Origin of the sequence: Rhodococcus sp. KBS0724 (assembly GCF_005938745.2) — a bacterium.
Lineage (GTDB): Bacteria > Actinomycetota > Actinomycetes > Mycobacteriales > Mycobacteriaceae > Rhodococcus_F.
The window spans coordinates 3232056-3289726 of the sequence record NZ_VCBX02000001.1; the positions used below are offsets into that span (position 1 = coordinate 3232056).

Annotated in this window: 49 protein-coding genes (2 of these 49 cut by a window edge); 23 read left to right on the forward strand and 26 right to left on the reverse strand. The window is 62.6% G+C overall.

Features of this window, described 5'->3' with window-relative positions:
- Positions 1-217 carry the end of a hypothetical protein gene (locus tag FFI94_RS14890; RefSeq protein WP_138868544.1) on the forward strand. Its footprint begins 866 nt before the window's first position, so the window shows 217 of its 1083 coding nt (coding positions 867-1083); its start codon lies off the left edge, out of view; it ends in the stop codon at positions 215-217.
- 139 nt (positions 218-356) lie between these two features.
- Here FFI94_RS14890 and FFI94_RS14895 read toward each other — a convergent pair whose 3' ends face one another.
- Together FFI94_RS14895 and acnA are read right to left on the reverse strand one after the other, a co-directional pair.
- Positions 357-923: a TetR/AcrR family transcriptional regulator gene (locus tag FFI94_RS14895; protein WP_138873196.1), complete on the reverse strand. Its 567-nt coding sequence runs from the start codon at positions 921-923 to the stop codon at positions 357-359.
- Between the two features lie 139 nt (positions 924-1062).
- On the reverse strand, positions 1063-3864 hold the full coding sequence (gene acnA / locus FFI94_RS14900) for an aconitate hydratase AcnA (protein ID WP_138868545.1): 2802 nt from the start codon (positions 3862-3864) through the stop codon (positions 1063-1065).
- Positions 3865-4307: 443 nt separating this feature from the next.
- Here acnA and FFI94_RS14905 point away from each other — a divergent pair, with 443 nt between their 5' ends.
- The 13 genes from FFI94_RS14905 (at position 4308) to FFI94_RS14965 (ending at position 17596) form a co-directional block, all read left to right on the forward strand.
- Positions 4308-4889, forward strand: coding sequence for a DUF6676 family protein (locus FFI94_RS14905; RefSeq protein ID WP_260684131.1), 582 nt, complete (start codon positions 4308-4310; stop codon positions 4887-4889).
- Positions 4890-5295: 406 nt separating this feature from the next.
- Entirely contained in the window at positions 5296-6867 is a 1572-nt protein-coding gene (locus FFI94_RS14910; RefSeq protein ID WP_138868546.1) for an NlpC/P60 family protein, read from the forward strand.
- A gap of 173 nt (positions 6868-7040) precedes the next feature.
- Complete coding sequence (locus tag FFI94_RS14915) at positions 7041-8213, forward strand: MoxR family ATPase (protein WP_260684488.1); 1173 nt, start codon at positions 7041-7043, stop codon at positions 8211-8213.
- Complete coding sequence (locus FFI94_RS14920) at positions 8210-9184, forward strand: DUF58 domain-containing protein (RefSeq protein ID WP_045067714.1); 975 nt, start codon at positions 8210-8212, stop codon at positions 9182-9184. Before FFI94_RS14915 ends, FFI94_RS14920 begins: the two co-directional genes overlap by 4 nt.
- Positions 9181-10161, forward strand: coding sequence for a VWA domain-containing protein (locus FFI94_RS14925; protein WP_138868548.1), 981 nt, complete (start codon positions 9181-9183; stop codon positions 10159-10161). The genes FFI94_RS14920 and FFI94_RS14925 overlap by 4 nt, the downstream gene beginning before the upstream one ends.
- Positions 10162-10228: 67 nt before the next feature.
- Positions 10229-10978, forward strand: a complete 750-nt coding sequence (fabG1, locus tag FFI94_RS14930; RefSeq protein WP_138868549.1) for a 3-oxoacyl-ACP reductase FabG1 — start codon at positions 10229-10231, stop codon at positions 10976-10978.
- Positions 10979-11036: 58 nt separating this feature from the next.
- A complete protein-coding gene (inhA, locus tag FFI94_RS14935) occupies positions 11037-11834 on the forward strand; it encodes an NADH-dependent enoyl-ACP reductase InhA (protein ID WP_138868550.1) in 798 nt (265 codons plus the stop codon).
- 72 nt (positions 11835-11906) lie between these two features.
- Positions 11907-12674 carry a hypothetical protein gene (locus tag FFI94_RS14940; RefSeq protein WP_138868551.1) on the forward strand — a complete coding sequence of 256 codons (768 nt, stop codon included), beginning with the start codon at positions 11907-11909 and terminating at the stop codon, positions 12672-12674.
- Between the two features lie 159 nt (positions 12675-12833).
- Positions 12834-14402 carry an LVIVD repeat-containing protein gene (locus FFI94_RS14945; RefSeq protein WP_138868552.1) on the forward strand — a complete coding sequence of 523 codons (1569 nt, stop codon included), beginning with the start codon at positions 12834-12836 and terminating at the stop codon, positions 14400-14402.
- Positions 14403-14449: 47 nt separating this feature from the next.
- Entirely contained in the window at positions 14450-15064 is a 615-nt protein-coding gene (locus FFI94_RS14950; RefSeq protein ID WP_138873197.1) for a DUF305 domain-containing protein, read from the forward strand.
- Positions 15065-15188: 124 nt separating this feature from the next.
- Positions 15189-16064, forward strand: a complete 876-nt coding sequence (locus FFI94_RS14955) for an LLM class F420-dependent oxidoreductase (RefSeq protein ID WP_138868553.1) — start codon at positions 15189-15191, stop codon at positions 16062-16064.
- Between the two features lie 132 nt (positions 16065-16196).
- Entirely contained in the window at positions 16197-16418 is a 222-nt protein-coding gene (locus tag FFI94_RS14960) for a hypothetical protein (protein WP_138868554.1), read from the forward strand.
- Positions 16419-16528: 110 nt separating this feature from the next.
- The gene (locus FFI94_RS14965) at positions 16529-17596 is read left to right on the forward strand and encodes a ferrochelatase (RefSeq protein WP_138868555.1); all 1068 of its coding nucleotides are present in this window, start codon (positions 16529-16531) and stop codon (positions 17594-17596) included.
- Between the two features lie 31 nt (positions 17597-17627).
- Here FFI94_RS14965 and FFI94_RS14970 read toward each other — a convergent pair whose 3' ends face one another.
- Together FFI94_RS14970 and FFI94_RS14975 are read right to left on the reverse strand one after the other, a co-directional pair.
- A complete protein-coding gene (locus FFI94_RS14970; RefSeq protein ID WP_138868556.1) occupies positions 17628-18236 on the reverse strand; it encodes a transcriptional regulator in 609 nt (202 codons plus the stop codon).
- 109 nt (positions 18237-18345) lie between these two features.
- Complete coding sequence (locus FFI94_RS14975) at positions 18346-18687, reverse strand: metallopeptidase family protein (protein WP_138873198.1); 342 nt, start codon at positions 18685-18687, stop codon at positions 18346-18348.
- Between the two features lie 77 nt (positions 18688-18764).
- Here FFI94_RS14975 and FFI94_RS14980 point away from each other — a divergent pair, with 77 nt between their 5' ends.
- Together FFI94_RS14980 and FFI94_RS14985 are read left to right on the forward strand one after the other, a co-directional pair.
- The gene (locus FFI94_RS14980; protein WP_138868557.1) at positions 18765-19253 is read left to right on the forward strand and encodes a hypothetical protein; all 489 of its coding nucleotides are present in this window, start codon (positions 18765-18767) and stop codon (positions 19251-19253) included.
- Between the two features lie 159 nt (positions 19254-19412).
- Entirely contained in the window at positions 19413-21203 is a 1791-nt protein-coding gene (locus FFI94_RS14985) for an enoyl-CoA hydratase-related protein (RefSeq protein ID WP_138868558.1), read from the forward strand.
- Positions 21204-21222: 19 nt separating this feature from the next.
- Here FFI94_RS14985 and FFI94_RS14990 read toward each other — a convergent pair whose 3' ends face one another.
- Positions 21223-22041 carry a hypothetical protein gene (locus tag FFI94_RS14990; protein WP_138868559.1) on the reverse strand — a complete coding sequence of 273 codons (819 nt, stop codon included), beginning with the start codon at positions 22039-22041 and terminating at the stop codon, positions 21223-21225.
- Positions 22042-22108: 67 nt separating this feature from the next.
- Here FFI94_RS14990 and FFI94_RS14995 point away from each other — a divergent pair, with 67 nt between their 5' ends.
- The 3 genes from FFI94_RS14995 to FFI94_RS15005 are packed head-to-tail and all read left to right on the forward strand — an operon-like array spanning position 22109 to position 24701.
- Positions 22109-22942 carry a DUF3097 domain-containing protein gene (locus FFI94_RS14995; RefSeq protein ID WP_138873199.1) on the forward strand — a complete coding sequence of 278 codons (834 nt, stop codon included), beginning with the start codon at positions 22109-22111 and terminating at the stop codon, positions 22940-22942.
- 37 nt (positions 22943-22979) lie between these two features.
- Positions 22980-23411: an NfeD family protein gene (locus FFI94_RS15000; RefSeq protein WP_138868560.1), complete on the forward strand. Its 432-nt coding sequence runs from the start codon at positions 22980-22982 to the stop codon at positions 23409-23411.
- Between the two features lie 3 nt (positions 23412-23414).
- A complete protein-coding gene (locus FFI94_RS15005; protein WP_138868561.1) occupies positions 23415-24701 on the forward strand; it encodes an SPFH domain-containing protein in 1287 nt (428 codons plus the stop codon).
- A gap of 52 nt (positions 24702-24753) precedes the next feature.
- Here FFI94_RS15005 and FFI94_RS15010 read toward each other — a convergent pair whose 3' ends face one another.
- From FFI94_RS15010 to FFI94_RS15020, 3 genes are read right to left on the reverse strand one after another with little or no spacing between them, the layout of a single operon-like run.
- A complete protein-coding gene (locus FFI94_RS15010; RefSeq protein WP_138868562.1) occupies positions 24754-25287 on the reverse strand; it encodes a hypothetical protein in 534 nt (177 codons plus the stop codon).
- A 14-nt stretch (positions 25288-25301) separates the two neighbouring features.
- Entirely contained in the window at positions 25302-25919 is a 618-nt protein-coding gene (locus tag FFI94_RS15015) for a hypothetical protein (protein WP_138868563.1), read from the reverse strand.
- A 31-nt stretch (positions 25920-25950) separates the two neighbouring features.
- Positions 25951-26655, reverse strand: coding sequence for a TVP38/TMEM64 family protein (locus tag FFI94_RS15020; protein ID WP_138873200.1), 705 nt, complete (start codon positions 26653-26655; stop codon positions 25951-25953).
- A gap of 401 nt (positions 26656-27056) precedes the next feature.
- On the opposite strand from FFI94_RS15020, the gene mutA reads away from it, so the two are divergent.
- Genes mutA through meaB form a run of 3 tightly spaced genes read left to right on the forward strand, consistent with a single transcriptional unit; the run spans position 27057 to position 32241 of the window.
- On the forward strand, positions 27057-28952 hold the full coding sequence (gene mutA / locus FFI94_RS15025; RefSeq protein WP_138868564.1) for a methylmalonyl-CoA mutase small subunit: 1896 nt from the start codon (positions 27057-27059) through the stop codon (positions 28950-28952).
- Complete coding sequence (gene scpA / locus FFI94_RS15030) at positions 28949-31201, forward strand: methylmalonyl-CoA mutase (protein ID WP_138868565.1); 2253 nt, start codon at positions 28949-28951, stop codon at positions 31199-31201. Before mutA ends, scpA begins: the two co-directional genes overlap by 4 nt.
- A 17-nt stretch (positions 31202-31218) precedes the next feature.
- Positions 31219-32241 (forward strand): methylmalonyl Co-A mutase-associated GTPase MeaB, encoded by a 1023-nt coding sequence (gene meaB / locus FFI94_RS15035; protein WP_260684132.1) that lies wholly within the window; start codon positions 31219-31221, stop codon positions 32239-32241.
- An 84-nt stretch (positions 32242-32325) separates the two neighbouring features.
- On the opposite strand, the gene FFI94_RS15040 is transcribed toward meaB, so the two are convergent.
- The 16 genes from FFI94_RS15040 to FFI94_RS15115 form a co-directional block, all read right to left on the reverse strand.
- Positions 32326-34950: a LuxR C-terminal-related transcriptional regulator gene (locus FFI94_RS15040; protein WP_138868566.1), complete on the reverse strand. Its 2625-nt coding sequence runs from the start codon at positions 34948-34950 to the stop codon at positions 32326-32328.
- A gap of 132 nt (positions 34951-35082) precedes the next feature.
- A complete protein-coding gene (locus FFI94_RS15045; protein WP_138868567.1) occupies positions 35083-36033 on the reverse strand; it encodes a sulfite exporter TauE/SafE family protein in 951 nt (316 codons plus the stop codon).
- 231 nt (positions 36034-36264) lie between these two features.
- The gene (locus FFI94_RS15050) at positions 36265-37299 is read right to left on the reverse strand and encodes a nucleoside hydrolase (RefSeq protein ID WP_138868568.1); all 1035 of its coding nucleotides are present in this window, start codon (positions 37297-37299) and stop codon (positions 36265-36267) included.
- Entirely contained in the window at positions 37292-37768 is a 477-nt protein-coding gene (locus tag FFI94_RS15055) for an OsmC family protein (protein WP_138868569.1), read from the reverse strand. Before FFI94_RS15055 ends, FFI94_RS15050 begins: the two co-directional genes overlap by 8 nt.
- Before the next feature lie 162 nt (positions 37769-37930).
- On the reverse strand, positions 37931-39340 hold the full coding sequence (locus FFI94_RS15060) for a YncE family protein (RefSeq protein WP_138868570.1): 1410 nt from the start codon (positions 39338-39340) through the stop codon (positions 37931-37933).
- Positions 39341-39501: 161 nt separating this feature from the next.
- Positions 39502-40815 (reverse strand): CoA transferase, encoded by a 1314-nt coding sequence (locus FFI94_RS15065; protein WP_138868571.1) that lies wholly within the window; start codon positions 40813-40815, stop codon positions 39502-39504.
- A gap of 18 nt (positions 40816-40833) precedes the next feature.
- A complete protein-coding gene (locus FFI94_RS15070) occupies positions 40834-41712 on the reverse strand; it encodes a 3-methyladenine DNA glycosylase (RefSeq protein ID WP_138868572.1) in 879 nt (292 codons plus the stop codon).
- A 3-nt stretch (positions 41713-41715) separates the two neighbouring features.
- Positions 41716-42804 carry a hemolysin family protein gene (locus FFI94_RS15075; protein ID WP_138868573.1) on the reverse strand — a complete coding sequence of 363 codons (1089 nt, stop codon included), beginning with the start codon at positions 42802-42804 and terminating at the stop codon, positions 41716-41718.
- Positions 42797-44176, reverse strand: a complete 1380-nt coding sequence (locus tag FFI94_RS15080; RefSeq protein WP_138868574.1) for a hemolysin family protein — start codon at positions 44174-44176, stop codon at positions 42797-42799. The genes FFI94_RS15075 and FFI94_RS15080 overlap by 8 nt, the downstream gene beginning before the upstream one ends.
- A 311-nt stretch (positions 44177-44487) precedes the next feature.
- On the reverse strand, positions 44488-45924 hold the full coding sequence (locus tag FFI94_RS15085) for a GuaB1 family IMP dehydrogenase-related protein (RefSeq protein WP_138868575.1): 1437 nt from the start codon (positions 45922-45924) through the stop codon (positions 44488-44490).
- Between the two features lie 3 nt (positions 45925-45927).
- Positions 45928-46809: a DMT family transporter gene (locus tag FFI94_RS15090; protein ID WP_138868576.1), complete on the reverse strand. Its 882-nt coding sequence runs from the start codon at positions 46807-46809 to the stop codon at positions 45928-45930.
- 5 nt (positions 46810-46814) lie between these two features.
- Positions 46815-48323: a DEAD/DEAH box helicase gene (locus tag FFI94_RS15095; protein ID WP_138868577.1), complete on the reverse strand. Its 1509-nt coding sequence runs from the start codon at positions 48321-48323 to the stop codon at positions 46815-46817.
- A 62-nt stretch (positions 48324-48385) separates the two neighbouring features.
- On the reverse strand, positions 48386-49843 hold the full coding sequence (gene gndA / locus FFI94_RS15100) for an NADP-dependent phosphogluconate dehydrogenase (protein ID WP_138868578.1): 1458 nt from the start codon (positions 49841-49843) through the stop codon (positions 48386-48388).
- Between the two features lie 217 nt (positions 49844-50060).
- Positions 50061-52073, reverse strand: a complete 2013-nt coding sequence (locus FFI94_RS15105) for a DEAD/DEAH box helicase (RefSeq protein ID WP_138868579.1) — start codon at positions 52071-52073, stop codon at positions 50061-50063.
- Positions 52074-52335: 262 nt separating this feature from the next.
- The gene (locus FFI94_RS15110; RefSeq protein ID WP_033232051.1) at positions 52336-53289 is read right to left on the reverse strand and encodes a M56 family metallopeptidase; all 954 of its coding nucleotides are present in this window, start codon (positions 53287-53289) and stop codon (positions 52336-52338) included.
- A 44-nt stretch (positions 53290-53333) separates the two neighbouring features.
- Positions 53334-53729, reverse strand: a complete 396-nt coding sequence (locus FFI94_RS15115; protein ID WP_138868580.1) for a BlaI/MecI/CopY family transcriptional regulator — start codon at positions 53727-53729, stop codon at positions 53334-53336.
- Positions 53730-53894: 165 nt separating this feature from the next.
- Here FFI94_RS15115 and FFI94_RS15120 point away from each other — a divergent pair, with 165 nt between their 5' ends.
- Positions 53895-56468 (forward strand): rhomboid family intramembrane serine protease, encoded by a 2574-nt coding sequence (locus tag FFI94_RS15120; RefSeq protein WP_138868581.1) that lies wholly within the window; start codon positions 53895-53897, stop codon positions 56466-56468.
- An 11-nt stretch (positions 56469-56479) separates the two neighbouring features.
- Here the strand turns inward: FFI94_RS15120 and FFI94_RS15125 are convergent, their stop codons facing one another.
- A complete protein-coding gene (locus FFI94_RS15125; protein WP_138868582.1) occupies positions 56480-57334 on the reverse strand; it encodes an ABC transporter ATP-binding protein in 855 nt (284 codons plus the stop codon).
- Positions 57331-57671, reverse strand: the 3' portion of a protein-coding gene (locus tag FFI94_RS15130) for an iron chelate uptake ABC transporter family permease subunit (RefSeq protein WP_138873202.1). Its footprint extends 763 nt past the window's final position; the window shows 341 of its 1104 coding nt (coding positions 764-1104); its start codon lies off the right edge, out of view — the gene reads right to left on this strand; its stop codon occupies positions 57331-57333. Before FFI94_RS15130 ends, FFI94_RS15125 begins: the two co-directional genes overlap by 4 nt.

Below are 57671 nucleotides of genomic sequence, written 5' to 3' on the forward strand. Positions count from 1 at the left end.
CAACCCCGGCGAATCAATCGCTGGAATACTTGCACGACAAGGGACTCCTGTTGTGTTGACGTCCGCAGTCGCTGAACATCAGCCGGTGGCGCCCGACGGAGACAGTCGGCACGCCCTGAGTGCAGTTCTAGCGATACTCGACGACATTCTCGAAGCGTCAGACGTCATGCCTGGCCCAGTCCCGGTGATCGATCGAACAGGGCAATTGACTGTGTGAGTTCCGGTTTCCGACGCGATTATCGCGCCGACCTCAGTGGCGTTGGGCATCGAAGGAAGAGCCTGGACGAATGACATCGCGCCCTGTGCGCCGCACTGGAAGTCAGCATCACCAAATGTGCGCACAGGGGCGAAGCCCCTTAGTCCCGTCGACGCACAGATTCCTCGACCAGATCGAGGACAGCCGACAGGTTGTTGCCGGCATGGCCCGACGCTATTCGGGCGACCAGGCCGTCCATCACCAGATCGAGATAGCCGATCAGTACGTCGGTGGGAACGTCGTCGCGCAAACGTCCGGCTGATTTCTGGAAGGCCAGACGTGCACTGGTGGCCTCGGTGAGTTCAGCTGACCGCTGTGACCATTTGGCCCGGAAATCTGAATCGGTTCGCAGCCGCCGCGCAATTTCCAAGCGTGTGCCCAGCCAATCGAATTGGTCTGGCTGGGCGAGCATGTCGCGCATCACCTGCACAAGGCCCTCTTCGGCGACGACGTCAGCCATGCGGCTTGCGTCCTCGCTCGCCAATGCGAGGAAGAGTCCGTCCTTGTCCTTGAAGTGATGAAAGATTGCGCCTCGGGACAACCCGGTGACTTCTTCCAGTCTTCTGACTGTGGCGCCGTCGTAGCCGTATTCCGCAAAGCAGCGGCGGGCACCGTCAAGGATCTGACTGCGCCGTGCCGCGAGATGGTCTTCACTGACCTTGGGCACGTTCTTGTCCTCGTCTCGCGCATCTCGACGGTGCCGACTCTGTGTCGGAGTTGGCACCACCCGTGAACCGATACCAAACGCACACGGCGGACTCAGCAAGGTCGCTGAGTCCGCCGTGCGGAAAAGGCAGGCTGGCGAACTAGCCTCGGATCATGTTGCGGAGCACGTACTGCAGGATGCCACCGTTGCGGTAGTAATCCGCTTCACCGGGGGTATCGATGCGTACGACTGCGTCGAACACGACCTTCTCGCCGTTCTCGCGCGTTGCCGTGACCTTCATGGTCTTCGGGGTGACGCCCTCGTTCAGCTTCTCGACGCCTTCGATGTCGAAGGTCTCGGTGCCGTCGAGCTTGAGCGAACCTGCGGACTCGCCGACCGGGAACTGCAGCGGGACAACGCCCATGCCGATGAGGTTGGAGCGGTGAATACGCTCGAACGACTCGGTGATGACGGCCTTGACGCCGAGCAGGCTCGTGCCCTTGGCTGCCCAGTCACGCGAGGATCCGGAGCCGTACTCCTTGCCGCCCAGGACGACCAGCGGGATGCCGGCTGCCTGGTAGTTCTGCGACGCGTCGTAGATGAATGCCTGCGGTGCGCCTTCCTGCGTGAAGTCGCGGGTGTATCCACCCGAGACATCGTCGAGGAGCTGGTTGCGCAGACGGATGTTCGCGAACGTTCCGCGAATCATGACCTCGTGGTTACCGCGACGCGATCCGAGCGAGTTGTAATCCGCACGCTCGACGCCGTGAGAGTCGAGGTACTGCGCAGCGGGGGTGCCGACCTTGATCGGACCTGCCGGGCTGATGTGGTCGGTGGTGACCGAGTCGCCGAGCAGCGCGAGGACGCGGGCGCCCTTGATGTCCTTGACCGGAGCCGGATCCATCGTCATGCCGTCGAAGTAGGGTGGCTTCCGCACGTAGGTGGAGTTCTCGTCCCAGTCGAAGGTGTCACCCTTCGGGGTTTCGAGGTTCTGCCAGCGGCTGTCGCCCGCGAAGATGGTTGCGTAGGACTTGCGGAACATGTCCTGGTCGATCGAAGACTTGATCGTCTCTTCGATCTCCTGCGTGGAGGGCCAGATGTCCTTGAGGTAGACGGGGTTTCCGTCGGTGTCGTTACCGAGCGAATCGGTCTCGAAGTCGAAGTCCATGGTTCCGGCGAGGCCGTAGGCGATAACCAGCGGCGGGGAAGCCAAGTAGTTCATCTTGACGTCGGGGGAGATACGACCCTCGAAGTTACGGTTACCCGAGAGCACCGCGGTGACCGAGAGGTCGTTGTCGTTGATCGCCTTGGAGACTGCCTCGGGCAGCGGTCCGGTGTTACCGATGCACGTGGTGCAGCCGTAACCACCGAGGTAGTAGCCGAGCTTCTCGAGGTACGGCCACAGGCCGGCCTTCTCGTAGTAGTCGGTGACGACCTGCGAACCGGGAGCCATGTTGGTCTTGACCCACGGCTTGGTGGTAAGGCCCTTTTCGACGGCGTTGCGTGCGAGCAGTGCGGCACCGAGCATGACCGACGGGTTGGACGTGTTGGTGCACGACGTGATGCCGGCAACTACGACGGCGCCGTGGTCGAGAACGAACTCACCGGCGTCGGACTTGACGACGACGGGCTTGCTCGGACGGCCCTGTGCACCGTTGGCTGCCGAGAGAACGTCGACCGCTCCGTCATCGGCGAACGAGAGCACTGCGGGATCGGAAGCGGGGAAGGACTCTTCGACGGCCTCGTCGAGCTGGGTGTGCTCGGTGGGCTGGTTGTCTTCCACGTAGTTGTGGATGTCCTTGCGGAACGCAGGCTTGGAGTCCGACAACAGGATTCGGTCCTGCGGGCGCTTCGGGCCGGCGATCGAGGGAACAACAGTTCCCAGATCGAGCTCGATGTACTCGGAGAAGACGGGCTCCTGGTCGGGGTTGTGCCACAGACCCTGTTCCTTGGCGTACGACTCGACGAGAGCAAGCTGCTCGTCGCTGCGGCCGGTGAGGCGCAGGTAGTCGATCGTTTCGCTGTCGATCGGGAAGATCGCTGCGGTGGAACCGAATTCGGGGCTCATGTTGCCCAGGGTTGCGCGGTTCGCGAGGGGAACCTCGGCGACACCCTTGCCGTAGAACTCGACGAACTTGCCGACGACGCCGTGCTTGCGGAGCATCTCGGTGGCGGTGAGCACGACGTCGGTTGCGGTAACGCCTGGCTTGATCTCGCCGGAGAGCTTGAAGCCCACAACGCGGGGGATCAGCATGGAGACGGGCTGGCCGAGCATTGCTGCCTCGGCCTCGATGCCGCCGACGCCCCAGCCGAGCACGCCCAGGCCGTTGACCATCGTGGTGTGCGAGTCGGTGCCGACGCAGGTGTCGGGGTATGCCTGTCCGTTACGGGACATGACCGTCGGTGCCAGATACTCGATGTTGACCTGGTGGACGATGCCCATTCCCGGGGGGACGACCTTGAAGTCGTCGAATGCGCCCTGGCCCCAACGGAGGAACTGGTAACGCTCGCCGTTGCGCTCGTATTCGAGGTCGACGTTGCGCTCGAGGGCGTCGGCCTGGCCGAAGACGTCGAGGATGACCGAGTGGTCGATGACCATGTCGGCGGGGGAGAGCGGGTTGACCTTGTTGGGGTCGCCACCGAGGGTGGTGACAGCCTCACGCATGGTGGCGAGGTCGACGATGCAAGGAACGCCGGTGAAGTCCTGCATGATCACGCGGGCAGGCGTGAACTGGATTTCGATGCTCGGCTCAGCTGAGGGATCCCAGCTTGCAATTGCGCGGATGTGATCCGCGGTGATGTTGGCACCATCTTCGGTGCGGAGAAGGTTCTCGGCGAGGACCTTCAAGGAATACGGCAATTTCTCGGTGCCGGGGACGGCCGAGAGGCGGAAGATCTCGTAAGAGTTCTCACCGACCTCGAGGGTTCCCTTGGCTCCGAACGAATCAATACTGGTGCTCACGTCTGCTCCACTCGTCTATGAGGGTCGCCACCGACGGGGCTGTGTCGGCAGCTGAAGCGAGGTACATACAACTCGGCGTATCCAGTGACAGCTCACGCCAATCGCACAGTTCACGTGAGAACTGTCCGAACATCGGAGCTGAAGTGGACTCGGCCGAGGCGAGGTACCTCTCGGTCTGAAGTCTAACAGTACGCTTGTCCTGTGAGACTTCGGGGCAACTTGACCGAACCAATCTTCACGCAGTCTCAGGACCTGCGCAACGCAGGGTGGACTGGGTGAGCTGACCCACAACGGATTGCGCGCAGTGTCGAAGAGGCGCGGGCTTCGCACTCAACCTCAAGTAGGGTGCATTCAGGCCCGTCGCGGTCAGACCGCCGATAACGACCTCGGATTCATCCACACACTCGCGTGTGGACGAGCGCCGAACTGCACCCGGATGAGAGATGTCTGCTCCTACACATTTGGTCTTCACGCCCTTGCACACGAGCGGTCCTGTTCACGCCGCAGTCCCGTCGAACGTCGATCTCGACGACGTAGTGGCCGACGTGGCACAAAATGGTGTTTCCGCACCGGCAGCCGATATTCCTGCACTGGTGGACGTCGTCGCCGAGGCCCGTGAGCGGGGGATCGATTTGAGTGTGATCGTTCTCGACGCCAATCCGTCGCGCGATACCGATCTCCGGGACTTGGCGACGACGGTCGGCGAATCCGAGAGCGGCACGATCTTGGTGATGAGCCCGGATTGGATGGGCAGTTCCAGCGATTCGATCAGTCGAGTACAGCTCGAAACCGCGCAGGATCGTTCATTCGGCGACAGTTCTGCTGCGATCGCTGATCGCTTTTCTCATGAGATTGTCCAGCCGGGTCCGCCGTGGGCCTTGTATACGGTCCTTCTCGTGGCGATCGTGGCTGTTTTTGCTGCGATTACTTTTGTCGTCAAATGGCGTCGCAGCCCCGAACCCGTAGAAATTAACCAGGTGAACGAGCCTTCGGAACAAACCTTCGGACACGCCGGATCCGCTTGACGCTCGCGCACGTCCGAGAGCGTCGACAAGCAGGTACCCACCAGCATTTGTGGTGAGTACCTGCTTTTTCGTTCAGATACAGCCATCCACCTGGGTGAAATACCCGATGTGTTATTTGGGGCTAAAGTTTCCAAAGTTCTCTCAAGTGTCGTACGGTACAACTGGCACTTTTTGGGGAAGAAGTGTCGCAGAAAGATGGCTGTTGTTCGACGGACTGCGCACGACGCCACCCGAAACCGGGCGGCGGCGAGCGTTGCCCTCGAACGGCGGGTTAGCGACAAGCAGTAGCTACTTCGCTACATCTTGTTGGTGGCGCCACACGGCGTCATAGCTTCCTGCGCATTCCCTCCCCGCACGGATCGGCGACCCAGCGGGCCCGTGGCGTACACGCGAGGGAGAGTTATTTGTGAGCCAAGTAACACGAGGCGGATTCGGCCGTCGTAAACCTTCCCGAGCGTCGTCCCGCCTGGCACAACTGGTTATCGGTGCGGGCATCGTCACTGCCCTGGTTGTCGGAAACCCCGGTGTCGGAGCGTCCGTCCCGCCGCCCCCGCCCAATCCCAGTGACTCCGAAATTGCTTCCGCAGATTCGCAGGTTTCATCGAGCGTCAGCACGGTCAGCGCCCTGATCAACCAGGTTGCCGCGGCAAATGAGCAGTTGTCTGCACTCGACAACGAAGTTGCCATCAAACGCGAAGACGTCAACAAGACCCTCGTCGACCTGCAGAACGCTCGAGGCGCTGCCGATGCCGCAGCCCAAGCCGTCAGCATCACCAAACAAGCACTCCGGGACGCCGGCGCACAGATCGACGTAGCGCAGAGCGACTTCGACAAGTACGCCCGATCGAGTTACGTGCAGGGCACCAATACCGCGTCCATCTCGTCGTTCCTCGACGCTAAGGGCCCGGGTGACGTCCTCGATCGAGCGCAGGTCCTCAAACTTCTCTCGAACACCCAGCGCGCCGTGCTCGACGGTTTGCAGCGCGCACGAACCGAACAGGCGAACAAGGACTCCGCGACCCGGCAAGCCAAGCTGGACGCCGACGCGGCCGCCGAAATAGCAGCAAACCTTCAGGCTCTTGCCGAGCAGGCCATCGCGATCGCCCGCAATGCACTCGACCAGCAGGTAGCCAAGAAGGCGTCCATCGAATCGGAGCGCAATTCCGCGCAGGCTCAACTGGATGCAGCCCGCAATGCGGTTGCCGGTTTGCAAGGACAACGCCAGGCATACGCGACCTGGGACGAACAGCGAAAAGCCGAAGAAGCTCATCAGGCTGCACTCGAAGCCGCCGCCAAGGAAGCAGCTGAGCAAGCCGCAGCCCGGGCCGCCGCCGATCAGGCTGCCAAGGACCGTGCCGCTGCATTGGCTGCCGCTCAGCGTCCGCACACTGCCGTCGAAGATCCGACTCCGACAGTCATTCCCGGTGACGACGACGAGACGGACACCGATACGAGCACCGATTCGGACTCGGATACCGACACTCCGGTAGTTACTCCGAAACCCACAACCCCCAAGCCGGCAACACCCAAGCCGACGGTGCCGTCGGTGTCCGGAAGCGCCGCAATCGAATCCGTCATCGACCGCGGCATGTCGCAGATCGGTATCCAGTACGCCTGGGGCGGCGGCGACGAGAACGGGCCGACCCGCGGAATTCGGGACGGCGGAGTCGCGGACAGTTACGGAGACTTCAACAAGATCGGGTTCGACTGCTCAGGTCTGATGATTTACGCGTTTGCCGGAATCGGTATCTCGTTGCCGCACTACACGGGCTACCAGTACACCGCCGGAAAGCAGGTTCCGTCGTCCGAAATGAAGCGCGGCGACATGATCTTCTACGGGCCGAACGCAAGTCAGCACGTGGCGCTGTACCTCGGTGACGGGCAGATGCTCGAAGCACCGCAGTCCGGTTCCAGTGTGAAAGTTTCACCCGTGCGGTGGGGCGGGATGACCCCGTACGCCGTGCGGTTGGTGTCCTGATCTCGCGGGAAGGCTGAACCCGTTCATCCTTGGATGTCCGATTCGTTGCATGTGTTGACGTGGTGTTGCGGCATCACGAGCAACTACCTGGAATAGTTGGCGGGGAACACGTTACTGTCGGAACTTTTCTAGGTGAAAGCGATGGATTCTTGGTGACCTCACGTGAAGATTCGATCGGATCGGTCGACGTAGACAAGGCGAGTGGAAATTCCGACGGGGTTGCCCCGTCGCTCGCTACCGACGTCCAGACTCTGGAACGAGCGATTTACGAGGTCAAACGCGTCATTGTCGGCCAGGATCGTCTGGTCGAGCGGATACTCGTCGGACTACTGGCAAAGGGACACGTCCTCCTCGAAGGTGTTCCCGGCGTCGCAAAGACACTGGCCGTCGAGACCTTCGCAAAGGTGGTCGGCGGATCGTTCTCCCGTGTGCAGTTCACCCCGGACCTCGTACCCACCGACTTGATCGGTACGCGCATCTACCGACAGGGACGCGAAGAGTTCGATACCGAACTCGGCCCGGTGGTCGCAAACTTCGTACTCGCCGACGAGATCAACCGCGCACCGGCAAAAGTGCAGTCGGCCTTGCTCGAAGTCATGGCCGAGCGTCACGTCTCCATCGGTGGCAAGCGTTACCACATGCCGGACCCGTTCCTGGTCATGGCGACGCAGAACCCCATCGAGAACGAGGGTGTGTATCCACTCCCGGAAGCACAGCGTGACCGCTTCCTGTTCAAGATCCTGGTCGATTACCCGACTGTCGAAGAAGAACGCGAAATCGTATACCGGATGGGCGTCGCCGCGCCCGAACCGCACCAGATCCTCGGCCCCGAAGAGTTGGTACGACTCCAACGGGTTGCAAGCAACGTCTTCGTCCACCATGCCCTGGTCGACTACGTCGTTCGGATTATCGCAGCCACCCGCACGCCGAGGGAATTCGGCCTCGACGACGTTGCCGGCTGGATCGCCTACGGTGCGTCACCGCGCGCAACACTCGGCATCATTGCAGCCTCCCGGGCGCTCGCCTTCGTGCGTGGCCGCGATTACGTTGTCCCGCAGGACGTCGTCGAGGTCATCCCGGACGTGCTGCGCCACCGCCTCGTGTTGTCGTACGACGCTCTTGCCGACGAGGTAACTCCGGACGCCGTCATCGCGCGAGTGCTGCAGACGGTCGGTCTTCCTCAGATCGCCGCACGCCCGGTTCCCACCGTTGCGGGACCGCAACCGGTACCGGGACAACCGGTAGGTCAGCCGATGCAGCAACCCCAGCAGAGCGCACCGCAGTTCAACCCGTCGGGAAACGGTGCGCAGTTCATGAGCCCTGATCCGATGAGTCGCCCGCAGTGACGGAAAGTCACCTTCCCGGTCATGCCGGTGCACCGCCGTCGTTCGAGTCCGGTGAACTTCGTGACCCACGGCTGACCGCCGCATTGCGGACACTCGAGTTGACGGTGCGCCGCCGGCTCGACGGGGTGTTGCACGGTGATCATCTCGGACTCATCCCCGGTCCCGGTTCCGAGCCCGGCGAGGCTCGGGAGTATCAGCCGGGTGACGATGTGCGACAGATGGATTGGTCTGTCACCGCGCGTACGACGCACCCGCATGTGCGTCAGTCGGTGGCGGATCGGGAACTCGAGACATGGTTGGTGATCGACCTGTCCGCGAGCCTCGATTTCGGGACTGCAGGTTGTGAGAAGCGCGATTTGGTTGTTGCCGCCGCTGCGGCGGTGACGCACCTGACCAGTTCGGGCGGCAACCGCGTCGGCGCCATCATTTCCACAGGCGCGCAGATGACACGAATTCCGGCCAGGGGTGGCCGCGTCCATGCTCAGGCGATGCTTCGCAAGATCGCGACCACTCCGCACGCTCCGGACGGAGTGCGCGGAGATCTGGTGGGCGCAATCGAGGCGCTACGACGCCCACAGCGTCGTCGTGGGTTGGCCGTCGTGATCAGTGACTTCCTGGGCCCGACGGACTGGGAACGTCCGTTGCGTGCCATTGCCGGTCGACATGACGTGCTGGGGATCGAAGTGGTGGATCCTCGTGACCTCGAACTGCCCGATGTCGGTGACGTCGTATTGCATGACCCGGAATCCGGTCGGACACGGGAATTCTCGACCACTCCGCAGTTGCGCGCGGATTTTGCCCGCGCTGCCGCGGAACATCGCGTCGAGGTTCAGCAGGCACTCCGCCGGTGTGGGGCGCCGCTCATGTCATTGCATACCGATCGTGACTGGATCGCCGACGTGGTTCGATTCATCTCGGCACGCCGTCACAGCTTTGGTGTCGGCGCCGGAACTGGGGGCGTTCGTTCGTGAGTCTTTCTCAATTCACTTCGCCGTGGTGGCTGCTGTTCCTCGCCGTTATCGCCGCGTTGGTGGGCGGGTACATCTATGTGCAGAAGCAACGTCAGAGGCACACGCTGCGGTTCACCAACTTCGATCTCCTCGAGAAGGTGGCCCCGTCCCGTCCGGGCCGGTGGCGTCACGTTTCCGCCATTTTGATGGTGATCTCGTTGGTGTTCTTCACCGTCGCGCTGGCCGGTCCCACTGCGGACAAGAAGGTTCCGCGCAACCGGGCCACCGTCATCCTGGTGATCGACGTATCGCTGTCCATGCAGGCTACGGATGTGGAACCGACACGTCTCGCCGCCGCTCAGGAGGCGGCTAAATCGTTTGCCGACGGATTGACACCCGGCATCAACCTCGGGTTGGTCGCCTTCGCCGGAACCGCGTCGGTGTTGGTCTCTCCCACGACAAATCGCGACGCGACCAAGGTTGCCATCGACAATCTCAAGCTCAGCGAGCGGACTGCGACCGGCGAAGCGATCTTCACGTCACTGCAGTCGATCGACACGTTGTCAGCTGTTCTCGGCGGCAGCGATCAGGCTCCACCGGCGCGGATCGTGTTGCTCTCCGACGGCAAGCAGACGGTCCCCGATAATTCGGATGACCCGCGCGGCGGGTTCACTGCAGCACGTCAGGCCAAGGACAAAGGTGTCCCGATCTCGACGATCTCGTTCGGCACGACATACGGCCGCGTCGAAATCGAGGGTGATCGCATTCCCGTTCCTGTCGACGACGCGTCCTTGAAGGAAATCGCGAATCTGTCCGGGGGGAGTTTCTTCACCGCGTCCAGCCTCGAAGAGTTGCGTGCGGTCTACGACACGCTCGAAGAGCAGATCGGATTCGAGACCACTCGCGGCGATGCAAGCAAACCGTGGTTGATTCTCGGAGTTCTGTTTGCCACCGCAGGTTTGACCGTTGCCTTGGTTACCCGCCAACGACTGCCATGACCCCGCACCGTTTCCGCTCGTCCGAATACTGCCGGACCCCGGCCCTCGAATTGATAGGTTGATCGCCATGTCTACCCCTTCCACCCCAGTGGTGTCAGAACGGACCGTCACCACTCCGCGCTCGGTTCTGGTCACCGGCGGCAACCGCGGAATCGGCCTGGCCGTCGCGCAGCGCTTGGCCGCTGACGGACACAAGGTCGCGGTCACCCACCGTGGCAGCGGTGCACCTGAAGGCCTCTTCGGTGTTGTCTGCGACGTCACCGATTCCGAGTCGATCGACCGCGCGTTCAAAGAGGTCGAAGCGCACCAGGGTCCCGTCGAGGTCATCGTGGCCAACGCCGGCGTCACCGACGACACGCTGATCATGCGCATGTCGGAAGATCAGTTCACCAGCGTCATCGACGCCAACCTGACGGGCACGTTCCGGGTTGCAAAGCGGGCGACGCGTTCGATGCTGCGGGCGCGTTTCGGGCGCTTCATCTTCCTGGGGTCCGTCGTCGGTCTCGGCGGTGGCCCTGGCCAGGTCAACTACGCGGCGTCCAAGGCAGGCATCGTCGGTATCGCTCGATCCCTGACCCGGGAACTGGGCTCTCGCTCGATCACGGCCAACGTGGTCGCTCCCGGCTTCATCGAAACCGACATGACCGCCGCACTCGGCGACGACGTGAAAGACAAGGCCACCGAACACATTCCGCTTCAGCGCACCGGCAAGCCGGAAGATGTTGCGGCAGTAGTGAGCTTCCTTGCCTCCGACGATTCGGCGTACGTGTCCGGTGCCGTCATTCCGGTTGACGGTGGACTGGGCATGGGGCACTAGTTTCCCGCTTGAAACACATTCCTTTCACTTCGTACGTCTCACTTCAGGAGGACACCTCATGGGCGGTTTGCTCGAGGGTAAGACCATTCTCGTTACCGGCATCATCACCGATTCGTCCATCGCATTCCATGTTGCGAAGGTTGCGCAGGAGCAGGGCGCGAAGGTGCTGATCACGGGTTTTGATCGTCTGCGCCTGATCGACCGAATTGCTCAGCGTCTACCGCAGCCGGTGCCGCCGGCCATCTCACTCGACGTCCAGAACGCGGAAGATCTTGCCACTTTGGCCGATCGTGTCCGCGAGTTGGCTCCCGAGGGCATCGACGGTGTTGTGCACTCCATCGGCTTTGCGCCGCGCTCCTGCCTGGGCAGCCCGTTCATGGACGCGCCGTGGAGCGACGTTGCCGTTGCACTCGAGGTGTCCGCCTACTCGTACAGTGCCCTCGCCAAGGCACTGCTGCCGGTACTGAACGACAAGGCGTCCATCGTCGGCATGGACTTCGATCCGTCACGCGCAATGCCGTTCTACAACTGGATGGGTGTCTCCAAGGCCACCCTCGAAGCCGTGAACCGGTACGTCGCCAAAGAGGTCGGCGTCCGTGGCATCCGCTCCAATCTTGTTGCGTCTGGCCCGATCAAGACGCTTGCGGCCAAGGCTATCGCCGGCGACAGCACCGGCCCGGGTGCCGAGTTGGACAAGCTCAACACCGGCTGGGACAGCGCAGCGCCCATCGGCTGGGACGTCGAAGATCGTGAAACCGTTGCGAAGACGGTCTGCACCGTTCTCTCGGATTGGCTGCCCGGCACAACGGCGTCGATCATCTACGTCGACGGCGGATTCCACGCAATGGTGGGTTAGCACGGTGTTTCGGGTTCGCCTTCGTCTTCGCGGCGAGCTACGTGCAGGTGAAGGCGAACCCGGAGGGCATCAATGATGAAACCCGTCGACGACGTGTCGGTAGGAAACTGGATCAGGCCCAGGTTGTCCGCGGTGTGGGGGTCACTGACAGCTGTTGTACCTTCGGGTTTCGATGCGTACGTGCGTGTTCTCCATCCCGTCGATGTCGACGGCGATCATGTGGTCCGTTGGCGTGATGTTGCGGCCGTAACCGGGCGACGGGTTCATCCGCTGGTGCAGTGGTGGCGTTTGATCGACTCACCTCATTCGATCAATCCGCGCAGCGAATTGTGGGACGGCGGCGAGCCCGATATCGGTTCGCTCGATCCGCCGGACAATCAGCGCCTCGTCGATCTTCTTGCGGGCCACACGAATTCGCCGAACGATGCCTACTTCGCGGTGTGGGAGGGCAACGGTTTCTTTCATCCCGGAGCTACGGCGATCTATGCCGCCGGGCGGTCACAGTCCCGCCCCGCACCCGTTGTGTCGCTGGCCCGGGAACTGATCGCCGGGCCCCGGTTGCGGCACCCTGGACGAGACTACGTTCTGCTGTCGGGTCCGCTCCGTGACGCGTCCACAATTCCCGACCTGCTCGGTGCGAAGCCGTGGACGCCGTCCGCCAATCTCGTCTGGCCGCAGGACCAATCGTGGTGCATTGCCACTGAGGTCGATTTCGATTCGACTCTGGTGGGGTGCAGCCGCGCCGCGGCACACGAGATCCTGGAATGCCCTGACCTCGAATCGTTCCCGGCCAGCCCGAACGATTCGTTGCAATACGACGCTGATGTCGTGAATACCTGAGACCTCCGGCAGGTCGGGGAGAGCCTCGTTCACGCTTGACGAGAGTGACGTGCATCACGCACACTTTTCCACGGAACCGGACATTCGGTCAGGACGTCGGTAGGTGGGATGGATACGGTCTGGTATCGCCGACGCCGGATACGCAGGGGGTTGGGCACGATGGAACCACTGAGCGCTCGTCGAACGGTCAGGTCGGCGATAGTTGCCGCCTCGGTTGTGTTGTTACTGCCGGTGGTCGGCGCCGCCGCAGCGCCGGAGTCCATCCCCGGTACGGTCTACGAGTCCCACGATGTCGGCAGCGAAGCGGTAGCGCGGGCTGCGTGTAATGCGGATTCTCGACCGGAAACCGGGCTGCAAGGCGATGTTCCAGCCGAAGATCGAAACAGTGGACGCAGCCGAACGGGCTACAGCTGCAACATCTCTCGGTTAGGCGGCTACGAGGGCCGAGGCGGCGGAATCACCTCCACGAGTTTCGAGCACTGCGCGTACGTCGGCAGCTTCTTCCCGGGAAATCTTCTGGGACCGGCGCAAGGTGTGCAGGTTGTCGATGCCTCCGATCCGGCACATCCGAAACTCACTGCAACGCTGACCGAACCGGCCATGCTCGCAGGAACATGGGAGAGCCTCAAGGTCAACACGCAGCGAAAACTCTTGGTGGGAACGGGAGTTCCGCTGCTGACCGGTGTGGGCCTGATGTCGGTGTACGACATCTCCGATTGTGCGCATCCGAAACTGCTCAATCCGGGGCCGGGCACGGATCTGGGGATGCTGCTGCCCATCACATCTCATGAGGGTGGGTTCTCCCCGGACGGCAATACCTACTGGTCCTCCGGTACTGCGCCCGGCATTGTCAGCGCCGTCGACCTGACGGATCCCACGACTCCGAAGGTTGTGTGGCAAGACCTGGTCGGGCTGTCGACCCATGGGATCGGAGTCAGCGACGACGGAAATCAGCTGTACCTGTCGAACAATCTGGGCGGCATTCACGTACTCGACGTCAGTGCGGTGCAGCGACGAGACCCCAATCCCCACGTGCGTCAACTCTCGCAGCTGTCGTGGACCGACGGGTGGGCGACGCAGCACAGTATTCCGGTGAACTACGACGGTGCACCGTATCTGTTCACCGTCGACGAGGGCGGTTCGGGCGGAGTCAAACTCATCGATGTCTCCGACCCTGTCCGGCCGGCGATCGCCAATTCGATCAAGCTCGAGATCAACCTTCCCGAAAATCAAGATTCTTCCCTGGCCTCGGCGTCCGTCGGTTCGGCATTTGCCTACGAATCGCACTACTGCGCAGCGGATCGCCCGAACAATCCCACAGCGCTCGCGTGTGGGTGGATTTCGTCCGGGATCAGGGTCTTCGATGTTCGAGACCCGTTCGACGTCCGGGAAATCGCCTACTACAACCCGCCGGCGAAGACCGGAGACAATCTTGCTTTGACAAACTCACCGCACGCGTTGGCATCGATTCTGGGTGTTCCCATCCTCAGTGCACCGGCGATCGGTCAGTCGATCCTCAGCGGGCAATTCGACCCGAACCAAGCACTCGGCCCGCGAACCGGGATGATCGGGCTCGGCGACATATCCACGGACTGGTGCTTCTCGGCACCGGAGTGGCGTGGCAACAATCTCTGGGTTACGTGTGCCGACAACGGATTCATGGCGTTGCAGCTCGATGCCGACGTCTACTCGCCGCCTGCTGATCAGCACTCGACCGTCGGGTCGTAACGGTGACGCGAGTGGTGCGTATCGCGGCGTTCGGTTCCCTTGCCGTGATGCTGGTTGTGTTCGGTGCGGCGCTGCGTCCGCTGATGATCACGGAGCAGTCAACGCCCGCAGAGATTTTGAGCAACAACGAAATCGGGTTTGTTCACGACATGGTTGCGCACCATCAGCAAGCGTTGTTCATCGCCCAACGACTGAATGTCAATGTCGATCCGGCAGTCGGTAGGCTCGCGCAACAGATCGAGGACACTCAACGGACCGAGATCGGGATGATGCTCGGCTGGCTGAGACTCGCTAATGTGACCCCGGGCAGTCGCACCCCCATGGAATGGATGCAGACGGCGTCGGACGCTACCGACCTTGCTGCGCACCACGGCGCCATGACGTCAGCCGCAACACTCAGCGAGTTACCGATGCCGGGGATGGCGACCATGGCCGAACTCGACGCGCTCACTGCCGCTACGGGGTTCGACGCCGAAGTACTGTTCCTGCAACTGATGGAGCGCCATCACCGCGGCGGAATCATCATGGCCCAGGCGGCCAACGAACTTCTCGCCGATGGCCCGGTCAAACAAACGGCCCGCGACATGATCACCACCCAGGGGCAGGAATGCGGCTTGATGAGTCTCATGCTCGCGCAGCGTGGCGCCCAACCGCTCCAGTAATCGACCCTTGAATCCAACAATGAACAGTGTTCATTGTTCTGGTACGTTCAGCCCTAGGAGCAGGCGTCACCACTGCGTGCCGGCGCAGATTCAGTGCCGGTGCAGATTCGAGGGAGATTCATCGATGCGAATCGGCATCAGTACACCGGTCGTGAGCGTCATCCCCGGTCGGACGGCAGATTGGGAAATGGACGCGGGGATTGAGGAAATCGCAGAGATTGCGCAGCATGCCGATCGGCTCGGCTTCCATTTCGTGACGTGCAGCGAACACATCGGTATGCCGCCTGGAGTGTGGTCGCCACAACTGCCGAACGGACGCGGAACGCGCTATTGGGATCCTCTCGCAACCCTGTCGTATCTGGCGGGAAAGACCGAGCGCCTACGCCTGGTGACGAATATTCTTGTCCTCGGCTATCACCATCCCCTCGAGATCGCCAAGCGATACGGGACTCTGGACCGAATGAGCGGCGGGCGCGTTGTTCTGGGCCTGGGTGTCGGGACCGTCGAGGCGGAGTTCAAGGTACTCGGTGTGCCGTTCGAAGGACGTGGCCCGCGCGCCGACGACGCGATGCGCGCACTACGCGCGTCGCTGTCACAGCGGGAACCGGAGTATCACGGCGAGTTCTACGATTTCGACGGATTGGTCATCGATCCCCATGCGATCCAGCCGCGTGTGCCGCTCTGGGTCGGCGGGCACAGCAAACGCGCATTGCGACGGGCCGTGACTCTCGGCGACGGGTGGATGCCCGGCGCACCGGACATGGATTCCCTCCGCACAATGTTGGCCGGATTTCCGGAACGTCCGCAGGGCTTCGAGGTGATTTGCGGAGCAGACTCGCTGGACCCGGTTGCTCACCCTGATCAGGTGGAGGAAACGCTTGCCGAGATGGAAGAAGCGGGTGTCACGATGGTCCCGTTCCGACCAGTTCATCGTTCCTTCGCGCACTATCTGGAACAACTCGATGCGCTGGCTGCGTTGGAGAACTTCACGCCGCTGTGAGCGCGCGGTGTTCTCGATCGAGCAGTGTTCTCGATCAAGCGATGGGTGTGCGGCCTAACATTCACGTGCCCGTTACCTCTGCGTTCGACGAGGGGTCGGTCAGATGACTTTTCTCGATCGCAGGCTGAGGAAATGACATCGCCCGGTTCCGTAGATCTCTACAGATTCCTCCAAGACAGTGGACTTGCCTGGTCACCCGAGCATGCCGCGGCTCTGATCATGGAACGGTTGGTGACGGTGAACGATCTACCGGTGTATGGCCCGCGCCGGGTAGTTCATACCGATGACGTTGTCGGCCTTGTCGAAGGACGCCGAACGGCTGTGGTGGGTGACGAACTTCCGGTGCGGAACTAGTACGGCGCGATGTTTCCCGGCTCAACCAAGTGAAGGGCTGTTGTTAGTTCTACTACAGCAGTGCGTACCCGGGTTTTGTTTGCCGAACGGCATCGCGCAAGATTGAAGGCATGACTGCTGGTGTTGACGACAAGTTCGATGCACTTCTCGTATTGTCGTTCGGCGGTCCTGAAAAGCCGGAGGACGTCAGACCCTTCCTCGAAAACGTCACGCGGGGAAGGGGAGTACCACCGGAACGCCTCGACGCGGTCGTGGAGCACTACATGCATTTCGGTGGGGTTTCACCGATCAATGCCCTCAATCGAGACCTGATCGAGCGAGTCCGGGGCGAACTGGCAACGGCTGAACTGGACCTTCCGATCTACTTCGGAAACCGCAACTGGCACCCGATGGTCGAGGACACCGTCGCGAAGATGCGCGACGACGGTATCCGCAACGCGGCTGTATTCGCCACATCCGCGTGGGGTGGGTACTCGGGGTGCCGTCAGTATCACGAGGACATTGTGCGAGCCCGTACGGCAGTGGGAGACGACGCACCGACCTTGACCAAACTTCGCCAGTACTACGACCATCCATTGGTCATCGGGTCGTTTGCCGACGGCGTCGAGGCGGCGCGCGCGACTCTGCCGCAGGCAACTCGCGACGATGCTCGACTGGTCTTCACCGCGCATTCGGTACCGATTGCCGCCGACAGAAATGCCGGACCGCCCGAGATGGGCGGAAACCTCTACAGCCGTCAGGTCGCTGAAGCCGCGCGTCTGGTTGCCGAGGCGGTGGGCGTCGACGATTTTGATCTTGTGTGGCAGTCACGGTCCGGCCCGCCGCAGGTGCCGTGGCTCGATCCTGATATCTGTGATCATCTGGATGTGCTGTCCACCAAGGACGTTCGTGCAGTGATCGTATGTCCCGTCGGGTTTGTCTCCGACCACCTCGAAGTGGTGTGGGATCTCGATACCGAAGCCAAGGACAAGGCCGCAGAACTCGGAATGGATTTTGTACGGGCGGCGACGCCGGGCCGGGACCCACGTTTCGCCCGGTTGGTGCCGACGCTCATTTCCGAACGTCTGGCCGGCGAGCCGCCGCTCCGCCTCGGGGTCGAGCCGTTACTCGGCTCGACCACCAACGGCGTTTCCTGCGCGGTCAACTGTTGTGCTGCAGTGCAGCGGCCCCAGCGCTAGGTCCACTAGCAGCGCTGGGCCATCTGCAGCGTTAGGCGTTGGGCTGCTTCAGCTTTCCGCACGGGCCGGGCACCGTCGACGTGCTTCGTGAGGTCAGCAGGGTGCTGACGATCGCCTGGTCTTCGGCGCTCAGCGACGGATCGATGTAATTGAGCGCCGGCGCACCTAGTTCACGGACGCGCCCCGCGAGGGTTGCGACAAACGACACCTTCTCTTCGTCGCCCCGGTTCACCTCGTGGATCTGGAGGACGGACACCGGAAACTTGCGCAGGGTGACGGGGAGAAAGCGAGCGGCCAGGACATGGTCGACGTTGAATCCGGCCCAGACTCCCTGATTTGCTTCCACACATTCGGCGTCGGAGTGCGCTGCACTCTCCCCGATGTACTTGCGCGGCGGGATCAACTTCTTGGGGGCAAGCTCGGAGGCGCCCTGCTGCAGGACCGGATAGTCACCGTCCGTGTACACCCACGGCTGGTTTGCCATCGTGATCAGGCGGCCCGCGTCCAAATCGGGTAGGTACCGGGACTTGAGGAGGAAGGCAACGCTGTCGACCGAGATGCCCAACAGTTCGGCGGCCTTCTGACGGCTCATAGCGAAGGTCGGCGTGTTCTTCGGGGCGATCTGGATCAGGTTGACCATGGGAACTCCTGTAGATGTTCAGTTGTTGCGGGCGTGTCGGTACAGCTGACATGACTATTCGGTGATTATCAACCTCTAGCTTGTTTTCACGGCCTAGGTGAGTGTGATGTCACCATCCGAGCTCTCTCAAACGAGGATCGCCGATACCGAAGTGGTGGCCGATCTCGTGAATGACGGTGCGTCGTACCTGATCGACAACCTCGTCCTCGGTGGTACAGATAGAGCAGATCGATCGCCGATAGATGGTGATGCGGTCGGGCAGTACTCCGGCATACGTGGTTGTTCGCTTCGTGAGCGGAATTCCCTGGTACAAACCGAGGAGTCCGGGTGGGCCTCCTTCGAGTTGAACCGTGACCGCAACATTGGCCATTTCGCGACCGAGTTTGGGTGGCAGGGTGTCCAAGGCACGTTTGACCATTTCCTCGAACTGAGCGTCGTCGACGTCGATCATCTGCCTATTGTGCGGGTATCGCGTCGCTCCGGGTGTGTCCATCTGGAAACAGTGCAGCGTACAGCTAAGTTGGTGGGGTGGCCGATGATCTGTACCAGCGTTACGAATTCACGTTTATCGTTCCTTTGCTGACGCACTCGCAGGAACAGATGCTCGCCGACTCCCTGGGGGGACGGGTGGAGGAGCGAAAAGGTCTGCAGTTGTTGACTATTACTGCGGAGGGCATGCGCGCAGCGACTACCGCGATCACTCTTGTCGACCAACTTGTCGGCTCCGGTGTGCGACCCGAGCGGACTCATCCGGATCTGGTGTCCCGGCAGGATATTGCAGATCGTGCCGGAGTCACGCGGCAAGCCGTCGGGCAGTGGGTGCGAGGAGTTCGGCAAGCCTCGACGCCTTTTCCGGTTCCCTATAACTCGGTGGCCGGGGGAATCTGGTTCTGGGGAGATGTCCTGGCGTGGTTACGCCGCCAGGGGTACGGGCAGGACACCGGCTTGCGCTACCCGTCATTGGACGAGCACATCCGGATCGACCGGCATATCGCGATCAATCACAAAATCTCGTAAACGCACCGGCAAACTATTTGCTTGATAGTAGCTGTTGAAACAAACCGACTGTAGGTATATGGTCCCCAAGTACCTAATTCAACCTATCGGTGCGTCAGTCCTGCTTGGGGGAGCCTGGTCTTACGCCGCAGATACCCGAGTATGCAAGCAGGGGAATTCATGGTTTCGACCCCCAGGACGGCTTCATCGGCTGTGTCGCTGCAGGTCCCGTCAGCCGACGCGACGGCGCCACCAGCTACATCCAGGCAACGCGCCAGTTGGGTAAGTGGGCGACGATTGCGCACCGTGGCGTCTGGCCTGTTCGCGCGAAACCGGCCAAGCGAGCCGTCTACGCCGACGCTGACCGTGCTTCTGCTTGTCACCTCGGACAACGGCCTGTCGCAGCGGGCCGCGCTGGTACTGCGGGAGGCGGGGCACCGGGTGCGGACGGCAGTAGTGTCTGATGCGGAATCGGCGCTCGCGGCCACAGCGGCCGCCGACTTCGACCTCATCATCTGCCCGTACTTGAAAGCGTATATACCGGAAGCGATTTGGTCTCGGTGGACCACGATCGTCATTCATCCCGGCCCACCGGGGGATCGAGGTCCTTCTTCGCTGGACTGGGCGATCAGCGCTGCTGAGAGCAAGTGGGGCGTTACGGCATTGGAAGCCCGTGAAGAACTCGACGGTGGACCGGTGTGGGCGTGGCGAACTTTCGACCTGTGCGACGGCGCCCCCAAATCTGCGGTGTACAACGATGCGGTCGCCGGCGCTGCGATGGAATGCATCCAGGAAGTGGTCGACAAGTTCGGAATTGCGGATTTTGCGCCGCTTGTCTCGGAATCGATACCGCGGCCGGTGGCGTCCGCACAGACGCGTCCGGTGATAAAACAAGCAGATCGCGCGTTCTCGTGGTCTCAGGACGCACAGAGCATCGTGCGTGCGATCAATGCGGCTGACGGTTCTCCCGGTGTGAACACCGCGCTGGGCCTCGACCGCGTCTTTGTCTACGACGCGCATCTCGACTCGCATGTCGACGCCGCACCCGGCACCATTCTCGAATATCACCACGAGGCAATCCGTGTTGCCACCGGCGCAGGCACTGTCTGGATCGGGCAAGCGCGTCGGGTGGATCCCGGGAGTTTCAAGCTCCCGGCGACAGCCGTGGTTCGTCCCGGCACCTTTGTCCCGCAGGTGCAGGTAAGCCGGTACCCAGGTATCGACTACCGCCGGGACGGCGATATCGGATACCTCTCGTTTCGCTGCTACAACGGTGCGATGAGCACTGCGCAGTGCCGACGGTTAACCGATCGCCTGCGCTGGGCTGTCGGGCTCGATACCAAGGTATTGGTACTGACTGGTGATTACGGCGGATTCAGCAACGGTATTCACCTCAACGTGATCGAGGCTGCCGCCGATCAGGCCGGTGAGGCGTGGTCGAACATCAAAGCCATCAACGCGGTCGCGAACGAGATCGTCAATTGCACTGATCAGATTGTTGTTGCCGCCTTCACCGGCAACGCCGGGGCGGGCGGTGTGATGCTTCCACTCGGAGCGGACATCGTCGGAGCCAGGGCCGGTGTCGTTCTCAATCCGCACTACGCCACGATGGGGTTGTTCGGTTCGGAACTGCACACATACACACTCCCGGCCCGAGTCGGCGAATATCAGGCTCGGCGGCTGCTCTCCGAGTGCCAACCCATCAGCATCACCCATGCCCGACAGATCGGACTTGTCGATGCGATCGGACCGCGTGATCCGATTCTGTTCGAGGCGTGGCTCGGCAAGATTGCAGCCGACGTTCTGACCGGAGATCGGCGGGAGGCGATGCTCGCGCGGAAACGATCGCGGCTCGAACTTGATCCCGTTGCGCCGTACGAGCAGCGTGAGCTCGAGGAAATGAAAAGCGATATGTTCGGCAACCGCAACGGATTTGCGGAGAAACGTCGAAACTTCGTGCTCAAGTTGTGAGCGGCGGACCGTTCGCTGCCTAGTTTCCGCCTGCCGGGTGATGCGATGAAACACTCGCCACCGCTGCTGTTCGCGCCGATCGCACGGCGGCCCACAACGGTCGCAACAAGGACTCCCGGGTCTGTGCAGCGGAGATGCTGGGTGGCTGATTGGTCGAATCATGCTCGGCCACAGTCAAAATCGCGGCAACCTGATCAGCACTGTCGAGGACGCGCAACGCCCGAGGTGCAAGGGAATCCGGGTAGCGGTGGTGCGCCAGGTCGGAGAGTGCATCGGTAATGGCGGCTCGTGCATCGTCACCCGGAGTTCCGGTGGGGACGGTCTGTAGCGTCAGCAGCGCAGCAGCGGCATCGCGGACGGCCTCGCGCATCGCGTATTCGGCTTCTCCGAGCCCGACGTACTCGGCCGGCCCCGTCACGGTCGGCACGGAGTACACACTCCACCGCAGAACGTCGGGACCTTCCGTCACCGGCACCAATCCGATGCCCGCAGATCCCGGACCACCCACGAGGACACCTTCACCGGCGCCCAGGGCGGCGGCCGCGAACCCTGTTCCCGCAGGCAACCCCCGTACGTCTCCGGGAGCCGGCAGCACCAATCGCAGATCTCCCGGTGCGATGTTCCCCGCGCGTCGAAGTACCCGGAGCAACATCGGCGCGCCGCCGTCGGTAATGCCCGGCCAGTCGAGTCCGAGAGTCGAAGCGGTTTCTGCGTCGGCGGCACCGATCAGATGCATCGGCGTCCACGCCACGAGCGCATCGATGACGTCGTCCGGGGCGCTGTCGCCGGCGAGCCATGATGCTGCCCACACGGTGAGCGTTGCGCTGGGAGAACTCATGACAGAAGAGTTTAGTTCGGCGTGGCAACCTGTGCGCCGTGGGCGTCGTCACCTAGCGTTGTCCCGCGTGAGCGGTGGAAACGGATACGGTGACATCTTCGCGGGCCATGCCCGCACCCAGAAGCGCCAAGTGCCTCAGGTGGCAGCGGAGCGCGACCTCGTCGTCGAGGATGCGGCAACGGGATTCTGCGGCGCGGTCGTCGGTTTCGAGCGCACGTACGACGGTGATTTCGTCAGGCTGGAGGACGGTCGCTCGCAGAAGCGACTGTTTGCGATGCGTGAGGCTGCATTCCTCATCGACGGCGCGCCCGTGACGTTGGTGCGTCCGGCGCCGAAGGCGGCGTCGGCAAAGCCGGCGAGGTCCGCGTCCGGCTCGACCCGGGTCGAAGGATTGCGTGCTCGCACAGCCCTTCCCAGTCGTATCTGGGTCGAAGGTGTCCACGACGCGGCCCTGGTGGAGCGGGTGTGGGGACATGACCTGCGTGTGGAAGGTGTTGTCGTCGAGCACCTCGAGGGCTTGGACAATCTGGGGGAGCGGCTTGCGGAGTTCGTCCCAGGACCCGGGCGGCGAGTCGGCGTCCTGGTCGATCACCTGGTAACCGGATCGAAGGAAACGCAGCTGACTCAGGGCCTCGGCCCGAACGTGTTGGTGACGGGCCATCCTTACATCGATGTCTGGGAAGCGGTACGTCCGAAGTCCGTCGGAATCTCGGCGTGGCCGAAGATTCCGCGGGGTGAGGATTGGAAGACCGGAATTTGCCGTGAACTCGGCTGGGGCACGCCCCAGGAGGGTTGGCGACGGGTCTACAACTCGGTGGAGAGCTTCCGGGACCTGGAAGCTCCCCTGATCGGCGCAGTCGAGCAGTTGGTCGATTTTGTCACCGAGCCGAACCTGACGTAGGCGCGGCGCAGATCACACTCTCTGGTTAGATGGTGTTGTGGCTGCACTTCTTTGGCTTGTCGGGGCACTTGTGCTCGCCGGCGCGGAAGCACTGGCAGGAGATTTCTTTCTGCTGATGCTCGCCGGTGGGGCGCTCGCTACTGCCGGTGTCAGTTCGGTCACCGATTTTCCCGTGTGGGTCGACGCCATCATGTTCGGCGTGTTTTCGGGAGTGCTCATTCTTGGTGTTCGGCCTTTCCTGTTGCGGCGCTTCGGTACTCCGCCGCCAACTCGGATGGGAATCCAAGCACTCGAAGGTAAACGTGCCGTCGTTCTCGAAGAGGTCGGCGAGCATGCGGGTCAGGTCAAGCTGGACGGTCAGGTGTGGACGGCTCGTCCGCTGGACAGCGCTGACGTGTACCCCGCGGGGACAACGGTGACGGTGATGGAAATCAACGGGGCAACAGCAGTTGTCTGGAGGGGACCGTAAAACATGGCAGCACTGATAGTTCTTGGCGTCTTGATACTTTTTGTGATCGTCGTCGTTGCGAAGTCGGTAGCACTGGTGCCGCAAGCAGAAGCCGCGGTCATCGAGCGACTCGGCCGATACTCGAAGACCGTGTCGGGTCAGCTCACGTTTCTGATCCCGTTCGCGGATCGAGTGCGCGCGAAGGTCGATCTGCGTGAACGCGTGGTGTCGTTTCCGCCGCAACCGGTGATCACTCAGGACAATCTGACGTTGTCCATCGACACCGTGGTGTACTTCCAGGTCACCAATCCGCAGGCAGCGGTCTACGAAATCAGCAACTACATTGCCGCCGTCGAACAGTTGACTACGACAACACTGCGTAACGTCGTCGGCGGTATGACGCTGGAAGAAACTCTCACCTCGCGTGATTCCATCAACGGTCAGTTGCGTGGCGTGCTCGACGAAGCAACAGGCCGCTGGGGCCTGCGGGTCGCGCGCGTGGAACTCAAGAGCATCGATCCGCCGCCGTCGATCCAGGAGTCGATGGAAAAGCAGATGAAGGCGGACCGCGAGAAGCGCGCCATGATTCTCACGGCTGAGGGTCACCGCGAAGCTGCGATCAAGACGGCCGAGGGTGCGAAGCAAAGCCAGATCCTGTCGGCCGAAGGCAACAAGCAGGCATCGGTTCTCAATGCCGAGGGTGAGCGTCAGTCGCAGATCCTTCGCGCGCAAGGTGATCGGGCTGCAAAGTACCTTCAGGCACAAGGTGAAGCCAAGGCCATCGAGAAGGTTTTTGCTGCCATCAAGTCGGGAAAGCCGACACCGGAACTTCTTGCGTACCAATATCTTCAGACGCTGCCTCAGATGGCGCAGGGTGACGCGAACAAAGTCTGGCTTGTACCAAGCGATTTCGGTGACGCCCTCAAGGGCTTCGCAAAAACACTGGGCGCTCCCGGCGACGACGGCGTGTTCCGATACGAACCGCCCGCTGCCGAAGAAAACCTGCCCAGCCCTGAGGATGATTCCGACGAGGTAGCGGAATGGTTCGAGACAAAATCCGACCCGGCTATCGCCGAAGCAGTTCGCGCGGCAGAAATCGCGGCCCGGACACCGGTCGAGGATCCAGCGGCAGCGGTTCGTTCACAGCGTGAGAGCGCCCCGCAGCCGCCACAGGGATTCACTGATCCGGCACTGCCGCCGCCAGGTGAAAGCCAATGGTCCGGACAGTTCCAGCAGCAGCCGGAACCGGGAGACTTTCAGCAGAAGTACCCCTACCAGGACCAACCGCCGGAGGGCGGACCGCGACACTAGCCGCGGACCGGTATCGAGAAATCTTGTCGGACGGAAAGCGCTGATCACGGAACTAGGTGATCAGCGCTTTTCCGATTCCGCACACGGCAATCGCCCACAGGACGCTGGCGAAAGTTCCGATGATGAACTGCTCCGAAGCATGGGGTTCGCGCAGTTCGGGGTACCGGGCCAACCCCTTGACCGCAAGAACGATTGCGATTCCCTCCGGCCAACCGGCCAAGATCGAGACTGCCACGGCGATGCGCTCGAGGATTCCGATGACGCGGCCGCCGCGCAACGGCCCCGCATTGGGTGCAGGGCTGCCGTCGGGTTGGCGCCGTGCGACTTTGAACGTCGCAAGAACCACCGGAGCGCCCGCAGTGGCAGCGGCCAGGACACACAGGACAAGTGTTGAGCCCAGAGCAAATCCTGTTACCGGCGTGGTTCGACTGGCGGCCAATGCCGCGATTGCGAGCGCTGGTAGAGCTACGGTGGCGGACACCCATTCGGGGATCTGGACATGGCCGCCGCTGAGTTTCGGCAACGCAGCCGCAATGAGCGGTGCTGCAGCTGCAACTGCAAGTGCGATCAGTGCCAGAACAACCATGTAGTGCGCCCCTGTCAGTGTGTGATGCGAGCAGTGTAGGTCTGCGCTCGGACAAGTAGCCGCTCCGTGAGCCGTCGGCCGGCGAGTTCAGCTTGCCAGCCGGCGGTGACCAGGCGTTTCGACATGGCCTGCTTGGTGATTCCGAGTTGCTGGGCTGCGGCGACTTGGGTGAGGCCCTTGTCCATCAACGCGATGGCCTCGCGTCCGTCGGGAGTTTGGCGGAGGACGATCGTTCCCAACATTGTCAAGGCGCCATCGACGTCCGCGGCGAGTTCGGCCAGGTCACCGTCGGCAGGGGCCTGCTCGACGGCGATACGCGCGGGGGCCTTCTTGGCGCGTTCGACGGCGAGGCGTGCCGCCTCGAATGCCGGACCGCGCCCCGCGCGGGTCTGGGTGGGGAGCGGTTCTTCGACGGGGCCGATTCCGATTCCGACACTCCAGTATTCGCGACGAAGTAGTTCGAGGACGAGATGCACCAGGAGTTGCGGATCGTCGGTGACTGCTTGAATTTCGTCGCCTGCCGTCCGCTCGAACTGTCGGACAAGGGGAGCGGACGCGAGGTCGCGAAGGACACTGTCGACACGGTCGACGTCGCGGCGACTACTGCGTTGGTCGACCGTCAGCACGAACATCAGTCAACATTAAGAGGTTGACTTTCATATGTCAATCCTTAGAAGTTGACTCTTGAATATCAAGCTCAAGAGATTGACTGCTGGAGGGTTCGTGCAGTTCCACCGACGTCTTGCGGGCGTCGAACAGCAATCCGACGATACCGATGGCGATGCACATTCCTGACAGCACAAGCAGGCGCGGGTCGGCTTCGCCGGACAGGGCGTCGCCGAGAACAACGATTCCGATCGTGCCGGGCAGAATCCCCACCACCGTGGCGATCACATACGGCACCAGGCGGATCGACGAAATACCGCAGCAGTAGTTCACCACCGAGAACGGAACGAACGCGATCAAGCGCAGGGACCCCACCGCCAGCCATCCGCGCTTCTCGATCCGCTCGTCCACTCGCCTGATCGTCGGACTCGATATCCGTTGCCACACCACATCACGACCGATGGCACGGACAAGATAGAGAGCCAGAACGGCACTGACTGTGGTTGCCGCGATCGTGAGCGCAATGCCCGTTGCCGATCCGAACAGCACACCGGCACTGAGGGTGAAGACCGTCCGAGGAAACGGCGCGACGGTGACCAGCGAATGAACGAGAAAGAACACAAGAGGGAACATCGGTCCGATGGAATCCGCCCACTCCCGGACCTGAGACACCGACGGGTGCGGCGCCAGGAGTGCCGCTCCGAAGAGTACGAGCACAACCAGGACTATCGCGATCAGTCTTCGGTCCAGCAGGCGCCCCATCACAGGGCACAAGGTTACCGGTGTGGGTGAGGAAACCCGACGTGCAAGGCCCGGCCGTCCGGAAACCGGGTGCCCCTACCAGCAAGATGTGATGAAAACCACTACCCTTCGGGTGGGGATGACGTGGAAGGTTCCGTCGATGGAAACCAACTCGCCGGTAACTCGTAAACGCGCTGAACAATCGATAGGTAAGGATTCGGGGCTAGGGCCCCGTCCGCGCTGTACCAGCCGGTAGGCCGGTTGCCGGGCAGCCGTATCAGACCTGTTCGCCGCGAACGTGACGTGATCCTCACGATAAGCACGTTCGGAGGCGGGTTAGCATCACAGCCATAACGAGCAATTCGATGAACAGATCCGATAATCGGTATAACGCTTACGCACAACGAGAGGCAGCGGACACAGTGTCAATAGCTTCAGAAGCCGAGGCTGTCGAGCAGGCATATGCGGAGTGGCAACGCTCCGTCGCCGGAGTGCTCGCCAAGTCCCGCAGAGTCGATGCGGCAGAACTGGGCCCCGAGCCGCAGAAACTGCTCGAAACCGTTACGTATGACGGCGTCACTGTCGCACCGCTTTACAGCCCTCGCGACGAACGCCCCGAGCAGACGCTGCCCGGCAGCTTCCCGTACGTCCGCGGCGTCGACGCCCATCGCGACGTCAATGCAGGCTGGTTGGTTTCGGCTCAATTCGGAACCGGTTCCGCTGCAGACACCAACCGGACCATCCTCGACGCGCTCGAGAACGGTGTCAGTGCGATCTGGCTCAAGGCCGGACTCGGCGGAGTGTCCGTCGACGAACTGACCGCAGCACTCGAGGGTGTGCTTCTCGACCTCGCTCCGCTCACGCTCGACGCCGGAGCCGAGGCAAGCGCCGCCACCCGCGCGATCCTCGCACTTCTCGATGCCCGCGCCGAGTCCGGCGACGGCGTCAGTGATCGCGCCGGCATCCGCATCAACCTCGGGGCCGCGCCGCTGACAAGTTCGTTCTCCGGTGCAGTCGACGTCGATCTGGCGGAAGCTGTTGAACTGGCCGTTGCCGCTGACGCTCGCACCGAAACAGTGCGGGCAATCACCGTCGACGGCACGGCATTCCACAATGCGGGCGCCGGTGACGCCGAGGAGCTCGGCGCAGCAGTCGCAGCTGGTCTCGAATACCTTCGGGCCCTCACCGCAGACGGCAACTTGACCATCGGTGCTGCGTTGTCGCAGTTGGCTTTCCGCTACTCGGCCACCGACGATCAGTTCCAGACCATCGCGAAGTTCCGTGCCGCACGTCTCGTGTGGGCCCGCATCGCGCAGGTCTGCGGAGCATCCGACTTCGGTGGAGCACCGCAGCACGCTGTCACGTCCGCCGCGATGATGGCTCAGCGTGATCCCTGGGTGAACATGCTGCGCACCACCCTCGCCGCGTTCGGCGCCGGTGTCGGCGGAGCAGACGCCGTCACCGTTCTCCCGTTCGACGTCGCCCTCGCGGACGGCACCCTCGGTGTCAGCAAGTCGTTCTCCTCACGCATCGCCCGCAACACGCAGTTGCTTCTCCTCGAGGAGTCGCACCTGGGCCGCGTACTCGATCCGTCGGCAGGCTCCTGGTACGTCGAGGACCTGACGCAGCAGATCGCCGCAACCGCGTGGGAGTTCTTCCAGGAAATCGAAGCTGCCGGTGGGTATCTGGCCGCGCTCGAGGCGGGAATCGTCTCCGATCGCATCGCCACCACCAAAGCCAAGCGTGACTCCGACATTGCACACCGTAAGACCACGGTCACCGGTGTCAACGAGTTCCCGAACCTCGGCGAAACGCCGCTTTCCGCCGCAGCCGTCGAGCCCGGCCAGGCCGTTGCCCGCTACGCGGCTGCGTTCGAAGCGCTTCGTGACCGCTCGGACGCGTTCCTCGCCGCCGGCGGCGCCCGCCCCACCGCGCTTCTCGCGCCGCTGGGCTCGGTTGCAGAACACAACGTGCGCACCACGTTTGCGTCCAACCTGCTCGCTTCGGGTGGTATCGACGCAGTCAACCCCGGCCCGCTCGAGGTGGGCGCAGAAGCCATCTCCGCAGCCGTCAAGGCTTCCGGCGCCACCGTCGCCGTGCTGTGTGGCACCGACAAGCGCTACGGCGAGAGCGCAGCAGCAGCCGTCGCCGAGCTCCGCGCCGCCGGTATCACCAAGGTGCTGCTTGCCGGACCGGAAAAGGCCGTCGGTGATGCCGCGGGCGATTCTCGTCCGGACGGATTCCTCACAGCCCGCATCGACGCAGTGTCGGCTCTGACCGAACTGCTCGACTTCATCGAGACGGGAAGCTCCAAGTGACGACACGAGAGGTCAAGCACGTGATCGGCAGTTTCGCCGAGGTCCCACTCGAGGACCCGCAGTCTCCGGCACCCACACCGCCGTCGGTCGAGCAGGCCCAGGCGCTCATCGAAGAGGGTGCCAACGCCAACAACTACGCCGCCGAGCAGGTTGTCTGGTCCACACCGGAAGGCATCGACGTCAAGCCGGTGTTCACCGGCGCAGACCGCACGGCCGCAGCCGAGTCGGGTTACCCGCTCGACAGCTTCCCGGGCGCAGCCCCGTTCCTGCGTGGTCCGTACCCGACCATGTACGTGAACCAGCCGTGGACCATTCGTCAGTACGCCGGCTTCTCCACCGCCGCCGAGTCGAACGCGTTCTACCGCCGTAACCTCGCGGCCGGTCAGAAGGGCCTGTCGGTCGCTTTCGACCTCGCCACGCACCGCGGCTACGACTCCGACCACCCGCGCGTTGCCGGTGACGTCGGAATGGCCGGTGTCGCAATCGATTCCATCCTCGATATGCGTCAGCTCTTCGACGGAATCGACCTCTCGCAGGTGTCGGTCTCGATGACGATGAACGGCGCTGTGCTGCCGATCCTCGCGCTGTACGTCGCTGCGGCCGGAGAGCAGGGTGTCACCCCGGACAAGCTGGCCGGAACGATCCAGAACGACATCCTCAAAGAGTTCATGGTTCGTAACACCTACATCTATCCGCCCAAGCCCTCGATGCGGATCATCTCGGACATCTTCGCGTACTCCAGCGCGGAAATGCCGAAGTACAACTCCATCTCCATCTCGGGTTACCACATCCAGGAAGCCGGAGCGACGGCCGATCTGGAACTGGCGTACACCCTCGCGGACGGCGTCGAGTACATCCGCGCCGGCCTCGACGCCGGCATGGACATCGACAAGTTCGCACCGCGTCTGTCCTTCTTCTGGGCGATCGGCATGAACTTCTTCATGGAGGTCGCCAAGCTGCGGGCGGGGCGTTTGCTCTGGGCCGAGCTGGTTGCCAAGTTCGATCCCAAGAGCGCGAAGTCGCTCTCGCTGCGTACCCACTCGCAGACCTCCGGCTGGTCCCTGACCGCGCAGGACGTCTTCAACAACGTTCCGCGTACCTGCGTCGAAGCCATGGCTGCCACCCAGGGCCACACTCAGTCCTTGCACACCAACGCACTCGACGAAGCGATCGCATTGCCGACGGACTTCTCCGCCCGCATCGCCCGTAACACCCAGTTGCTGCTGCAGCAGGAATCCGGCACCGTGCGTCCCATCGACCCGTGGGGTGGCTCGTACTACGTCGAGTGGCTCACCAACGAGCTCGCCAACCGGGCACGCAAGCACATCGAAGAGGTCGAGGAAGCCGGCGGAATGGCTCAGGCCATCAACGAAGGCATCCCGAAGCTGCGCATCGAGGAAGCTGCCGCCCGCACCCAGGCACGCATCGACTCCGGTCGGCAGCCGCTCGTCGGCGTCAACAAGTACGTTCCCGACGAGGTCGACACCATCGAAGTTCTCAAGGTCGAGAACTCCAAGGTGCGCAAGGAACAGCTCGAGAAGCTGGTTCGTCTTCGCGCGGAACGTGATCCGGAAGCCGTCGAGGCCGCACTGGCGAACCTCACTCGCGCTGCCGCATCCACCGAAGGCGGCATGGAGAACAACCTCCTCGCCCTCGCTGTCGTCGCCGCCCGCGCGATGGCTACCGTCGGCGAGATTTCCGACGCCCTCGAAAAGGTGTACGGACGCCACCAGGCCGAGATCCGCACCATCAGTGGTGTGTACCGCGACGAGGCAGGATCGGTGAGCAACATCAGCAAAGCAATGGAACTGGTCGAGAAGTTCGCCGAGAACGAGGGACGTCGTCCCCGCATCCTCGTTGCGAAGATGGGCCAGGACGGCCACGACCGTGGCCAGAAGGTCATTTCCACGGCCTTCGCGGACATCGGATTCGACGTTGACGTGGGACCGCTGTTCCAGACCCCCGAAGAGGTCGCCAACCAGGCGGCCGACAACGACGTCCACGTAGTCGGTGTGTCGTCGTTGGCAGCCGGACACCTCACCTTGGTGCCGGCATTGCGGGAAGCTCTGGCTGCGGCCGGTCGACCCGACATCATGATCGTCGTCGGCGGCGTCATCCCGCCCGGTGACTTCGACGAACTCTACGAAGCCGGCGCTGCTGCCATCTTCCCGCCCGGCACCGTCATCGCCGACGCTGCCAGCGGATTGCTGGAGAAGCTGGCCGTCCAATTGGGCCACGATCAGAGCTGAGAAGGGATTCACTGAAGATGGCACGTCCGTCTCTCGACATGCCGACGCCGACGGCTAGGCCATCTGTTGATTCCCTCGCCGAGGCGGTGCGCAACAATCAGCGCGCCGGCCTCGCACGGGCGATCACCCTCGTCGAGTCCACTCGCGACGATCACCGGGCGCTCGCGCAGCAACTTCTGCTGAAGTTGCTGCCCGAGGCCGGGGGAGCACACCGAATCGGCATCACCGGCGTTCCCGGCGTCGGCAAGTCGACGTTCATCGACGCGCTCGGAATGTACTTGCTGGGCAAGGGACATCGGGTTGCGGTGTTGGCGGTCGATCCGTCGTCCACCCGCACCGGCGGTTCGATTCTCGGTGACAAGACGCGCATGGCTCGGCTCACCGTCGAACCGAACGCCTACATTCGTCCGTCACCGACGTCCGGCACGCTCGGTGGTGTAGCCAAGGCGACCCGCGAAACGATCGTGCTTCTCGAAGCGGCCGGTTTCGACGTCATTCTGGTGGAGACTGTCGGTGTCGGGCAGTCCGAGGTCACCGTCGCGAACATGGTGGACTGCTTCACCTTCTTGACGCTCGCCCGCACCGGAGATCAGCTCCAGGGCATCAAGAAGGGTGTCCTCGAGCTCGCAGATCTTGTCGCGGTCAACAAGGCCGACGGCAAGCACGAGCGCGAAGCGAAGGGCGCTGCCCGCGAATTGGCCGGAGCGCTTCGTCTGATCTACTCGCACGACGCCATCTGGAAGCCGCCTGTCATCACGATGAGCGGCCTCGAGGGAGTCGGTCTGGACGAGTTCTGGGGAACTGTCACCAAGCATCGGGAGGTGCTCACCGAGGCCGGGCAGTTCGAGGAGAAGCGTCGACAGCAGCAGGTCGACTGGACCTGGACGATGGTGAACGACCAACTGCTGCGCCGACTTTCGAGCAATGATCGCGTTCGGGCGATCCGCACGGATGTCGAGCAGAGCGTGCGCGAAGGTTCGTTGACGGCGGCGTTGGCTGCTCAGCGGATTCTGGACGCATTCGACGGAAGCGACAAGTAGCACCACAGGGTTCGGATAGGCACGGTCGTTGCGACTCTCCATATCGAGGAGGTGCAGCGGCCGTGCTTTTTCGGCTTCGGCCGTTCAGATCAACTGCAGTGCATGTGCTTGTGCTATTGCCTCGTCGCGATTGTGTGCGCCGAGTTTCTTGTACAGGGAACGCAATTGAGACTTGATTGTGTTGGTGGAGAGATGAAGTTCCCTCGCCATCGACACTGAGGTCATTCCGAGGACAAGTAGTGCGAGGACCCGTTGTTCCCCACCCGTCAGGGTCACAATGTGCACGGATTTCGGAAATGATTCTGGAGTAACGGCTTTCATGAACTCCGAGAGCGCACTGGACCGAGTGGAGGCTGCCGCTTCCAGCGCGGCGATGTCTTCCGCGGCGATGGTCGAGAAAGGGCGCAGTAATCCGGTCTGGTCTGCGATAGCACACGCCTTCGACCACGCAGTGATCGCATGATGATGCTCACCGAGTTCCGAATGTGCAACTGCCTGAACCAGAAGGGATTCCATCTGCGCGCGCGGATAGGGCTCGCCCTTCCACTGGTACTGATGGCATAGGGTGATCGCGGACTTGTTCTGGCCCATACGTTGTCGGACGCGTGCGACCGACACCAGCGTCCACGGGTTGGTTCCAGCATCGACGATGCCCTCTGCCAGTGCTGCTGCCTTGTTTCCTTCACCGAGGGCCAGGAGTAGATCGATCTCGGTAGAGCGCATCAACGGCCCCGCCATGGACGTCGGATTGCACTGGCTGGGGTGGGCGGCGACTGTTCGACGTAGCAAGGACAACGCCGAGAACGCGTCATTGTTGCTGAGGGCGAATTGGCTCCGCGCGTAGACGGTGAACGCCCAGAATTCGTCCGCATAGAGTGCGTCGTTCTCGGTAGGGAGTCCGAGTTCGGTCAGCGCCCGTTCGGCACCCGCGAAATCGAGCGAATCGAGTGATGTCAGGGCACATGCCGTCAATCCCGCTACCTTGACCTGGGACTGCATCGTGATCTCGATGTTCCGATGTTGTTCTTCGAGATCCGACCATTGTCGTGCCCGGTGTAGTTCGCCGACCATCGCCCAGTTCAACGCCGCGGTACCGGCGGCGCTTCGCGCGATGTAGCCGATTTTCTGTGAACTCGCACCCCAGTAAGCCATTCGAGCCAAGCTTGTCGACTCGACAAGCCGGCCGTTCAACTGGAAGGTGATCGCCCATTGCGCTCGCATGGTGGAAAGCTGGGCGCTGATGTCGTGCCGATCGGATTCCTCGATGATGCGGCTCAGTTCGATCAGACGCACAGTGATGTCGACTGCGCGTTTGTATTCTCCGGCATGGATGAGCATCAGGGCCTGAATGCAACCGATGGTCAGAGCTGACACGGCCTCGGCGCTCGCTCCGAGTTCACGTAGCCCTTCGGCCGATTCAGGTAGTGCGGACCCAAAAGTCACCTGCTCGTCGGGATGTTGCAGGTACAGGTTTCGGGCGGCCCGGAAACTCGAGTGTTTGGCGGTGGACTCGGGCGGAATCTGTTGAAAGGCCGAGCGCACCAACTCGAGATTATCCGCGATCATAGTTGCCCAGTGCTTGTCGAGAATGTCGACTGCCAGTGCCCAGTCCTGTGCCTCGATTGCATAGTCGAGTGCCGATGCGTGGGCTCCGGCATCGAGTTGTGCGCGCGACAGGGAGGACAAACGGCCGGCCGGATCACTTCCCCCGACTGGATGGGACGTCAGGATGGATTGCCGGATCGCCGGTGCCAATCTCCAGGTTTCCACCACCCCGGTGTCGACATACGAGATAACCCCGGCAGCTTCGAGCGCGATGAGTCGATCCCGAATCTGCTGAGGGGATTCGTCGGATTCCAACAAGTATGTGACCGTATCAACGGTCAGTTCACGGGCCGGCGCCGTAGCGACGACGAGATCGTATTGTCCAACCACGTGCGCCTCGGCCGCAATACATTCCTGGGTGTAGTGCTGGATTACTCGTCGTAGGTTATGCCCGAGAAGATGTTCGCGTCCGCTCTCCGTCGGAAGGTTTTTGAGGACTGATATCGAGCGGCGTACCAGGACCGGTAACCCGCCGGTCATCGAGTAAATAGTTTCGATGTCGCCGGGAACCAGATGTGCACCGGAATCTTCGAGCACGCTGGTCGTGTCCGCCATGGTGTACAGGAGGTCGTGTGCGCTGATTGATTCCTGATCGATATCGAGTAAATGTGGTTCGGGAAACATAGTACGACCCGTCAACGTCACAACGAGATTGACGCATCGGCAATACCTGACGAGTTCGGCGAGGCTTTCGTCCAATCTGCCGTCCACCTTGTCCGGCCTGATCAATACCAGAATGACCGGGAGCGAATTGTCGCGGAATATGCGAACTATCGCAGTGAATGGATCTTGCGCCGGATCGATCACGGTATTCGGAAACGCTATTGCGGTGCTGAGGAACTGTTGCAGCACGTGCGCCCAGTACTCACCGGACGTCATGGAGGGAGCAGGCTCGGGGACCACGACGGAAATGCGCCCGGACGCATGAATCGTGCGCAACCACGAGGCGACGAGTGTTGATTTTCCGTAGCCGATCGGCGCGCGGATAATGGTCAGCGCAGCATGGTTGTCGAGTTTCGTGAATTGCGCACGGTGCGAAATAGACTCGGGGTGGGCACGCCGGTCGGGAATTGACGACCAATTGTGGCGGTCCTTACCGATCACCAGAGCGGACTCCTTCTACCGGCAGCTTTCGCGCCATGCGAACGGTTTGTCGTTTACTACCGTTTACTGAAGGATCTTAACCGGTCCTGGAATTTTCATCCTCGACTTCACTCGCCGAGCCCACTTGATAACTTATCGTTTCTCGGGCGCGACGGTCGGCTCCGTGATTTCTTTCTCGACGGCCAGTTCGATACCGGCGAACTCGCCTTGCGCTTCGGCGGCCGTGAGTCTGGATCGCTGCCACGCATAAACCAGCAATGCGGCCCAGGCTCCCACGATTGCGACATATCCGAGCACCGTGACAGCTCCGGTGATGTCGAATGACTTGAACAGTTTCTGAGTGTTGGTCAGCACGATCACACCGCCGACAGCCGTGCCGAGCAAGGTGGCCGGTACTCGACTGACCAGCCAGGCAGCGGCTGGAGCCGCGATGATTCCGCCGAGCGCCAGACCGGCGACAACCAGTAGATTTCCGGCTGATTCGCGCCCCAGCCCGACGAGAAAGCCCAACGACGCTGCCGATGCGACCAGGAACTCGGACGCACTGACCGACCCGATCACCGTGCGCGGAGCTGTTTTGCCACGCGAGAGCAAAGTGCTGGTAGTGATGGGACCCCAACCGCCGCCGCCGGAGGCATCGATGAATCCGCCGAACAGACCGAGAGGCGAGAGGAACCGAGCGGTGTGCGGTGTGCTGCGGGCATGCGCGGTGGCTGGAGGTCGGACTGAGAAGCGTAGTGCGACATACACGCCGATCGCGATGAGGATGGTCGCTGTAATCGGGACCGCTGCCTCGGTGGACAGGCCGGACAGCACCGTCGCGCCGATGAATGCCCCTATCGCACCGGGAACGCCGAGTTTTGCGACCAACTTCCAGTCGATGTTCTGGAACTTCCAGTGCGACAGACCTGACGCCAAGGTGGTTCCGACTTCGGCCAGGTGCACGGCGGCACTGGCCTGCGCGGGTCCGAGCCCGCCGATCATCAGCAGCGTGGTTGCGGTGACACCGAACGCCATTCCGAGCGCGCCGTCGACAAGTTGAGCGCCGACACCGACAAGTGTGAACAACAGCAGGTTGAACATGAGAAGACAGACTCCGAGCGAAGAAGCGACAAAGTCAGGGGTGCAGGCAGCGAGAAATCGCCGCTCAGCAACACGCCTGATCGAAGCATGCGCTACGACGAGTGGGCCAGAACGCCATCAATCCGAGCGCGAATGCCGGCGAGGCATCGGAGCTGGAATTCTGCACGTTGGGGTCCTTTTATCTCGTTTGTGGGTTCTGTTCCTTGCGAGCATAACCATTGACAGCGAAATTCAACCCACTGCGCGAGCGAACCGTCCCACCCGTTGGACAAGTTCGTCGAAGAACTTCACCGGATCGGTGCTCACCACGATGTCCGCATTGGGATCACGTTTCCAGTGCCCGACCCAGTCGGCGACGGTAGTTCCGATCAGAAGTGGGCTCTCGGTTTCGACGTCCACGGTTGCCGGCCTCAGTGTGCCCAGCGCCGGGTCCAATGCGATCGCGGCAGCAAACGGGTCGTGCATGTGGGCGAGGAACCCCTGGTCGTACTCCCGGTGGAACTCCATGTAGAACCGGATCGCGTCGGACAGATGCCGGATGACGCTGTTCGACGCCGAACTACGAACGTCGGGTCCGTCGTCGGGGGAAATGATCTCGTCCGGGGTGCTCCCTGCCGCTTCGGCAAGCCGGCGGACGTGTTCCGGGAACATCTCGATCGACTCGGTGACGTTGAGGCCACAAATGATCGGGCGACGGTGCGCGGGGACAACAGAAAATGCGTCGAACACTTCCTTGGCGGCGTGAGGGTCGACGGAGACGTTCCATTCGGCGGTGGGTGTCGTGTTTCCGGGGTAGTTGAACGAACCACCCATGACGACCAGTCGATTCAGCAGACGTGGAAGGTCTGGCTCGATCCGGATCGCGAGCGCCAGATTCGTCAGCGGACCGGTCACCAGCCCCGTGATCTGACCGGGGTATTCGCGAACCAGGTCCACCCACAGTTCGGTGGCGGTGCGTACCGACAACTCTCGCCCGGAATCGGGGAGTACCGCGTGACCTATGCCTTGTGGTCCGTGGGTTTCCTCGGTGGTCCGCAGCGGGATCACCAGGGGCACGGTGGCGCCCAGGGCAACCTCGATATCCGGGGATCCGCACAGTGCCAGCCAGTTGAGATTGTTGGCCGCGACCTGTTCTACGGGAACATTTCCCGCGGTGCTCGCGATCCCGAGGATCTCGGCTTCAGGGCTGGCCAGCAGATACAGCAGAGCCAACGAGTCGTCGATGCCCGTATCGACGTCGACAATCAGCTTGTGACGGTTACTCATCCGTTGCCGCCACCGTGGTGGGCGAGTTCAGGACGGGGAAGTTCACGGATCGCGCAATGAAGCATTTGGCATGAGCGGGACCGTGCAGAGCCTCCGCCTTGTCGACCATCGACGCGTCGGACACCAAAACCGTTGGGTGCAAAGTTACTTCGATGAACTGGCCATCACCGTCCGCTTCCTCGATCATCGTCCCGACCGGCTGATCCGTGTAATCGAGCACTACGACGTCGGCAGCGGCGGCCAGTCCGAGGTACCAAAGCATGTGGCACTGTGCGAGCGACGCGACCAGCATTTCTTCGGGATTCCACCGCTCCGGGTCGCCGCGAAAAGCGGGGTCGGAACTCCCGAGGAGTTCGGGCTTGCCTGCAGCCGAAACGGAATGGTCACGCGAATACGCTTGTGAGCTGGAGGTTCCGGTTCCCAGATCGCCAGTCCACTGCAGATCCAGGGTGTAGGTATGCGACTTCACATGTCCATCTTGCCTTGCAGTCTCGAGTTTCCCCCGCTGAGTTGGTCAGTGGTGCGTCGGACCCGTCCACGTTTGTCTGGAAGCAAATTCTTCGCTACGAGCGACGCCTGGTCGGGCGTCGCTCGTAGGAAGCACCTCGAGTGCGGAGTTATGCCGTCGCGGTCATGACCCGAAAATCGGGCCGAGGACCGAAAGAGACCCGGTCGAAGTTGGCGGGGTGGTATCGGTGACTTCGACAGTGACTGACAACGGATCTGAATCGCCGACGCTGTTGGAGGCTGTCACCGTGAAGGTGAATGATCCTGCCTTGGTGGGGATTCCGGACAGGACACCGGAATCGGTGAGTGTGAGTCCGTCCGGCAAAGTGCCGGTGGTGGTGACTGTCACCGGGCCGGGTCGCCCGGCGACGGTGAAGGCGTAAGTGCCGTAGGGCTGGCCCAGGACGCCGGCGGGCGGGTTCCCCGTGACAGTGGCTGCCTGTTCGATCCTGATCACCGACACCGAGCGGTCCCATGTGTTGGTGACGTAGGCGTGGCTGCCGTCGGGGGTAATGGCGACCGCGTGCGGACTCGCGCCGACTGGGATGGTGCTTGTGACGGTGTTGACGGTGGGGGATGTGGGATCGGTATCGATGATCGATACTGTTGCCTGGTTCGCGACGTAGGCGCGACTGCCGTCGGGGGTGAGAGCGACCATGCCTGGATTCCCGCCGACCGGGATGGTGCTTGTGACGGTGTTGACGGTGGGGGATGTGGGATCGGTATCGATGATCGATACCGTGCCGCTGTCATAGTCGGCGATGTAGCCGCGACTGCCGTCGGGGGTGAGAGCGACCATGCCTGGATTCCCGCCGACCGAGATGGTGCTTGTGACGGTGTTGACGGTGGGGGATGTGGGATCGGCATCGATTACCGACACCGTGTGGTCTGCGTTGTTGGTGACGTAGACATGGGAGCTGTCAGGGGTGACTGCAACCATGCTCGGACCCCAGCCGACGGGGATGGTGGTGACGGTGTTGAGGGTGGGGGATGTGGGGTCGATGTCGATTGCCGATACCGTGTTGCCCCCCCAGTTGACTTTGTAGTTGGCGACGTAGGCGTGTCTACCGTCGGGTGCGACCGCGATACCCAGCGGATTGTCGATCACTGGAATGGTGGTGGTGAAGGTGTTGAGGGTGGGGGATGTGGGGTCGGTGTCGATTACCGACACCGAGTGGCCCCACTGGTTGGTGACGTAGGCGCGACTGCCATCGGGGGTGATCGCTACCCAAGTCGGGCTCTCGCCGACCGGGATGGTGGCGGTGACGGTGTTGACGGTGGGGGATTCCGGATCGATGTCGATTGCCGATACCGTGTCGCCGGTGATGTTGACGACGTAGGCGTGGGCACCGTCGGGGGTGATCGCCAAAGCAGAGGGATAGTTGTCGACAGCGATAGTTTCGACGACGGTGTCCGCGGCCGCGGTACCAACTGCGCCACCGAAGATCATGGTTGTGGCCAGTGCTCCGACGCAGAAAGCGGCGGCGGTCCGGGCTCGACGTCGGGGTGGATGTGGCCGATCGAGTGCAGTCACAGGTGTTGCCCTTCCGGATTTACGCGCCCGTCAGGAGTGCGTAGTGGCCGCAGAAGGCAACCACCGGATTAGAAGATATCGGACATTTGACCTGCGGGTATGATCCTGTGGTGGCCATTTCTGTCCATCTCTCTCGATGGCCACAAGTGTCCTCGTGTGGTTTACCGAGCAGGGACGAACCAGCGCGGCTGATCAGATCCCCACGAATGCGCTGGTCGCGGGTAGTCGTCGAACTGGGCCAGCGCAGGTCGCGCGGTGGTGACTTCGCCATGTGTGACAACAACATCTGGCCCAGGTGCCTTGGCAGGCTCAGGATGCACGGTTCGGCCCGGGGCATCGAGGAGTCGTACCCCGGTTCGTGCTAGTGCTACGTCGACGTCACGGCCGTGCCCGTCCTGCTTCTGCAAGGTCAGAGCGTCCACGATGCCGGCAGCCAGGAAGTATCCCGTTGCGTGGTCGAGCGCTTGGGCGGGGAGCGCACCAGGCTTGTTGCCACCTTCGAGGAACGAGATCCCCGACGCGGCCTGCACGATCGAGTCGAATCCGCGTCGATCTGCCCAGGGGCCGTCCCAGCCCCACGCACTGACCCGTCCGTGAATCAGGTGGGCAGGGAGTTCTCCCCCGATAAGTGCTTCGAGGGCGCCCGGGCGGTACCCGGTCACCAGGACATCCGCGGTGTCGAGAAGTCCGCGGAAATGTGCGGCACCTTCGGAACTCCTGAGGTCGAGAAGTGCCGATCGCTTTCCTTGCCCGGTATCGAGGTGCTGCCATTCGATTTCCGGCATGCCCGGCGGATCAATACGCAGAACATCAGCGCCGAGTAGCGCCAAAGCGCGTGTGGCGACCGGTCCGGCAATAACGCGGGTGAGGTCGAGAACCCGCAAACGAGTCGAACGTGTGGGTGCTCCTTCGGTCTCGCGCACGCGGACGGATACGAGGGGCGCCGACCGCGCCGTGGCGTACTGCTCGCTCAGACGCCATTCGTTCTCGGTACGGACACGGACGGCAATGGCGCCGACATCAGCGGCACGCTGTTCGATCTCGATGGCATCGAACTCGGATATCTTGTGCACCACATCCTCTTTGGTGGCACCGTTGCCCAAATCCAGGATCGACAGCAGTCGGTCGCGATGGTGCGGATAGTTGCCGTGGGTGCGCACCCAGCCGTCGCGGGCGGCAAAGAAACCCGAGTAGGCCGAGAACGCGTCGACGGGTTGTCCGCCTATCCGCAGGAGTCGGTCGCTGGAGAAGGATGCGGCAATGCGTTCGGGATCGAGAGGCCACTGCGTGCGATCAAGCAGTTGCGAGCGCTCTATCGCCGACGCGAATGCAGCCACCGAACCGGCAGCGAGATCGAAGACCGGCAGATGTGCGGACAGGTAACCCCCGGACTCGGGACACGTGATCGAGGGGTGAACGTGCGCTCCGACGTCGCGCTGGTATTCGTCCAGATAGAACCCGTAGCCGTGCTCCATGTGATGCCTTTCAGGCGGTCAGTGCCCGAGTAGATCCCGGCACCGTTCGGCCAGCGTAGCGCGGAGCGGGGCAGCCCTTTCCGCCAGCTGTTGTTGTTGCCGAACGTATTCGGCACGGCCGGCGGGAGTTTCGATGGCAATGGGGGAGTACCCGTACTCGCGCAGGTCGTAGGGACTGGCACGCATGTCGAGTTCACGCGCCAGGAGTGCGTGCTCGAAGCAGGCCATCACCAGATCGGAATCGACGAGCGGCAGAAGTTTGAAGCTCCATTTGTAGAGATCCATCCCGGCATGCAGGCATCCAGGCTGCTCGTAATCGATCTGCGTTTCGCGGATCAGATTCAGGGCATTTTTCGGAGCCGCGTCCGGTGTGAAGAAACGGAACGCGTCGTAGTGAGTGCATTTGAGGGGCAAGGATTCCACCACAGCGTCGGTGCCCGTGGATCCCAGCCGTAGCGGAACCGACTGATGACGGATCGCTTCCTCGCCGCCTCGGTACACCATCGCCCACTCGTGCAAACCGAAACAACCGAGCACAGCGGGGCGCGTAGCCGTCTGGTTCAACAGGTTCCCGACGAACTCGACAGTGTGCCGGCGACGGTCGAGCACGGTTCGATCGACGCTCGCGCAACCGGATTCGTCGATGCGATACCCCGAGAACTCGGCATACTCGGATCCGGCTTCCAGTGCGACGCCGTATCCGGGGTGCCAGCGTCGGAGCTGCGCCGGCTTGAAGTTGTAGTACGTGAACAGGAAGTCGTGCACCGGGTGAGTGATACCGGCGCTACGACGCGCCCGGTGCGGCCCGACAAGCTGCTCCACTTTCTCGAAGTGAAGTGCTTGCCGGGCCGTCCACTCGCCGTGTGCGAGCGCGAGTGTTTCCACCGAACGTGTCATGGATCAGTTGTTCCGTTGTCCCGGAACGGCATCGGTTCCGCGGTGTGTGCCGTCGCGGACGGTGCCGACGTACTCCTCGAGGAGATCTTCCAGCGCGACGATGCCGATGACAACGCCGTCGGCGTCGGTGACGGCACCGAGATGCGAGCTGGCGCGTCGCAGGCCTGCCAATGCTTCGGCGAGTGGCGTGCTGAGCGGAACAACCGGCAACGGGCGAATATCCGACGTGGGTACAACGGTATCCGGCCCCGCAGCTTCGTCGAGAACCTCGTCGAGCACGTCCTTGAGGTGCACGTATCCGGCCAGAGTGCCGTCGGCAGCCCGGACGGGGTAGCGCGAGTAACCCGTTTCGATGACGGCCCGCTCGATGTCGCCCAGCGTGGTGCCGGTCGGAGTGAGCGGGATGGTCCGCACCTTGTCGAGCGGGATCAGAACTTCCGACACCGTGCGGTCGGTCGATTCGAGGGCCTGCTTCAACCGTCGGTGCTCTTCGGCGTCGATGAGTCCTTCGGATCGGGATTCACCGATCATCGCGGACAATTCCACCGCCGAGACGGTGACGTCGAGTTCGTCCTTCGGTTCGACCCGCAGCAGACGCAGAATCCCGTTTGCACACACGTTGTAGAACGCGATGATCGGGCGCGCGATCTTGATGAACCCGAGATGGATCGGCACGAGCAGCATCGCGGTCTTCTCGGGCCCGGCCAGCGCGATGTTCTTGGGCACCATCTCACCGAGCAGGATGTGCAGCACAACCACGAGCGACAATGCGATCGCAAACGAAATCGGGTGTAGCAGTCCGTCGGGTAGGCCGACAGCTTCCATCGGCACCTCGAGAAGATGCGCAATGGCGGGCTCGGCAACCTTACCGAGGAGAATCGAACAGATCGTGATGCCGAGCTGCGCGGCAGCGAGCATCAACGACAGATTCTCGCCGGCCTTGATGACGGTGAGCGCCCGCTTCTTGCCTTGGGCGACCAACGCTTCGAGTCGGTCGCGACGAGCAGAAATCAGCGCGAATTCCGCGCCGACAAAAAATGCGTTGCCTGCTAGCAGCACAACGGTGAGGAGAACGCCGAGAAGGTTATTCATCGTCGGACTCCTTCGTACGTTCTGCTGATTCGGGTTCGACATCTGCCGGTACCGGGGTGATGGTCACTCGATCGATACGACGGCCGTCCATCGAGGTGACTCGCGCAATCCACTTGCCGCGATGATCGCCGGACGCGTCGACGTCGGGCAATTCCACTTCGTCTCCCTCGTCGGGGATGCGCCCCAATTCGGTGAGCACCAACCCGCCGAGGGTGTCGTAGTCGCCTTCGGGTGCGGTGTACCCCGTAGCGGAGGTGACTTCGTCGATGCGCAGAAGTCCGGAGCAGGACCACCCGTCGCCGACGCGCTGGACGTCGAGTTCGGGTTCGTCGTGCTCGTCGCGCACGTCGCCCACGATTTCCTCGATGAGGTCCTCCATGGTGACGATGCCTGCAGTTCCGCCGTATTCGTCGACCACGAGTGCAACCTGCATGCCGTCGGAGCGGATGCGTTCCATGACGGCGTCACCGTCGAGGCTCGACGGGACTACCGGTACGCGCTGGGCGAGGCTGTCGACTCGCGTCGTACGCCTGCGATCGGCCGGAACCGTGAACGCGTGCTTGATGTGAACAACTCCGACGGTGTCGTCGAGGTCGCCGCGGACAACGGGGAACCGTGAGTAGCCGGTGCGGGACGCCGTCACGATGAGATCGGCGACGGTATCGGACAACTCGAGTGATTCGATCTTCACTCGCGGCGTCATGAGTTCTTCCGCTGTGCGGTCACCGAACTGCAACGACCGGTTGACGAGGAGCGCAGTGCCCTCGTCGATGGAACCGCGCTGCGCCGACGTGCGGACCAGCGAGCCGAGTTCCTGCGGGGACCGCGCCGAACGCAGTTCCTCGGCAGGTTCGATGCCGAGGCGCCGCACGATCCAGTTGGCGGTTCCGTTGAGCCCGTTGATCGCCCACTTGAAGATGAGTGAGAAACCGGCTTGCATACCGGCGGTGGCGCGGGCTGTCGGCATCGGCTTGGAGATCGCCAGGTTCTTGGGGACCAGTTCACCGAAGATCATCGAGAACGAGGTCGCGAGAACGAGGGCGAGAATCAAAGACGTTGTGGACGCTGCCGATTCGCTCAGGCCGACGGCCTTCATGACCGGGGTGATGAACCGGGCGAGAACAGGCTCGGCCAGGTAACCGGTGATGAGCGTGGTGATCGTGATGCCGAGCTGCGCGCCGGACAGCTGAAACGAGAGCGTCTTGTGCGCGTGCTGGACCTGACGGGAACGAAGATCACCGTCACGGGCAGCTTCGTCGACGGTGCTGCGCTCGAGCGCAGTGAGGGAGAATTCTGCCGCCACGAAGAGGGCGGTACCTGCGGTCAGTGCGATGAAGCCGAGCAGACTGAGAATGGTGAATGCGATATCCATCGATCATCGCCACCCAAGTGGAGAGCGGAGTGCGCCGGGTTTGTCTCCCGGCTCGCTAGAGGAGCCCTCCGAACCAGCGGAATCGGACGATTCCTCGGATAAAACGACGGGTGTTGCGCCGGATAAGTGTGTGGGTGCCTCGGGCACCGGGTTCCTCTCGTCGGGCCGAAGACTTCTCGGCTCTAGCGGACTCGGTCGGGTTGCCGATTGGCACCCGACCGAGTTTTCATTTGTTGTTTCCAGGTTCGATGATACCGGCGAGTGCCCGCGCATTGGGAGCCGAGCACCCGCCGTTCGTCACAATTGCCGATTCACCAACCGACGGGGAGGGGTCGTCCCTCGGCGAACCCGGCAGCAGATTGCACACCGAGAACTGCCTTGTCGTGCAGTTCCTCGAGTGAGCGTGCACCGGCATACGTGCAGGTACTGCGCACCCCGGAACAGATCTGGTCGATCAGATCCTCGACGCCGGGACGCTCGGGATCAAGCCGCATCCGTGAACTCGAGATGCCCTCCTCGAACAATCCCTTCCGGGCGCGATCAAAAGCCGTTTCGGTGGCAGTGCGCGCGGCCACTGCGCGCTTGGACGCCATCCCGAAGCTCTCTTTGTACGCGTTGCCGGCCTGATCGACCTTGAGGTCGCCGGGCGACTCGTACGTGCCGGCAAACCACGAGCCGATCATCACGTTCGACGCACCAGCAGCCAGAGCAAGCGCAACGTCGCGCGGATGCCGCACTCCGCCGTCGGCCCACACGTGCTTACCCAATTCGCGTGCTGCCGCAGCGCATTCGGCAACAGCCGAGAACTGCGGTCGACCGACACCGGTCATCATGCGTGTTGTACACATCGCGCCGGGTCCGACACCGACCTTGACGATGTCGGCGCCCGCGGCGATGAGATCACGGGTGCCCTGCGCGGAGACCACGTTGCCTGCCACCAGCGGCACACCGAGATCCAGAGCTTTGAGCGTGGTCAGGGCGTCGATCATGCGCTGCTGATGCCCGTGAGCGGTATCGACCACAATGACGTCGGCACCCGCGTCGACCAGCGCTTTGGCCTTGGCACCCACATCGCCGTTGACGCCGACCGCCGCAGCAACGCGCAGAGCGCCGTTGGCATCTACCGCTGGGTCGTAGATTCCGGCACGAATCGCGCCGGTGCGAGTCAGAACCCCGGCGAGGGTGCCGTCCTCGTTGACGATGACGGCAAGCGGATCATGCTTGGTTTCGAGCAGTTCGAACACCTCACGCGGTGTTGCGGTGACCGGGGCGGTGACGAAGTCGGTGATCGCCACAGTACGGAGGCGAGTGAACCTGTCGACGTCTGCGCATGCCGCTTCGGTGACAACACCGAGGGGCTTGCCGTCCTCGACGACCACCACTGCGCCGTGCGCGCGTTTGGGCAGCAGGGCCAACGCGTCGGAGACGGCGTCTTCCGGGCTCAAGGTCACCGGAGTGTCGGCCACGAGATGACGGCTCTTCACGAACGCCACGGTCTCGGCCACCGCTTCGGTGGGGACGTCCTGCGGAATGATCACCAGCCCGCCGCGCCGTGCGACAGTTTCGGCCATTCTGCGACCTGCCACTGCGGTCATGTTGGCGACCACGACGGGAATGGTGGTACCCGAGCCGTCGGCGGAGGCAAGATCGACGTCGAACCGGGACGTCACGTCAGTCCGGTTGGGGACGAGGAAGACATCGTCGTAGGTCAGGTCGTATGGGGGGCGTTGCCCTTCGAGGAACTGCACGTTTCACGAGCTTACCGGCGAAGGCGCAGTTACGCCGATCGTTTCGCGTCCCTGCGACCGCGAGAGCGCGATTGTCGTGACGATCATGACGGCGACAGCGCAACCGATGACAACAATCCCGAGGCCCTCGACTCGTAGTCGCTCGTCGAGAACCGTCATGCCGAGGAACACCGCCGCGATGGGTTCGCCGATGGTCAACGCCGGCAACGACGCAGACAACGGACCCACCTGGAACGCGCGTTGCTGGACGTAGACGCCGATGGCCCCCGACGCGATGAGTGCCCACGTCTGCCAGGCGCTCACGACGCTGACGAACCCGTCCCCGAGTAGATCGGTGACGTACTTCGTGAACGCGACGGCAATACCGTAGAAGACGCCCGCCGCAGCGCCGAGAAGCAGTGCGCGCCAGCCTGCGTCGAGTTTGGACAAGCCGCCGATGGTCGCAACGACGGCCACGCCGACCGTGATCGTCAAAGGCACGGCCCAGTCCGACCACGGTGCATTGCTGTCGCCCTCGGTGGGATCACCGACAACGAGAAATACGGCCAAGGCAATCGCAAGCATGACCGCAAACGTCCAGGCGGTCCGCGTGATCCGGATGCCCGAGAACTTCGCCGACAGCGGCAGCGCGAACAACAACGACGACACGATCAACGGCTGAACCACCAACACTGAACCCAGTGCCAGCGCAAGCGCCTGCATGACGTAACCACCGCCGTCGCCGATCAAGCCGGCCCACCACCGCGGGCTGCGAATCAACGACGCGACCAGCGCGCCGCCCTCGGGTACCGACGACGCAGCCCGCTGTTGAGCAACCGACGCGCACGCGAAGAGCAGTGCGGCAGCGAGTGCGCAGATGATCGAGATCAGTGGAAGATCGCCCATAGATCTCAGTGTGCGCGTTTGCCTCCGGCTTTTCCGGCAGACGGGCGACCGGGATTGGGTTTACCTGTTCCGCGGCGCGGCGTGAGTCCCTTGGATGCGAGCCGCTCCGAACGCGTCGGGACGGGAGTGCCGTCGGCGCGGATCTTCTTCACCGTCTTGGGATCGGTGACCCGGCGCGAGGCAACAGCGCGCTTGTCTCCGTCTTTCTTCATGCGGCCACCTGCTGCCGTGCGGCCTGCGGTGTCGTGTTCCTGCCGCCCGCGCTTGGCCGTATGCGTGACCTCGACGCTCGTGTCGGGCGCTGCGACGGGGATCCCTGTTGGTTCCATGGCACCGGTGATGCGGGTGAGCTCCAGATCGTCGGGGCGGACCCGAACACTGTGGACTTTCACGCCGGCCGCCTTGGTCAGCTTCTCGACACCCGCGCGTTCTTCATCGGTGACGATGGTGACAACAACACCCGATTCACCGGCGCGCGCGGTACGGCCGGCGCGGTGCAGGTAATCCTTGGCCTCGGCAGGCGGATCGACATGGACAACGAGCGTCACGTCGTCGACATGGATACCGCGGGCCGCGACGTCTGTCGCGACCAGGACCGGCGTCGTGCCGTCGGAGAACGACGCGAGGGTCTTGGTCCGGTTGTTCTGCGTCTTCCCGCCGTGCAGAGCGCCGGCAGAGACACCGATCAAATGCAGTTGCTGCGCAAGACGATCCACACCGTACTTGGTCTTGACGAACATGATGGTGCGCCCCGCTCGCGAAGCGATATGGGCGACAACGGATCTCTTGTCCACCTGATCGACGAAGAGCAGGTGATGTTCCATCGTGGAGACCGTCGCAACCGGGGGAGCGGTGGCATGTGACGCCGGGTTGCGCAGGTAACCCGCAACCAAATCGTCGACTTTTCCATCCAGTGTCGCCGAAAAGAGAAGGCGCTGACCATCTTTCGGGGTCGTGTCGAGAATCTTGGCAACCTCGTCGATGAAGCCCATGTCAGCCATGTGGTCGGCTTCGTCGATCGTGGTGATCATGACGTCGTCGAGAATCACCGACTTCTGATCGAGCAGATCGAGCAACCGGCCAGGCGTGGCGATCAGCAGATCGACACCGCGAGCCAGAATGTCGGCCTGACGCTTGATCGGGACCCCGCCCACCGCGCTCGCTACCCGCAAGCCCACCTCGGTGGCCGCGTCGTCGAGCGCTTTGTGAATCTGAATTGCCAGTTCGCGGGTGGGAGCGAGCACCAATCCGCGCGGGCGATTCCGGGTGCTTGCGCCGCCCTTGAGACGCACCAGCATCGGAAGCCCGAAGGCCAAGGTCTTGCCCGAACCCGTCGCGCCGCGGCCGAGAACGTCGCGGCCTGCCAGCACATCGGGGATGGTGGCTGCCTGGATGGGGAACGGAGCATCAATCCCGTGCCGGCGTAGTGCGTGCACCATCACAGCAGGGATTCCGAGGTCGATGAACGAGCGCCCTTCGGTAGATGTGGGCGAGTCGATCGTCGATTTCGGCATTTGTCCAGGCTACCGGGTATCGGTAGACGCAGGTGACCGTGTCTACCGATACCGGGTGTGAATCAGGCCTCGATTTCGCTACGGTCGCCGCTCCACAGCGTGTGGAACTTGCCGGGCTTGTCGATGCGCTCGTAGGTGTGAGCCCCGAAGAAGTCGCGCTGACCCTGAGTCAACGCCGCCGGGAGACGCTCCGCGCGCAGACCGTCGTAGTAGGACAGCGACGACGCAAACGCCGGCACCGGGATGCCGAGCATCGTCGCGGTGGCGACAACACGACGCCAGCTGTCGATTCCGGCTTCGATGGCCTCACGGAAGTACGGAGCCAGAATCAAGCTCGGCAGCGACGGATCAGCATCGAACGCGTCCTTGATGCGGTTGAGGAACTGCGCCCGGATGATGCAGCCGCCGCGCCAGATTGTTGCCAGGTCGGCAGGCTTGACGTCCCAGTTGTACTCGGCGCTGCCGGCAGCGATCTGATCGAAACCCTGCGCGTATGCCACGATCTTCGACGCGTACAGCGCAGCCTGGATGTCCGCTGCGAACTGCTCGGCGTCAGCCGGCTTGTCGCCGAGAGAGCCCGCGGCCAGACCCTGTGCCTGAGCTGCTGCGCGCTGCGTGCGGCTACCCGACAGTGCACGAGCAAACACGGCCTCGGCGATACCGGTGACCGGCACGCCCAGATCCAGAGCGGACTTGACCGTCCAGCGGCCCGTGCCCTTCTGCTCGGCAGCATCGACGATGACGTCGACCAACGGCTTACCCGTCTCGGCGTCCACCTGCCGCAGAACCTCTGCGGTGATCTCGATCAGGTACGACTCGAGCGTGCCCTTGTTCCACTCCGTGAAGACATCGGCGACCTGGCCGGCGTCGTAACCCAGAGCATCACGGAAGAGGTTGTACGCCTCGCCGATGAGCTGCATGTCGGCGTACTCGATGCCGTTGTGCACCATCTTGACGAAGTGTCCGCTGCCGTCAGGACCGATGTGCGTGCAGCACGGGGTGCCGTCGACATGCGCGGAGATGGATTCCAGAAGGGGGCCGAGAGCCTCGTAGGACTCCTTCGGGCCGCCCGGCATGATCGAGGGACCATTGAGCGCGCCTTCTTCGCCACCGGAGATTCCAGCGCCGACGAAGTGCAGTCCACGTGCACGGATCGCAGCCTCACGGCGGATCGTGTCCGTGTACAGCGAGTTACCGCCGTCGATGATGATGTCGCCAGGCTCCATCGCATTGGCGAGCTCTTCGATCACAGCGTCGGTCGGCGCGCCGGCCTTGACCATGATCAGTACGCGACGCGGCTTCTGCAGCGCGGCAACAAACTCCTCGACGGTCTCGGTGCGCACGAAATCGCCCTCGGAACCATGCTCGGCGATCAGTGCATCGGTCTTCGCGATGCTGCGGTTGTGCAAGGCAACGGTGTGACCGTGGCGGGCGAAATTGCGGGCAATATTCGAACCCATGACGGCCAGGCCGGTGACGCCGATCTGAGCTCGGGGTGATTCGGTGCTAGTGGTTGACATGCTTACAGCTTTCCCTCTCGGTCCGCGGCTGTGAAATCCTGCGCCTGGCGCAGCCGAAAAACTGTGCGGCCGCGACGCGCGTGAACATCAGACCGTGCATACAAAACACGGATGCAGATCACTTTATTGCAGTGACCTGCATCCGTCTCGATACAGCTTCCGGCGTGGCCGGAGTGTGATCAATATTCAGTTGGTGAGCCGCAGCTCAGCGCGCGTATTACCGCTGGTCGCGCTTCGGGCCGTCGAAGCCGTCGTAGCTACGACGGTCGGTGCGGCTGCGGAATCCGCCGCCACTCGTCGAGCCTGCACGTTCGCTGCTGTCGCGGTTGCCCTGGTACCCGCCGGTGGAGCGGTTGCCCTGGTATCCGGTGGAGGGGCGGCTGTCGCGGTCTCCGTAGGACGGACGGCTGTCGCGGTTGCCCTGGTATCCGCCACGCTCGCTGCTGTCGCGATTTCCTTGGTACCCACCGGTCGAGCGGTTGCCCTGGTATCCGCCGCGGCTTTCGCCGTCACGGTTGCCTTGGTATCCACCGGTGGAGCGGTTGCCCTGGTATCCGGTGGAGGGGCGGCTGTCGCGGTCTCCGTAGGACGGACGGCTGTCGCGGTTGCCCTGGTAGCCACCGGTCGAGCGGTTGCCCTGGTAGCCGCCGCGGCTTTCGCCGTCGCGGTTGCCCTGGTACCCACCCGAGGAACGATCACCCTGGTATCCGCCGGAAGAGCGGTTGCCCTGGTAGCCGCCACGTTCGCTGCTGTCACGGTTTCCTTGGTACCCACCCGTGGAGCGGTTGCCCTGGTATCCGCCGCGGCTTTCGCCGTCACGGTTGCCCTGGTAGCCACCCGACGAGCGATTTCCCTGGTATCCGCCGGAGGAGCGGTTGCCCTGGTATCCGCCTTCACGGTTGCCCTGGTATCCACGTGAACCACCGCGGTCGCCGAAGGAACGCTCGCCACGAGAAGAGCTCTCGCGCAACGGTTCTCCGGTGGGCTTCTTCGCTCCGGTGATGCGAGCGAGCTCTGCGGAACCCGGGGTGACGGGCACAGCAGCGGCGTTGACGCCGGCCATTCCGGTCAGACGCTTGAACTGACGCTTCTGGTTCGGCAGAACGATCGCAACGACGGTGCCCTTCTCGCCGGCGCGAGCCGTACGGCCTGCGCGGTGAAGGTAGTCCTTGTGATCAGCCGGGGGATCGACATGCACAACGAGGTCGATGCCGTCGACGTGAATGCCGCGGGCTGCGACGTCAGTGGCGACGAGCACGGGAGTGCGGCCGTTCTTGAAACGCTCGAGGACGCGGGTGCGCTGGTTCTGTGCCTTGCCGCCGTGCAGCGACTCTGCCGCGATGCCGACTGCGCGGAGGCGATCGGTGATGCCTTCGCAACCGAGCTTGGTGCGGGCGAACATGATCGTGCGTCCGTCGCGGGCACCGATCTCGGCGAGAACCGCGTCCTTCTGTCCGCGATCGACGAGAAGTACGTAGTGCTCCATCGTGTCGACGCTTGCGCGGCCGTCCTCGGTGGAGTGGGTGACGTGGTTGGCCAGGAACTGGCGGACCAGCGACTGGACCTCACGGTCGAGGGTTGCGGAGAACAGTAGACGCTGTCCGTCTGCCGGGGTCTCGCCGAGGATCGAGCGAACCTCGGGGAGGAAGCCCATGTCTGCCATCTGATCGGCTTCGTCGAGTGCGGTGATTTCCACCGAGTCGAGGATGCAGGTGCCCTGGCGCAGGTGATCGCCGAGACGGCCCGGCGTAGCGACGAGTACGTCCACGCCGCGGCGGAGCTGGTCGACCTGCTTGGCGAACGGCGTACCACCGACAGCGGGACGGACCGTGAGTCCGAGGGCGCCGGCGTAGGAGTTCAGGGAGTCGACCACCTGGAATGCAAGTTCACGGGTGGGGACCAGCACGAGTGCGCGGGGGCGCTTGGCGGCCGGGCGATCTTCGTGGCGCGACAGGCGGGTCAGCATCGGCAGGCCGAAGGCGAGGGTCTTGCCCGATCCGGTCTGTGCGCGGCCCAGAACGTTGGTGCCGGCAAGTGCGTCCGGGATGGACTGAGCCTGGATGGGGGACGGGACAGTGATGGAGTTACGGGCCAGAGCGGCAACAAGCTGCTCGGGCAGGCCGATCTCGGCAAAAGTAATGGTGGGTTCAGCTGAAACTGCGTCAGCGGCGGGTGTTACTACATCTTCGTCGATGTTCTCAGAAGACGACATTTGGACAGCGTTGGTCACGCGGAAACCTCTCCGGACTACGGGCACGTCGCGGAGCGGAAGAAGCCATGCTTGAACACACGACACAGTTCGCAAAGGGACGAGCCAGGGCACATGTCACCTGGCAATCCGAACGCATACTGCGGGGAATTGGGCTGTGTGCCGTTAAATGTTGATGAACCACGATGGTGGCCGGGCTCTACTGTACGCCACGTGCTGCCGGGAAGTCAGGTAACCCCGGCTGTGACCTGCACTACTACAGCGCGTTCTGCTGGTCAAGACCCTAGTACGCGTTGAGAAGTAAGCGAAGTTCGGTGAGCCACGGCACGGCGACGGCAACGGTGGGGACCACCAGAATCGTGATGGCGGCAAGATAGGCGCACACCGCAACACGGGGGTCGGCGGCATCCGTCGAGAGTCGCTGGACTCGAATCAGCGTCGAGGGGCCACCGGCTGCCATTGCGCCCCGCGGTGCGGTCGAACCTGCACACGCGACGAGTGCGCGGGCGAGGGGAGTTGGGCCGGTCACCCGGACAGCGGAATCGTCGGCAAGCAATTCGACCAGCAATTGGACGGATCCGAGGGCGGACTTGCTACGAACGAACCGGGGGAACGCATGATTGACGGCCGTGAACGCTTCGAGAACCAGATCGTGACGAGCACGCAGGTGTGAACGTTCGTGCGTGAGAATTGCCTTGACCTCGGCATGATCGAGGTTCTGCAGTGTTCCCTGGCTCAGGACCACACGCTGACGTATGCCGGGCAGGCAGTACGCGATGGGCTCTTCGACATCGAGAACTCGTAAGTCCGGGGTGCGCTCCACCGCAGCGGGCATGGCGCAGTCGTCGAGCAGATCCACCAGAATCCGGTGGCGTGCGCGTCGACGACGCGTTCGAACCCCGACTTGGAGGATCGAGAAAATCAGTTTGGCGCCGATGAGCAGGGTGAGTGCAAACACCACGACGTACAGAATCCAGAGCGGCAAACCGAGAGCGTCGATCTCAGCGGTCGGGGCAGTGGTCGGCCGGCCGTCCGGTCCTGGAACCAGAAGCTGACTGGCAATGGCCAAGCCCGAGCTGAAGGCTGACAACACCGCGGCAAGTGCGATGGCTTGCCACAGAACGAGCGCCGCGCGCGGCGCCCGGTACGGCCACGTAGAGCGGCTCAGGAGTGCTGGTACCGGGCCCGCGAGCAATAGCGCGAGGATTCCGAAAACCAGTGCAGTGGTGGCGTTCATGACCTAGTCATCATGCACGAAGAAATCAGCTGGGCCTAGAAAATCTACGGCCGCACATCTTTTTTCGCGGATTCGCGCACCTCGAGAGCGGCAAGTGCTTCGCGTAGTGCGTCGGCCTCGTCGGCGTTGACCTGTCCCACGAAGTGAACCAGAGCTGCAGCCCGACCGCCGGACTCCGGCGCCTGAGCCAGCGCGTCGACCATCAGACTTGCCACCAACTCTTCACGCTTGTTCACCGGGAGATAGCGATGTGCACGATCGTCACGTTGCTGAATCACCAGGTGCTTCTTCGCAAGGCGTTGCAGAACGGTCATGACCGTCGTGTACGCCAGTTCGCGATGTGTCGCGAGTGCTTCATGTACCTGTCGCACAGTTTGGGGTTCGGTTGTAGACCACAAATGATCCATAACCGCGCGTTCGAGTTCACCTAGACCTGCCATCCTTCGATTCTACGGACTTCCACGACGAAATACGTACTACTGGTAGTAGTACGGGTGAATCAATCGATGTGGTATTGGACATAGTGAGCTGTAGGACAGATAACGTGGACGGAGATCGTGGCCACGTCAGAGCAGAGTCGATCAGTAGAAAGTAGTCGCGCGCAGATGAAGATCGACAGTTCCTCGGAGCCCACGAATCTTTCGGCCCGATTGTCGGCGTACGGGAGCAAATTCCGCGAGCTTGTCCGTTTCGGAATTCGAGACGCACCGCTGACGACGTCATTGGTCGTCATCACGTGGGTGCTGGGTGCGGCGACGGGAAGCCTGATGCACGGGCCGCCGAGGTCACTGGCCCACCAGATTGCCGCCGGGATGGGTTCGCTGCAACACGGGCGATTGTGGACACCCCTGACATCTGCCCTGTGGGAGGGCAACCTTCTGCGGTACATCGGCGCAACCGTGCTGTTGCTCGTTGTCGCCGCACCCCTCGAACGGCGCATGGGCACGGCAAAACTCGCGATCGCCGCGGTGACAACGCAGGTACTCGGCGTGATCCTCGGACTGGGATGGGCGTCGTTGGCCAAGGTTGTCGACGCGAGCTGGGGATTTCGCCTCCATTCGGGAGCCGCGGTGGGCGCCAGCGCCTGGGTTGTGGGTGCTCTCATGGTCGCAACCGCGAATATGGGCACGCTGTGGCGTCGACGCATCCGGGTGGGCGTTCTGGCTCTCACCATCACACTCGCGTTGTTCAGTGGGCAGCTTCAGGACGTCATTCGCCTCTTCGCGGGTGTCGTCGGCTTGGTGATCGGTGCATGGATCGTCGGTCGGTCCGCCCGCGGTGACCGGATCGTCGGCACTGCGCGGGAAGGCAGAGTGCTCGTGGCGATAGTTGTCGCCGCAAGCGCGATCGGGCCGATGATCGCGGCGCTCTCCCCGGAAGCAGTGGGACCACTGGCCGTTCTCCGAGATCTGTTCCGCGGCGTTCCCTGGACAGTGGCCGAGGTCCGTGACCTGTGTGCCGAGTCCTCGACCGATCCTGATTGCCGACGCGGTTTGTTGGAACTGCGATTGTCGGGGATCGGGCCGACCTTGCTCTCGCTCATGCCCTCGATATTCGTGCTCGTGCTCAGCGACGGGCTACGCCGCGGCCGGCGCTTCGCGTGGATCGCCACCGTGTGCGCACAGGTGGTCCTGTTGATTCTGTCGATCGGAAACTTCGTCATTCGGTTCATCGACGCGGCCGACAGCGACAGCTTGTTCTACGGCATCGGTGACCCCAACGTGTATCGGACGCTGGTTCCGTTCCTCACCCCGTTGTTCGTGCTGATCATGCTGATCCTCACGCGGCGATACTTCGACGTGTCCGCTCCGCCGGGAACCTACCGAAAACTCGCAGTGTCGCTGTTGGTGCTGCTCGCCGGTCTGATTGTGGTGTACGTGGGCGGAGGGATGGTTGCCCGTCACGGGTTCGACCGTGAGCCGACCGTCGCGGTGCTGCTGGCGGATTTCCCGCAACGGTTGGTGCCGCCGGTATATCTGCAACTGGTTGATCCGCGGCTTCTCCCCGTCGACATCGAAGCAACTCTGCTGTTCGAATGGACCGGAGTCGTGTTCTGGGTGGCCGCGTCGATTCTCGTGTTCGTGACCTTCCGCAAACCCGTCGACGCGCTTGATCCTCGGGATGCCGGGCGGGCCCGCGAGATGTTGATCGCGGGAACGGGAAGCCCGCTGTCGTGGATGACGACGTGGAAGGGAAACACCTTCTGGTTCTCCTCCGACGGTTCCAGCTACGTCGCTTACCGCGTTATTTCCGGGGTTGCACTCACTACTGGCGACCCGGTGGGGCCACCTGATCGGATGCGGCGCGCCATCGAAGAATTTGCAGAATTCGCCACAGCAAACGGTTGGATTCCGTGCTTCTACTCGGTTACAGACGACGTCCGAGCGATCACGGATTCGATGGGCTGGAGTGGTCTGCAGGTTGCCGAGGAAACCATGCTCGACCTTGGTGAGATCGCCTTCACCGGTAAACGATTCCAGGACATTCGAACAGCACTCAACCGGGCGAAGAAGTCCGGCATCACGGCCGAATGGATCAACTATCCGCACGCGTCGATTGCAGTCAAGGATCAGATTGTCGCAATTTCCGAGGAATGGGTCGCCGACAAGGGAATGCCCGAAATGGGTTTCACGCTCGGCGGACTCAACGAGATCGACGACGACAACGTGCGTTGCTTGATCGCGGTCGACGAGGAACGCACAGTCCACGGCGTCACGTCGTGGCTGCCGGTCTACCGCGGTGGCCGAATTGTCGGCTGGACTCTCGACTTCATGCGGCGACGCTCCGAGGGTTTCCGGCCGACCATGGAGTTCTTGATCGCGTCAGCTGCCCTGAGCTTGGAATCCGAAGGATTCGAATTCCTGAGCCTCTCGGGCGCGCCGCTCGCGAAGGTCGCAACGGATGACAGTTCGAATTCGATCGAGCCCGAGGTCATGACGTTGGCCGGCGTGATGGACAACGTACTCGAATTCCTGGGGCGCACCCTCGAACCGGTATACGGCTTCCGCTCACTGCTGGCTTTCAAATCGAAGTTTCAGCCGCGGTATGTGCCTCTGCACATGGTGTTCGCCGATCCCGCTGCATTGCCGAGCATCGGTAACGCAGTCGGGCGGGCGTACTTGCCGACGGTGTCACTCGGGCAGGGAGTGAAGTTGGTGCGGACAATCATCGGCCGATGAGCGAGTGACCCTCAGGAGCGCTTAGCGACAGGTCCGCCGACGGTACCGAAAACGTGCCGAGTTCCGATGGGCACGATCAACGGACGATCCGAGACCGGATCGTCGATGACCGCGGCTTCGAGGCCGAACACATCGAGGAGCAGTTCCGTGGAGATGATGTCCTTCGGAACGCCCGAAGCGACGATAGCCCCGTCCCGCATCACGATCAGATGATCGCTGTAGCGCACCGCGAGATTGAGATCGTGCAGGATCATGACCACCGTGCGGCCCATTTCCTCGTGCAATTGATCCACGAGGTCGAGGACCTCCATGGAGTGCGCAAGATCCAGGTACGTCGTGGGCTCGTCGAGCAGCAGGATGTCGGTGCCCTGGGCGAGCGCCATCGAGATCCAGGCCCGCTGGCGCTGACCGCCGGACAGCTGATCGACCGGGCGATCAGCAAGGTCCGATACCCCGGTCAGCTCGAGCGCCTGAGCCACTTCACCTTCGTCGTCGGCCGACCATTGCCGGATCCACGATTGGTGGGGATGGCGGCCGCGCGCAACCAGATCGGCGACGGTCAAACCCTCCGGAGCGACAGGAGTCTGGGGCAGCATGCCGAGGACTCGTGCCACGTCCTTGGTCTTCATCGAGCTGATTGCCTTGCCGTCCAACACAACCGAACCGCTCTTGGGCTTGAGGAGTCGTCCGAGAGCGCGTAGGAGCGTCGACTTACCGCAGCCGTTCGGTCCGATGACCGTCGTGATCACACCGGTCGGGATTTCGATATCCAGACCGTCGACGATGATGCGATCCCCGTAACCCAGGGTGAGATCCTTTGCGACGAGCCGCGCGGGGGCGTCGACGGACTGGGACAACGTGGTCATGCTGTGACCTTCCGATTGTTACGAACCAAGAGGTAGAGCAGGAACGGTCCGCCGAGCGCAGATGTCACGATGCCGACGGGCAATTCGACGGGGAGAACCGTGCGGGCGATTACGTCGCTGCCGACGACAAGCACAGCGCCGGTGAGCGCCGACGCGACGATCGGGGGGCCGGCCGATCGCACCAAGCGCATCGCGACCTGCGGCGCAGCCAGGGCGACAAAGCCCACCGGCCCGGCAGCGGCGGTGGCGATCGCAGCCAACGCGACGGACGAGAGCAGGAGCTTGGCCTGTGACGACTGCAGGCGCACGCCCAGCGACGTCGCGTTGTCCTCGCCCA

Bases quoted from the DNA above. Each gene is read 5' to 3' on its own strand.
- FFI94_RS14985 (WP_138868558.1), top strand. From the start codon at position 19,413: ATGGTTTCGACCCCCAGGACGGCTTCATCGGCTGTGTCGCTGCAGGTC.
- FFI94_RS14970 (WP_138868556.1), bottom strand. From the start codon at position 18,236: ATGGTCAACCTGATCCAGATCGCCCCGAAGAACACGCCGACCTTCGCT.
- FFI94_RS15095 (WP_138868577.1), bottom strand. From the start codon at position 48,323: ATGCCGAAATCGACGATCGACTCGCCCACATCTACCGAAGGGCGCTCG.
- FFI94_RS15070 (WP_138868572.1), bottom strand. From the start codon at position 41,712: ATGACACGTTCGGTGGAAACACTCGCGCTCGCACACGGCGAGTGGACG.
- FFI94_RS15125 (WP_138868582.1), bottom strand. From the start codon at position 57,334: ATGACCACGTTGTCCCAGTCCGTCGACGCCCCCGCGCGGCTCGTCGCA.
- FFI94_RS15075 (WP_138868573.1), bottom strand. From the start codon at position 42,804: ATGAATAACCTTCTCGGCGTTCTCCTCACCGTTGTGCTGCTAGCAGGC.
- FFI94_RS14945 (WP_138868552.1), top strand. From the start codon at position 12,834: ATGGAACCACTGAGCGCTCGTCGAACGGTCAGGTCGGCGATAGTTGCC.
- FFI94_RS15120 (WP_138868581.1), top strand. From the start codon at position 53,895: ATGAAGATCGACAGTTCCTCGGAGCCCACGAATCTTTCGGCCCGATTG.
- FFI94_RS14950 (WP_138873197.1), top strand. From the start codon at position 14,450: ATGCTGGTTGTGTTCGGTGCGGCGCTGCGTCCGCTGATGATCACGGAG.
- meaB (WP_260684132.1), top strand. From the start codon at position 31,219: ATGGCACGTCCGTCTCTCGACATGCCGACGCCGACGGCTAGGCCATCT.
- inhA (WP_138868550.1), top strand. From the start codon at position 11,037: ATGGGCGGTTTGCTCGAGGGTAAGACCATTCTCGTTACCGGCATCATC.
- FFI94_RS15020 (WP_138873200.1), bottom strand. From the start codon at position 26,655: ATGGGGCGCCTGCTGGACCGAAGACTGATCGCGATAGTCCTGGTTGTG.
- FFI94_RS15045 (WP_138868567.1), bottom strand. From the start codon at position 36,033: ATGTTCAACCTGCTGTTGTTCACACTTGTCGGTGTCGGCGCTCAACTT.
- FFI94_RS15080 (WP_138868574.1), bottom strand. From the start codon at position 44,176: ATGGATATCGCATTCACCATTCTCAGTCTGCTCGGCTTCATCGCACTG.
- FFI94_RS14905 (WP_260684131.1), top strand. From the start codon at position 4,308: ATGTCTGCTCCTACACATTTGGTCTTCACGCCCTTGCACACGAGCGGT.
- FFI94_RS14975 (WP_138873198.1), bottom strand. From the start codon at position 18,687: ATGATCGACGTCGACGACGCTCAGTTCGAGGAAATGGTCAAACGTGCC.
- FFI94_RS15110 (WP_033232051.1), bottom strand. From the start codon at position 53,289: ATGAACGCCACCACTGCACTGGTTTTCGGAATCCTCGCGCTATTGCTC.
- FFI94_RS14940 (WP_138868551.1), top strand. From the start codon at position 11,907: ATGATGAAACCCGTCGACGACGTGTCGGTAGGAAACTGGATCAGGCCC.
- FFI94_RS14960 (WP_138868554.1), top strand. From the start codon at position 16,197: ATGACATCGCCCGGTTCCGTAGATCTCTACAGATTCCTCCAAGACAGT.
- FFI94_RS15015 (WP_138868563.1), bottom strand. From the start codon at position 25,919: ATGTTCGTGCTGACGGTCGACCAACGCAGTAGTCGCCGCGACGTCGAC.
- FFI94_RS15065 (WP_138868571.1), bottom strand. From the start codon at position 40,815: ATGGAGCACGGCTACGGGTTCTATCTGGACGAATACCAGCGCGACGTC.
- gndA (WP_138868578.1), bottom strand. From the start codon at position 49,843: ATGTCAACCACTAGCACCGAATCACCCCGAGCTCAGATCGGCGTCACC.
- FFI94_RS14955 (WP_138868553.1), top strand. From the start codon at position 15,189: ATGCGAATCGGCATCAGTACACCGGTCGTGAGCGTCATCCCCGGTCGG.
- FFI94_RS14990 (WP_138868559.1), bottom strand. From the start codon at position 22,041: ATGAGTTCTCCCAGCGCAACGCTCACCGTGTGGGCAGCATCATGGCTC.
- FFI94_RS15090 (WP_138868576.1), bottom strand. From the start codon at position 46,809: ATGGGCGATCTTCCACTGATCTCGATCATCTGCGCACTCGCTGCCGCA.
- fabG1 (WP_138868549.1), top strand. From the start codon at position 10,229: ATGTCTACCCCTTCCACCCCAGTGGTGTCAGAACGGACCGTCACCACT.
- FFI94_RS15010 (WP_138868562.1), bottom strand. From the start codon at position 25,287: ATGGTTGTTCTGGCACTGATCGCACTTGCAGTTGCAGCTGCAGCACCG.
- FFI94_RS14965 (WP_138868555.1), top strand. From the start codon at position 16,529: ATGACTGCTGGTGTTGACGACAAGTTCGATGCACTTCTCGTATTGTCG.
- FFI94_RS15050 (WP_138868568.1), bottom strand. From the start codon at position 37,299: ATGAGTAACCGTCACAAGCTGATTGTCGACGTCGATACGGGCATCGAC.
- FFI94_RS15005 (WP_138868561.1), top strand. From the start codon at position 23,415: ATGGCAGCACTGATAGTTCTTGGCGTCTTGATACTTTTTGTGATCGTC.
- FFI94_RS15115 (WP_138868580.1), bottom strand. From the start codon at position 53,729: ATGGCAGGTCTAGGTGAACTCGAACGCGCGGTTATGGATCATTTGTGG.